Genomic DNA, 55,407 nt, shown 5'->3' with positions numbered 1-55,407 from the left:
CGGCAAGGCGCCCACCCCGCCCGCCGGCGGCCCCGCGGCTCCGGCCACCAAGCCCGGGTCCTCCGAGGGCTCGACGTCCGGCGGCACGCCCGCCACGACGCCCGCGCCCACGGCGACGTCCGGCAGCTAGGACGGATCACCCGGCCGGGGCCCGCGCACTCCGCGGGCCCCGGCCGCGCGTCTGCCAGGCTGGCCGGGTGACCGCCACCGTCCCCGCGCCCGCGTCCCTCCTCGGCACCCACGTCCGGCTCGACCCGCTGAGCCCCGACCACCTCCCCGCCCTGCGCGCGGCGATCGCGCACCCGGCCGTCTTCGCGGGCGGCTTCGGCGGCGGCGCGGCCGGGCTCCCCGCCGACGCGCCCGCCTTCGACGCGTGGGCCCGCGGCTACTTCCGCTGGGACGACCTGCCGACCGCCGTGATCCTCGTCGGCGGCCCGCACGACGGCGAGCTCGTCGGCACCACGAGCCTCACCGAGCTCGACGTGCGCCGCGAGCGCGCGCACCTCGGCTGGACCGCGTACGACCCGCGCGTCTGGGGCACCGTCGTGAACGCGGAGGCCAAGCGCCTCCTGCTCGGCCTCGCCTTCGACTCCGGCTTCGGGCGCGTGAAGCTCCAGGCCGACGCGCGCAACGCGCGCTCGCGCGCCGCCATCCTCAAGCTCGGCGCCACCCTCGAGGGCATCTGCCGCCGCGACCAGCGGCGCGCGGACGGCACCTGGCGCGACGCGGCCATCCACTCGATCCTCGCCGACGAGTGGCCCGCCGTCCGCGCCGGCCTCGACGCGCGCATCGCGGCGCACGAGGGACGGCCGGTCCTGTTCCGCACGCCCGCGAGCTGAGGCGACGGGCGGCCGACGGGACGGGTCGGTCAGTCGGCGTACGGATCCCCGTCGCCCGCCTCCGCGGGGTAGTGGAACTGCATGCCGACGGAGTCGATTGCTCCCGTCCACACCATGTCGCCGCCCACGCGGTGCAGCGGGGGAGCGGTGGAGTCGATGGCGTCGGCGAGGCCGAGCTCGGCGATCCAGTCCTCGATGATCTCGCGCCGCGCCGGGCGCGAGTACGCGTCGGCGCTCCCGATGAAGTGCACGAAGTCCGCGTCGCCGATCTCCCAGGCCAGCGGACGGAGTCCGCGCTGCCGTCCCTCGGCGTTCCAGGCGATCGCGACCATGAGTTCGATGTCCTCGCGGCGCATCGAGCGGCGGCCGAGCGGAAGGGGGCCGTCCGCGCTCATGGGCAGCTCCTGGATCGTCGTACGTCGGCGGGACGGGCACGTGCACGAGATGATCCGGGAATCCGCACGGCGGTGGAGCGAGGAGGGGAGCGAGGCGGGGGACGCGCCACCGAGCCCGAGCCCGGCGAACGCGCGACCGCGCACCGGGCCCTGCTCACAGGGGCCCGGATCGGGTCGGGCTCCTGCTGTGATCGCGAGCGCCGCCGGGGCGTCGCGTTCCGGCGATGCCACACGACGTCCCCAGCGACGGGTATTCGATCGGGACTGGGGCGAACATAACCCCTCGGATGGGGAAACACCAGGCGCGCGGGCATACGGGGGCGCGGTGCCCGCGGGCGGCTCCGCTCCGGCGCTCCCCGCGCAGAGCGATCACGGTCTACGCCGCGTCCGCCTCCGTCGCGAACGGGTCCGTCGTGGGCGCGGCGGGAGCCTCGACTCCCGTGTCCTCGCCGGGCCGGATCCCCGTCACGCGGAGCGAGTGCACGTGCAGCCGGGCGTCGGCCGACCCCTCGGCCACGCGGATCACGCCGGGTCCACGGCGCATGTCCACGTCGACGACGAGCGTCCGCCGGGTCGTGCCCGCGGCGAGCGGCGGGTAGCGCACGGTGCGGGTCTGCGCGCGGTCGAGGGCGAAGCCGAGCGCGAGCGGGGTGGATCCGCAGTGGTCGTAGGTGACGGCGACCGCGTGGGGCCCGGCGTGCTCGGCGACGACCGCGAAGTCGAGGTAGCTGCGGCTGCCGGGATCGGCGTCCGTGGGCGGCGGCGGCGCGCTGGCGTGGACGCGCGACGCGGTGGTGGCGGGGTAGCAGCGGACGTGGGGGATGGCGTGCCTCCGGGCGGTGCACATCGGTGTGGCGGGACGCGGCGTCGGGACCGGCCGGGAAGCCATGCCCGGTCCTGCGCGGCGGCGCGTCGCGCCGGGATCGGCGGGGCGCGTGCATCGAGACCAGCTCGCGCACATGACGGGGGACGTTGGGCGGCGCGTCGTTCGGCTCTGGCGATGCAGGGCGACTGCCTCACCCTACGGCGTCCGTGCATCCGCCGTGCCGGCAGCGCCCCCGTCTCGTGCGGCACCGCGCGTCGGCGTCCCCCGCACGGCGGACGCGCGCGCGGGGCCGTCGTCCGTAGCGTGGAGGGGACGACGGGAGACGCACGATGCAGAGCAGGTGGGCGGCCATGATCCTCGGCGACCGGGAGGATCCGCGCGCCCGGCTGCGCGCGGTCTTCGGCGGGCCCACCGCCACGAGCGGGCAGCCGCCGACCGCGGCGCTGGAGTGGGCGGAGCGGACGCTCGCGCGGGCCGATCCCGCGCGGGAGGCCGAGCCCGTCGCGGCGACGCGGCTGCTGCGCCGGGCCGAGCCGCGGCTCACGCTGCGGTCCGCCGCGTTCCTCGCCGAGCACGCCGTCGCCCGGCGCCGCGCCGCGTGACGGCCCGCGGATCCCTCCACCACGTGGAGCTGCAGGTGCGCGACCTCGACGCGGCGCTCGCGTCCTGGGGCTGGATCCTCGGCGAGCTCGGCTACGCGGAGGAAGCCCGCTGGGCCGACGGCCGGAGCCTCCGCCTCGGCGACGCCTACCTCGTGATCGCCCGGGCGCCGCGCGACGCCCCGCACGACCGGCGCGCGGCGGGCCTCAGCCACCTCGCGTTCCACGCGGGATCCGCGGCCGACGTTGAGCGCCTCTGGGCCGCGGCGCCCGACCACGGCTGGGCGCGCCTGTACGAGGACCGCCACCCGTTCGCCGGCGGTCCCGACCACCGCGCCGCGTTCCTCGAGGACGGCGAGCGGTTCAAGGTCGAGCTCGTCGCGGACTCCTAGACGCGCGGCCGCCGACGCCCGTCGGCCCGCGCCTGCGCCTGCGACTCGAGTCGCAACGCAGGTGCCGACTCCCGCGCCCTGTGCGGGAGCGGCCCAGCCGGGAGCGTTGCAGGCATGGACACGACACCCCGCTCCACCCCCGCCGCCCCGAACCGCGGCCGCCGCCCACGGCGTCTCGCCGCGACCGTCGGCGCGCTCGCCCTGGCCCTCGCCCTCCCGCTCGCCGCGGGCGCCGCCACCGCCGCGACCCCCGCGGATCCGCCGCCCCCTGCCCCGCCGCAGCACCAGCAGGGCGGCCACGACCTCACGAAGGACGACCTCGACGCCTGGCTCGACGGCGTCGTCGGCTCCGCCCTGCCGACCACCGGCATCCCCGGCGCCGCCGTGTCGGTCGTCGCCGACGGCCAGGTGCTCACCTCCCGCGGCTACGGCCTCGCCGACACCGGCACCGAGGGCAGCCCCGCCCGCCCGGTGGATCCCGACGACACGCTCTTCCGCGTCGGCTCCGTCTCGAAGGTGGTCTCCGCCACGGCCGTCATGCAGCTCGTGGAGGAGGGCCGCCTCGACCTCGACGCCGACGTGCAGCGGTACCTCGACTTCGACCTCGCCACCCCGAAGGGCGCCGTCACGCTGCGGCACCTGCTCACCCACACGTCCGGGTTCGAGGAGGTCATCACGGGCCTCATCGGCGTGCCCGGCAGCGAGCGCGACCTCGGCGACGTGATGCGCACGGATCCGCCGGAGCAGGTCTTCGTCCCCGGCACCACCCCCGCGTACTCGAACTACGGCGCGAGCCTCGCAGGCTACGTCGCCGAGCGCGTCGCCGGGACGCCGTTCGTCGACCTCGTGCAGCAGGAGGTGCTCGACCGCGCGGGGATGACCTCGTCCTCCTTCGCGCAGCCGCTCCCCGCCGACCTCGACGCGCGCCTCGCGAAGGGCTACCCCGACGACTCGCAGCCCGCGTATCCGACGGAGGTCGTGAACGCGGCCCCGGCCGGCGCGCTCTCGGCCACCGCGACCGACATGGCCCGCTTCATGCTCGGCCACCTCGGCGACCTGCCCGCCGACCAGGCGCTCCTGGATCCCGCCACCCTCGACGACATGCACCGCCCGGCCCTGGGCGCCGACCAGCTCGGCACCCTCGCCGCCGGCCAGCGCATGGACCTCGCCTTCTTCGACGACAGCGAGCCCGGCGTCCCGGCCTTCGGCCACGACGGCGACACGAACGTCTTCCACACGGCCATGCGCATGTTCCCGGACAGCGACGCCGGCATCTTCGTCACCTTCAACGGCAACGGCCGCGACGCCGTCGACACCCTGGAGCTCCGCACGACCGTGCTGCAGGGGTTCGCCGACCGCTACCTGCGCGCGGACGCCGGCATGGCCGGATCCACCGCCGCGCCCACGGGCGACCCGGAAGCCGCTGCCGCGCTCGCCGGCACCTGGCTCTCCTCCCGCTCCCCGTTCTCCAACCCCGGCGCGCTGCTCAACCTCAGCGGCCAGACCTCGATCGTGCCGCGCGCCGACGGCACCATCGCCGTCACCCCCAAGCCGCTCGGCGTCACGACGGGCGTCTACGAGAAGGCGGGCGACGACCTGTGGCGCGAGGTCGGCGGCGACGCCGTGCTCGCCACCCGCGCCTCCGCCGACGGCGGACCGGTCGACGCGATCTCCTGGGGCGGGTCCTTCACGATGCTCCGGGCGGAGCCGTGGCAGGTCGCGTCCACGGTCATGCCGCTGCTGCTCGCCTCCGTGGCCGTGCTCCTCGTCTCGGTCGTCGTGTGGCCGGCCACGGCGATCGCCGGCCTCGGCCGACGTCGCGCCGCCCGCGCCGACGCCGCCGTCCCCGCCGCATCGCGACCGCGCCGCAGCCGCGCGCACCTGCTCTCCCGCATCGGCCAGGCCGTGACCCTCGTGGCGCTCCTCGGCTGGTCGGCCGCGGCCGTGCAGGCGCTCTCGTTCGTCGACGTCCCCGCCGGCGCGCTCCGCACCCTGCAGGGGCTGCAGCTCCTCGGCGCCCTCGCGGCGATCCCCGCCGCGCTCGCCGTCTGGCAGGCGATCCGCACCCGCCGCGGCGCGTGGATCGTCGCCGGGCGGATCCTCGTCCTCCTCGCGCTGGTCGCCGTCGCCGCCTTCGCGGTCGGCTTCCGGCTGCTCGCGCCGAGCGTGAGCTACTGATGCGCGCCGACGCGGGCGACGGCTCGGGCGACGGCGGCGGCCGGCCCGCCTGCCATGCTCGGAGCGTGACCCCTCCCGCGCCCGACGCCGCCGTGGCGACCGCCCGCGTCGCCGTCCGTCCGCGCGGGGCGCTCGCCGAGGGGATCCGCGCCGCCCTCGGCCGCGTCGGGATCCGCACGGACGCGGCCCGGGACGCGGCCGCCGCCGCGGCCTGGGCGGTCCTCACGGTGCTGCTCCTCGGCGTGCTCGCCGCCCTCGTCTGGGCGGACGGCACCTCGCGCAGCATGTCCCCGGCGCAGGGCGCGACCATCGCGATCCTCGCGGTCGCGCAGTGCGCGCCCCTCGCGTTCCGCCGCCGGCACCCGCGGTCGACGCTCCTGGCGGTGTCGCTCCTCCAGGGCGCGCTCGTCGCAGTGCTCCCGCCGCACTTCGGGTTCTGGGCCGCGGCGCCCGTCGTCGCGGCCTACACGGTCGGGGCGCTCCTGCCGCCGGCGTCCGCGGTGCGCGTCGTGGCCGCGGCCATCGGCCTCGAGGCCGTCGGGGCGTACCTGGCGGCCACCGGCCAGGTCCGCGGGCTGCTCGTGCCCACGGCCGTGGACGTGCGGCTCAGCGTCGACACGGTCATCGCGGCCGCGTCGATCCTCGTCAGCGGCCTGCTCATCGCCGCCGCGAGCGCGGCCGTCGGATCCTGGGTCGCGCTCCGCCGCCGCCACGACCGCGACGTGCTCGCGCGGGCCGCCGAGAGCCTCGAGCACCAGGCCGCCCTCAGCCGGGCCGCGGTCGCCGCCGAGCGCACCCGCATGGCCCGCGAGCTCCACGACGTGGCGGCGCACCACCTGACGGCGCTCGTCGTGCAGGCCGGCGCCGCCGAGCGCCTGGTCGACCTGGACCCGGAGCGCGCCAAGGACTCCCTCCGCGGGATCCGGCTCCAGGGCCGCGAGACGCTCGACGCGCTGCGCTCCATCGTCGGGATCCTCCGCCAGGGCTCCGACGGCGAGGGCGGCGAGGCGGGCACCGCCCCCGTGCCCGGCCTCGCCGACCTGCCGGAGCTCGTCGCGGCCGCTCGCACGGCGGGCACCGAGGTCGAGGAGTGCCCGACCGGTGCCGCGCCCGCCCTCGCGCCGCTCGCCGACGTCACCGCGTACCGGACCGTGCAGGAGTCGCTCGCCAACGCCCGGCGGCACGCCCCCGGATCCGCCGTGACGCTCACGACGGAGGCCGGCCCCGCGCGCATCGCCATCACGATCGAGAACGCGCTGCCCGCCGCCGCCCCCGCGACCGCGCCGGGCTACGGCCTCGTCGGGATGCGCGAGCGGGCTGCGCTCGTCGGCGGACGCCTGGAGGCCGGCCCCACCGGATCCGGCACCTGGCGCGTGCGCCTCGAGCTGCCGGTGGAGCCCGTTCCGGCGGCGAGGGCCGACGCGTGATCCGCGTGGTGCTGGTCGACGACCAGTCCATCGTCCGCGCCGGCTTCCGCGTCGTGCTGGAGACGGCCGGCGGGATCGAGGTGGTCGGCGAGGCCGCGGGCGGCCGCGAGGCCGTGGAGACCGTGCGCCGCCTCGCGCCCGACGTCGTGGTGATGGACGTGCGCATGCCCGGCGGCGACGGCATCGAGGCGACCCGCGCGATCACCGGAGCGGACGCGGACGCCGCCGGCGGCACGCACGGCGACGGCCAGGGTCCCGCCGTCCTCGTCGCCACCACGTTCGACCTCGACGAGTACGTCTTCGGCGCGCTCGAGGCCGGAGCCCGCGGCTTCGTGCTCAAGGACGCGGAGCCCGAGGAGTTCATCCAGGCAGTCCGGGCGCTCGCCGAGGGCCGCGCCGCGCTCGACGGCGTCACCACCCGCCGCGTGATGGCCGAGTTCACCCGCCGCCGCGCCGCGTCCGCCGTGCACCCCGGCACCGAGGTACTCACGCCCCGCGAGCAGGACATCGTGCGGCTCCTCGGCGACGGCCTCTCCAACGACGAGATCGGCGGCCGGCTCGTGATCGAGACGAGCACCGTGAAGTCCCACCTCACCCGGATCATGACGAAGCTCGGCACCCGCGACCGCCTGCAGACCGTCGTGTGGGGCTACCGCTCGGGCCTGCTGCCCTGACCGCCGGCGGGCCGACGGGCGTGCCGTCGGGCGGGTCGCCGGACGGGCCGCCGCGACGCGCCCGGGCGGCGCGCGGAGGCCGGACGCGCGTCCCGCCGCGTTCGCCCGGGATCCACCGTCCGTGCCGCGAACGTCCACCGCGGGCGGCGCGCGCTCTCAGGCCCGTCGTGGTCTGATGGATCCATGGAACCCATCTACACCGCTATCGCGCACGCCTCCGGCGGAGGACGCGACGGACACGTCCGCAGCGAGGACGACCGCATCGACTTCGACACCCGTCCCCCCAAGGAGATGGGCGGCTCGGGCGAGGGCACGAACCCCGAGCAGCTCTTCGCCGCCGGGTACAGCGCCTGCTTCCTCGGCGCCACCCACCTCGTCGGCAAGAACGCCGGCGTCGACACGAAGGACGCGGGCGTCTCCGCCAGCGTCTCCATCGGCGACAACGGCCAGGGCGGCTTCGGCCTCGCGGTCGAGCTCGACGTCTACCTCCCGAACGTGGCGCCCGAGCGCCGCCAGGAGATCGCGGACGCGGCCCACCAGGTCTGCCCGTACTCCAACGCCACGCGCGGCAACATCGACGTGAAGGTCACCATCGTCGACTGATCCACCCGTGCGATCCGAGGCGGGCGTCCCCAGCGGGGACGCCCGCCTCCGTCGTCCCAGCCGCGGATGGGTAGGGTCATCGCATGCCTGAGAACACCGGCCCCGCTGGGGCGCCCCTCGACGACGACGCCCGTGCCGCCCTCGAGGAGCTGGGGGACATCCGCGGGAGCATCGACAACATCGACGCCGCCCTCGTGCACCTGCTCGCGGAGCGCTTCAAGTTCACGCAGTCGGTCGGCCGGCTGAAGGCCGCGCACGGGCTGCCCGCCGCGGATCCCGAGCGCGAGCGCCGCCAGATCCTCCGCCTCCGGGCGCTGGCCGAGGAGTCGCGGCTCGACCCGGCCTTCGCGGAGAAGTTCCTGAACTTCATCGTCGCCGAGGTCATCCACCACCACACGCGCATCGCCGAGGAGGAGGGCACCGCCACCCCCGCGGCCACCTCCGCCGTCGCCCCCGAGGACGGCGGCCCGACGGCCTGACGCCGCCCGCGCGGCTCGACGCGTCGGGCCGCGCGGGCGTCAGCCCTCCGGGTACGTCTCCCGCAGCACGCGCTCCAGCAGCTCGGCGACCGCGCCCGGGCCCGAGGCCGGCGCGACCGCCTCGACGCCGGCGTTGTAGTTCGTGTTCGTGTTCACGTCGTAGGTCACGAGCCGGCCGTCGGCGGTCTCGATGAACTCGATGCCGGCCACCTCGATCCCGAGCCCCGCGAGGAACGCGACGTAGCGCCGGACGAGCGGGTGCTCCGCGGTGATGTCCTCCCGCAGCGAGAAGATCGTGTCGCCCGGCTGCTGCGCGATGGTCGCCCCGGGCGGCATCACGAGCGCGCCCGTCGTCGGGTCGATCGCGCACGCGTCCGCGGGGCACAGCTGGTAGCCGCCGCGCGCGGTGTCGGCCTGGATCGCGTAGACGAACTCGCCGCCGACGATCTCCACCCGCGTCACCCGCGGCGTCGCTGCCTCGAGGAACTCCTGCAGCAGCGTGATCCCGTCCTGCGGCTCCTCGAAGTCCGGCCCCTCCACGTAGGCGGCCAGCTCCTCGACGCTGTCGAACCTCCGGACCCCGAGGCCCTTGCCGCCCTGGTTGTGCTTGGTGATGAACGGCGTCGGCAGGCCGCGCGCCGCCTCGACGATGCGGTGGCTGCCGATCACGGCGCGCGTCCCCGGCACCTCGATGCCGGCGGCGCGGAGGGCCGTGAGCTGGTCGACCTTGCTCACCTCGAGCTCGATCGTGCGGCGCCCGTTGACCGTCCGGCGGCCGTGCGCCTCCAGCCAGCTCATGAGACCGCGCGTGTAGTCCTTCGACAGCGCGTGGTCGCGCGTGTGCGCCGACGCGCTGATCCGCGACCAGAAGATCCCCTCGGGCGGCGCCTCGTCGATCTCGAGCACGCCGTCGGTGAGGAGCCACTCCTCGTAGGGGACCCCGCGCGCGTCGAGCGCGGCGGCGAACGGGCCGAACCACTCGGGGTTCTCGTGGATGGCGTAGACCTTCGGTGCGGTGCTCATCCCCCCAGGCTACGAGGCCCGACGGGCGACGCCGGCCGCGTGACGGCGGGCGTCGGCCGAGGCGGCGTCAGCCGACCCGTCGGCGTCAGCTCAGGCGCACGAGCGCCTGCACCGGCAGGTGGTCGCTCATCATGCGGCCGCGCCAGGCGAAGTCGTTGACCGCGGCGGCGCGCACGTCCACGCGGTCGCTCACGAGGATCCAGTCGATGCGCGGGCCGTCGACGACCGGCGGCCGGTAGTCGGGGAAGGTGCCGAACGCGGGCGTCGCCTGGCGGGCGGTGTCGAGCCAGGAGTCGCGGAGGCCGGCCCGGCGGGTCAGCACGTCGTAGGGGAACGAGTCGACGGGCGCGTTGAAGTCGCCCATGAGCACGAGCGGCATCCCGGCGAAGCGCGTGCGCACGAGCTCGGCGATGGCCTCGGCGGCGCGGTCGCGGGCCTCGGCGACGTCGTGGTCGAGGTGCGTGTCGAGCACGACGAGCGGGTGGCCGGTGGCCTCGTCCTGGAAGCGGGCCCAGGTGAGGATCCGCGGCATGGGGTTGCCCCACGTCATGCTGCCGATCACGTCGGGGGTGTCCGAGAGCCACATCACGTCGTGCTCGAGGAGCGTCAGGCGGGACGCCTGGTAGAAGATCGCGCCGTGCTCGCCGTGGCTGCCGCCCTCGCGGCCCTGCCCGACCATGCGGTACGACGGCGGCAGCGCCTTCTCGATGGCCTGGATCTGCGGCCACAGCGCCTCCTGCACGCCGAGCACCGTGGGCCGCTCCTGCTGCAGGAAGCGCGTGAGCACCTCCTGGCGCTCGGGCCAGTGGTCGGCCTCGCCCTCGCGGGTGCCGTGCCAGGGCATGCGCACGTTGAGCGAGATCAGGTGGATGTCGTCGCCGGTCGTCGGGCCGATCGCGAGGGTCATGCCCCCATTCGACCACGTGCAGCCGCTCGCGTGGCCGCGCGGCGACGATCGGGTGGGGAGCGGGCGTCAGCAGCCGGGCGTGACGAGCGCCTTCACGAAGGCGCCGGTCTGGTACGTGTACTGCGACACCCACTGGCGGAAGCTGAAGTCCACCGGGTCCTCGACCACCATGAGGTCGCCCGTGAAGCAGCGCGAGAAGATCAGCTGGGTGCGGGTGACGTGCGGGGTCCACGTGATGACGATGGCGCTCGTCCAGCCGTTCTCCTCGGACTTCTCGCGGAGGTAGCGGGCCTCGCCCTGCGTGGTGAAGGGCGACGGGGTGTCGCACGTGACGGCGTAGGGGTACTCGCCGTTGCAGGCCGCGAGCTCGTCGGCGGACTGCGGGCCGGTGGCGGGCACCGAGAACACGACCGTGTCGGAGTAGCCCTCCTCCACCAGCTTCGCCGCGAGGTCGCGACGCGTGGGGTTGGGCGGGCCGATGACGTAGATGACGTCGGCCTTGTCCGGCTGGCTCGCCGGCGGGAAGACGAACAGCGGGATGCCGGCCAGGAGCCAGGCGAGCAGCAGCACGAGGAGCGCGAGGAGGGTGCGGACGATCCAGCGCCGGGCGCGGTGCGCTCGGCGGGGTGGGGCGGTGGTGCTGGGTGTCAACGTGTGCTCTCGGCCTGGAGGATCCGCGGGGGCGGCGTGCGGGCGTGCGGGGGCGGGTGCGTCCCCCGGCGGCTCGTCGAGCCTATGGGGACGCGTGACGGTCGCGAAGCCCCCATCCGGGGCGGGCGGCGCGGCGGCGTCGTGGCGCGGGCGGCGGATCAGCCACCCGTGGAGCAGGGGACCTGCGTGATGTCGGACTCGAGCGGGCGCACGAGGGGCGTGTGGCGCACCTCGAGCGGTCCGGCGTCGTCGGACGCCGGCATGGTGAACGTGACGTCGACGGTCTTGGTGTCCTGCGGCGCGAGCTCGGTGCGGATGCGGATCATGCCGCGCCCCATGTCGGTGCCGCGGGCCTCCTCGGTGGTGAGGTCGGCGTCCGTCTTCCAGCCCGTGACGGTGGATCCGACGGGCCCGTACACGAGCAGGTCGTCGAACTGGCGGCCCTTGGCCTGGCCGTCGAGGCCCGTCACGTAGCGCGGCAGGCTCGTCGCGGCGTCGAGCGGCGCGATGCTCGTCATGTCGACCGACACCGTGTACGTGGTGGTGTCGCCGCAGGTCTCCGCCTGGATCCGGGACCCGGAGCGCAGGTAGTAGCTCATCTTGGATCCCGAGCCGATGTCGTTGAAGTACAGGCCGATCGCCGTCTGCTCGGTGTTGTCGTCCGGCAGCGCGCCGCTCAGCGGCCCGCCCTCGATGAGGGTCTGCTCCTCCGGCACCGTGCTCCACAGGAGGAGGCGCCGCTCGTCGATGGCCCGGTCGATCGCGGTGACCAGAGGCACGACGGGCGGGGTGTCGGTGACGAGCTTGGCGAAGATCGTGCTCGCCGCGCTCGCGAAGTAGCGGTCCTGCGCGAGGTAGTCGGGGTACTGGCTGTAGACGGCGCCGAGGAGCGTGGGCACCGCGTTCTGCGCGTCCAGCACGTCGCCCGTCGCCAGCGTGATCGGCCCGGTCGCCTCCAGCAGGTAGCTGAGCGCGATCGGGTCGAACGACAGCACGCCGTCGACCCGGTCGCCGATGTTGGCCTCCCAGTACGACTTCGCGAGCGCGCCGGACGTGGGGAAGTCGGGGAACATCGTGATGTTCTGCTCGAACCGGTCCGAGCGCGGCTCGATGAGGCGCACGGTCTCGTCCGGCACGTCACCCTGGCGCACGTTCCGGGGGAAGTCGTTGCTCGACGCCTGCTTCGCGATGCGCACGCTGCCGTCCTCGACGGTCAGCAGCACGAGCGCGGCCGGGTTGCCGCCGGTGGAGCGCACCTCCGCGTTGTTCTGGAACATGAGCAGGTAGTTGCGGGCGCCGTCGGCGCCGAGGAGGTCGGGCAGGATCCCCGTGACCTCGCGGAACGTGCTCGCCGTCGCCTCGGTGCTCGTGAGCGTGTCGTCCATGAGGTCGACGTCGTCGGCCACCTGCGCCCAGAGGTCGTCGCGGTCGACGGTGTCGAGCTCGGCGCGGGCGCCGGCGAGGCCGTCGCTCGCGGTGTCGACCGTCTGGCCGAGGGAGCGGATCCCGTCGAGGTCGATGCGGCCGAGCACGGGCGTGAACGCCGAGAGCGAGACCTCGGTGGCGGGCGTGACGACGTCGGTGGCGAGGCGGTCGCTCGTCGCGGCGAGCACGCGGGCGGCGTGGATGTTCGGGCCGACGAAGGGGACCCACTCGTACGCGCCGAGCACGCCGTCGTCCGCGGCCCGGGCGGCCTTCGCGGTGTGGTCGCGGAGCTCGGAGGCGCCGGACTTCGCGGTGTCGATGTCGCCCGCGAGGAGCGCCGTCTGCACCTGGTCGGAGAGCGGGAGCGCCTCGCGGAGCTCGCTCTGCACCGTGTCGACGCGGGGGAGGATCAGCGCGGCCGAGACCGCGGTGCCGATCACCAGGACGCCGAGGACTCCCACCGGGATCCAGAGGCGCTTGCGCTTCCACACCGGCCGTCGGGTGCGGGAGGCGTCGCGGTCCGCGCGCGCGGCGCGGCGGCTGCGGCCCCGGTCGGCGCCATCCGCGTCACCGCGACCGTCGGCCGGGGGCAGGATGCCGTCGATGCCCGTCACCGGTCGCGGCTCCGGTCGACGACCGGTCGTCCGGCCGGGAAGGCCCGGCCGTTGCCGATCGCCGGGCGCGCCGGCTCGGGGGCGGATCCGCCGACCGCGCCGAGGCCGGCGACACCGGCCCCGATGAGCGCCTGCTCGCGCACGGCCGCGGGCGCGGTCTCGTCGGGCAGCGGCACGGGCGCGCTGACGGGCCCGGTGACCTGCTTGCGGGTGGAGGAGAACCAGAAGAACAGCACGAGGATCACGAGCGACGCGATGCTGGTCGACATGCCCTGGTACGCGTCGCCGCGGATCAGGGAGAAGAGGTAGGGGGTGACGACGACCGCGATGGCGGCGCCGAGGAGCCCGCGGCGGCGCATGCGGGCGCGGATGAAGAGGCCGGCCACGAGCCCGAGGAGCGCGCCGACGGCGACGACCCCGGGGATGCCGAAGTTCGAGAACGCCTCGCCGATGGCCGACAGGCTCGTCTCGACGCGGTTGACGCCGTAGAACCGGGGCACGTAGGTGGACGTGAACCACGTGTTGCCGCCACCGAAGGGCTTGTCCTCCCACAGCCCGCGCGGGACGAACCAGGCCGGCACCGCGGCGTACGTGGCACCCCACTGGTAGACGAAGTCGGGCAGCGACGCGACCTCGTTGAGGCGGATGAGCACGTCGAACGGCCGTGTCTCGATGCCGCTGGTGAGGCGGTCGAGGAGCACGCCGATCGGGTCCTGCGTGAGGCGGTCGAGCGAGCGGCCGTTGTCGAACGTGGACTCGCGGATGACGATCGAGTAGACCATCGCGACCACGGCCGTGACGCCGCCGATGAGGGCGATGGTGCGGAAGCGGAACGGCTTCGGGCCGATCTGCTTGAGGATCAGGAACGGCAGGAACACGCCGATGATGAGCGGGCCGCGGCCGCCGGCGGACCCGGCGCACACCACGAGCACCAGCACGGCGACCAGGTTGACCCAGTTCCAGCCCTCGAGGCCCTTCTGGCGGCGCGCGAGCACGTTGTAGACGATCGCGATCTGCACGGGGATGTACGACAGGCCGATGAACGACTTGCCGGAGAGGAAGTCGCTCCGGTTGGCGAGGCCCGTCGTGTACGCCTGGATTCCGCCGGAGGAGAGCACCAGGTACACGAGGAGGCCGAGGGCCACGACCGAGGAGATGACCACGAGCGCCTGCGACACCGACGTGTTGAAGACGCGCTGCCAGCGCACCTGCGTGTCGGGGTCGACGAAGGCGGGGCCGCCCGCGAGGGCGTTGTCCTCCAGGGCCTTCGCGTCCTCGCCGCCGCGGGCGATGCGGCGGGCCTCGCGGGCCACCTGGTAGTAGTACACGACGAAGAACGCGGAGAAGAAGATCAGCGCCTCGATGAGCGCGGAGCTCGCCGCGAGCTGCAGCGTGGGGGAGAAGAAGCGCGTGTCGGCGATGGCGCCGGGGCTCGTCTCCATGCTGTTGGCGACCGTGAGGGGGCGCAGCACGAACAGGAGGAGGCCCGTGAAGGCGACGATGCCGCCGGGGGTGATCGGATCCCCGTTGGAGACCGTCTCCTTCACGAGCACGCCGACCAGCAGGATCGCGAGCACCGCGATCATGAACGGGTAGGAGAGCTCGTTGCCGAGCAGGGCCACGCCGCCGAGCGCGGCGAGGACGGTGAGGACCACGGCGGCCGCGAAGACCGCCGGGGTCGCTAGGCGGTACGTCGGACCCATGAAGTCATCTCCTCGAAAGCCGCGTCCAGGCGGGCGGTGGCGGCGGCGAGAGCCGCCGCGGTGGTGCGAGCGGCCTCTGCGTCGGCCGTCCCGGCGATGGCGGTGCGGACCGCCCGGTCGAACGACGGCTCCGTGCGCGTGCCGAACTCGGTCGTGAACGCCCCGACCTTGGTGGCGCCGCCGACGGCGACCACGGGCGTCGTGAGCATCGTACCGAGGTACATGGCGTGCATGCGAGAGGCGACGACGACCTCGCGGTCGGAAATGAGCTCCGCGGCGCGGCGCCAGCCGTGGTCGCCGGGCTCGGTCGTGAGCCTGGCGCGCACCTCGGGCGGCAGCGCGCCGGCGTCCGAGTCGTCGCCCTGGTCCATCGACACGAAGACGACCTCGCCGAAGCGCTCCTCGAGCGCCGCGACATGGGCGGGGGTGACCTCGGGGGAGTGCTTCGCGTTGAGGGCGACCACGGCACCGCGGCGGCGGTCGGCGGGCGCGGCCATCGCGGCGAGCTCGGGGGCGGCGAAGAGGCTGACGTCGGCGGCGACCTCGACCGGGAGCTTCGAGTACCCGGCGGCGCGGCCGGCGGAGTCGGGGTCCCGGGTCCAGACGCGGGCGCCGTCGAGACCCGCGCGGAGGGCGAGGCGCGCGCGGCGGCGGCTGACGGGATCCGCGCCCACGCCGAACACGGCGAGCGGCGTGCGGCTGGTGCGCGCGATGAGCCCGGTGACGGCCATGAGGCGGGGGAGGCCCGCGAAGGGGCGCGACGGCTGGTCGTCCGCGAGGAGCGTGCCGCCGCCAACGACGACCGCGTCGACCTGGCGCACGACGTCGGCGAGCGCGCGGACGCCGGAGACGCGCACGCGCTCCTCGGTGGAGTCGAGGCGCCGGTTCTGCCCGAAGTCGGCGATCACGGTCTCGTGGCCGGCCCGACGGAGGCGCTCGGACAGCGCGTCGGTGAGGAAGGCGTCGCCGAGGTTCTGCGGGTGGCCGGACGCGAGGGTGCGGTCGGCGGAGACGATGAGGGTCCTCATGCGTCCTCCTTCCTGCGGTTGCGGATGAGGAGCGCGGCGATGGCGGCGCTCAGGACGAGCTCGGCGACGAGCGTGACGCCGGCGAGGAGGGCGGGGCCGGCCGTGAGCGCGGCGACGAGCGTGAGGACCACGGCGACGACGCCCGTGACGATGGTCGCGGTGAGCCGCACGCGGACGAGGCCGGAGCCCATCGCGTACGCCATGAGCGCGTAGTTGCCGAACTTGGGGGCGACCGAGAGGAGGATCACGAGGAACACGACCTGGTCGAACGCGTCGCCGCCGAACAGCTGGGCGACGGGCTCGCGGATGAGCGCCAGGATCCCGGCGAGGACGAGGCCGCCGAGCGCGAACCGCCACCAGTACGCGCGCGCGGGGCGTCCGGCGGCGCGGATCCGCGGGATCAGCTGCTGCGAGAGCGTCGCGGGCAGGACCTCGAGCGGCTGCACGATCCGGTAGGCGAGCGCGAGCGGCACGACGGCGTCGGCGCCGAGGATCGCCGTGCCGAGCACGAGCGGCGCCTGCGAGTAGAGCGCGCTGAGGGATCCGGAGAGGCCGAACTCGAGGATCTGCGGGAACACGCGCACGGGCTCGTCGCTCGTGGTCGGCAGGCCGCGGCGGACGGCGATCCACGTGCCCGCGGTGACGACGAGCGACACCAGCGGGAACGCGAGCAGCACGAGGATCTCGGGCACGAGGAAGGCGATGAGGAGCGGCACCGCCTTCAGCACCACGAGCGCGAGGTCGGGGAACGCGTAGGAGGCGTCGCGGCGGCCGACGAGCAGGGGCGCCCGGATCGTGCGGGTGAGCGAGTCGAGCACCTGGCTGACGCCGAGCGCGACGAGCAGCAGCACGGCCTCGCCGGGGATCGAGGACGAGGCCGCGACGGCGATGACGATCGCGACGGCGGCGCCGAGCGAGCCGAGCCCGGCGTGGAACGCGACGGCGCGGGCGTGCACGCTCCGGGTGAGGCGCGTGCGCGGCAGCGAGAGCAGGAAGTTCGCGGCGCCCGAGTCGGTGATGATCGCGAACGAGCTGAGCAGCGCGAACCCCGTGATGAGGGCGCTCTGGGCCGAGCCCTCCGACAGGTTCGTGAGGACCACGAGCAGCACGAGCTGGAGCACGCGCGTGAGCCCTGCGGCCCCCGTGGGGAGCAGCAGCGCGAGACGACGGATCATCGCGTCCCGATGCTCTGGTAGGCGTCGTGGACGGTCTGCGCGGAGGTGCGCCAGTCGAAGCGGCGGGTGACGGCCAGTCGGATGCGGGCGGCCTCCTCCTCGTCGAGCGGGGCGGCAGCCGCGAGCCGGGCGAGCGCCGCGGTGATTGCGGACGTGTCGGCGGGGGAGAAGTAGTCGGCGTCGTCCCCGCAGATCCAGTGGAAGACGGGGATGTCGGAGACGGCCAGGCGCGCGCCGGCGACCATCGCCTCGACGAGCGGCAGGCCGAAGCCCTCCGCGAGGCTCGGGAAGACCACGCCGCGCGAGGCCGCGTAGAGCACCGCGAGCTCGTCGTCGGTCACGTAGCCGGCCAGCTTGATGTCGTCCGACTCGGCCATGTCGACGTCGCCGAAGACGGCGCTCTTCGCGCCCACGAGCACGAGGGGGGCCGCGGCGCGCGTCTCCGCGGGCAGCTCGAGGTAGGCCTCGGTGAGGCGCTTCAGGTTCTTGCGCGGATCCATGCTGCCGACCGCGAGCAGGTACCCGCCGTCGGTCACGCCGAACCGCTCGAGCACGCGGGCGCGCTCCTCGGCGTCGCGCGGCTCGCCGAACACGGGGCTCGGCGCGTTGGGCGCGACCACGACGGGCGCGCTGGACAGGCCGAGCTCGCGCACCTGCTCGGCGACGGGCTCGCTCACGGTGACGATGACGCGCGCGTCGCGCAGGTTCGCGCGCAGCAGCGGCACGTGGGTCACGACGTACTCGCGGCTGTACCACTCGGGGTTCGTGAGCACGAAGAGGTCGTGCACGACCACGATGTGGCGGCGGTGGACGAGCGGCGCGCGGCTCGTGAGGGAGAGCAGCACGTCCTGGCGCGTGATCCACGGCAGGGTCGTCTGCACCCAGAGCCAGCTGCGCGCGCCGGACGACGCGATGCCGTCGGACGGCGTGGCGCGCGTCACGCCCCGCTTGCCCTCCAGGGCGCGGGCGATCTCCGTCGCGTAGCGCTGCTGGCCGGTGACCCGCTGCCCCGCGTAGGCCTCGTTGACGACGAGCCGGCGCATCACGCGGCCGCCCCGTCGAGCCGGGCGCCGTCGTGGCGGACCCAGGTGGCGATGCGGCGCTCGAACACGTCGGCGTCGAAGTCGGCGGAGCGGCGGACGCTCGCGGCGGGATCGAGCGCGGCGGCGCGTGCCACGGCGTCGGCGAGGCCGGCGCCCTCCCAGTCGTGCACGTGCACGCCCGTGACGCCGTCGACGACGCTCTCGGTCGCGCCGCCCACGTCGCTCACGAGCACGCGGGCGCCCGCGGCCATCGCCTCGACGGGCATGATCCCGAAGTCCTCGACCGCGGGGAACACGTACGCGAGCGAGCGCTGGTACAGCGTATAGAGCAGGGCGTCCGAGGGGCGCGGCACGACCGTGACGGGCACGCGCGCGGCGGCGGCCTGCGCCGCGAGCTCGTCGGCGAGCGGGCCGGATCCGGCGAGCACGACGGGCACGCCGGCCGCCTCGCCCGCGCGGATCACGAGGTCGAGGCGCTTGTACGGCACGAAGCGGCTGGCGCCGAGGAGGAACGACTCGGGCAGCGACGCGGCGAGCGCGGCGTCGGATCCCGTGAGCTCGCCCTCCCAGGACGCGGTGCCGCGGATCGCGGTCGCGTCGACGGGCGGGTGGATGACGCGCGCGTCGACGTCCCACGCCTTCCGGATGCGGGCCTGCACGAACGCGCTGTTCGCGGCGAACTCGGCGTGCGACGCCTGCGCGCGGCGCCGGTCGAGCGCGCGGAGCGGGGGAGCGGCGGCCTTCACGAGCGGGTTGGCGCCGCGCTGGTCGAGGTCGGGGGTCCAGAGGTAGCGCGCGGGGCTGTGCACGTAGACGTGCTGGCGGGTCGCGCGGTCGCCCTGGCCGATGTGGTGCGCGAACAGGTGCGAGCTCGAGAGCGTCCACTCGTACGCGTCGAGGTCGAGCGAGCTCCAGGTGAGCGGCATGAACGGCAGCGCGAGCGGCTTCCTCCGGCGCAGCGGCGTGCGCGCCAGCCAGCTCTCCCGGACCGGGCGGTCGCCGAAGCGGCCCGGGTCGTCGTTCCAGAGCGTGAAGAGGTCGGCGTCGGGGAAGGCGTGCGCGAACGCGTCGAACACCTTCTCGGATCCCCCGGACTTCTCGATCCACTCCTGGACCAGCAGCCCGCCCATCAGACGGCCCCGTCCGCGCCGAAGACGGCCTTGAACGTGCGGGCGAGGATGATGATGTCGCCCGTGAGCGACCAGTTCTCCACGTAGTAGAGGTCGAGGCGGATGGCGTCCTCCCACGAGAGCGAGGAGCGGCCGGAGACCTGCCAGAGGCCGGACATTCCGGGCTTGATGAGGAGGCGCCGGCGGGCGGCGCTGTCGTAGAGCGCGACCTCGCCCTCGCGCTGCGGGCGCGGGCCGATCAGGCTCATGGATCCGAGGAACACGTTGAGGAACTGCGGCAGCTCGTCGAGCGAGTAGCGGCGCAGGACGCCGCCGACCCTCGTGATGCGCGGGTCGTCCGTCACCTTGAACAGCGGGGTGTCGGCCGTGCCCTGCTGCTCCAGCAGCGCGAACAGCTCGGCGTCGGCGTTCATGCGCATGGAGCGGAACTTGAGCATGTGGAACGGCTCGCCGTTCAGGCCGATGCGCTCCTGCTTGTAGAAGACGTCGCCCGAGCTCGTGGCCTTGATGAGGATCGCGAGGATGAGGAACACGGGGCTCAGCACGATGAGCGTGATGCCGGAGACGACGATGTCGAAGAGGCGCTTGGAGAGGAGCTTCCGTCCCTCGAAGCGCGGCGTCTCGACGTGGATGAGCGGCAGGCCGGCGACGGGGCGCGTGTGGATGCGGGGGCCGCCGATGTCGGTGAGGCCGGGGGCCATGACGAGGTGGTGGCGGCCGGGCTCGAGCGACCAGCTGAGCTCGCGGATCCGCTCGGGCGGCAGCTCGTCGCTCGACGTGAGGACGAGCGTGTCGGCGCCGAGGCGCTCCAGCTCCACGAGCGCGTCGTCGGCGTTCCCGACCACGGGCACGTCGAGACCCGGGAGGCGGGAGGGCCGCGCGTCGCCCGTGAGGCACGCGCCCACCACGCGGTAGCCGGCCTTGGGGGCGCGGGCGAGGGTGGTGGCGGTGTGGGTGGTGCTCTCCAGGGATCCGACCAGCAGGATCAGCGAGGAGAACTCGCCGCGGCGGCGCTGGGCCGACAGCCACACGCGCCAGAGCGTGCGCGAGAGCAGCAGCAGCACGAGGCCGAGCGATGATGTAGCCGCGCGCCAGGTCGATCTTCACGAGGAACGCGACGATGGCGATGATGCCGAAGAGGCGCAGCGTCGCGTCGGCGACCTGCTTGTACTCCGCCGTCCCGGTGCCGACGATGCGGTAGTCGCGCGTGCTGTAGACGGTGAGCACGAACAGCCACGCGAGGATCAGCACGACGGAGACCATCGTGTAGGTCACGGCCACGCCGCGCGCGTTGCCGCCGAGGTCGACCGTGCCGGCCGTCGTGCCGAACCACAGGAACTGCACGCCGAAGGTCGTGAGGATGATGACGATCGCGTCGCTCAGCGCCAGGCGCCGGGCGTAGACGACCCGCCAGCGTGACCCCTCCTGGGCCTCGTCCGTGCGTCGTGTCTGTTGCGTGTCCACTGGTCCCCCGGGGCAGGCGGCTCCGTTCGGGAGCCGGTGGTGTCTGATGGAGCTGCGTGCGCTCGTGTGCGGTGGTGGGCGGGTCGGGTCAGCCCCGAAGGCGGGGCGCGTCCGTGCGGGTCACGGCCCGCACCGACTCGAGGATCGACTCGATGGCGCCGCCGGCCTGCTCGCCGGAGGCGTCGTAGGTGGCCTGCGACCGGCGGTACGGGTCGACCACGTCGTAGTCGTCCTCGTGGGCGGGCGGCAGGGTCACGCCCCGCTGCGCCGCCACGAGCGGGATGAGCGCGCGCAGCTGCTCAGGCACGTCGCCGTCGCAGGCGATGTGCTTCTCGTCCCCGGTCACCTCGACGAGGTGCTCGAAGAGCGCTGCGAACTCGCGGATCGTGAAGGTGAAGCGGTTGGCGCGGGGCACGGCGCGCACGACGGCGCTGCGGTGCTCGCGCGCCATGGTGAGCACCAGGTCGACGCCCTGGATGATGCCGGGCGTCAGGAAGCGCGCCTGGTGCTCGCTCGGGTCCCCGCCGTACCGCACGGAGAGCTCCGCCGCCTGCTCGGGCATGCGCTGCCCGTCGGCCGCGATCGTGCCGGCGCTGGAGAAGCGCACGACCGAGTCGGCCTCCGCGGCGTGGCCGCCGAAGATCGCCCGCACGCGGGCCCGGAGGACCTGCTCGGCGAGGGCGGAGCGGCAGATGTTGCCCGAGCAGACGAACAGGACGCGGAACGAGCCGTCGTCGACGCCCTCGGAGGATGCGTCGCCGAGGGCCGCGCGTGCGGCCCTGCGGCTCGTGGGGGGGAGTTCCGACATGGAGGGGAGCTACGCCTTGATCTTCTCGATGGGCGCCTTGGTCTTCTGGCCGTCCTCGTCCTCCGTGTACCCGTACCCGTAGCCGTAGTGGCCGTAGCCGTACGCGTCCGGGCCCTTGGTGGGGAGCATGGTGATCACGAGGCCGAGCACGTCCGCGCCCACGTTGGTGAGGTTGGCGATCGCGCTCTTCAGCTGCGTGCGGTGCGTGCGGCCGGCGGCGACGACGACGATCGCGCCGCCGGCGTTCTTGGACAGGATCGCCGCGTCGGTGACGGGGAGCAGCGGCGGGGCGTCGATGAGCACCACGTCGTAGCGCGCCTCGAGGTCCTGCAGCAGTCGCGCCATGCCCTGCGAGCCGAGGAGCTCGGACGGGTTCGGCGGGATCTGGCCGGCGGGGAGGATCGAGAGCATGCCCGAGCCCCAGGGCTGGATGACGTCCTCGATCTCGGCGCGGCCGATGAGGATGTCGGTGAGGCCCACGGCGCCCTCGAGGCCCATGTAGGACGCGAGGCGCGGACGGCGGAGGTCGGCGTCGATGAGGACGACCTTGATGCCGGAGTCGGCCAGCGCCAGCGCGAGGTTCGAGCTGGTGGTCGACTTGCCCTCGCCCTGGATGGACGAGGTGATGACGAAGCTGCGCGAGCGGCCGCCGAACTCCAGGAACTGGAGGTTCGTGCGGAGGCTGCGGAAGGACTCGGCGCGGGGGCTGCGCGGGTCGTCCTGCACGATGAGGGGACGCTCGGTCGCCTTCGGGTCGTACGCGATGCCGCCGAGGATGGGCTTGGTCGTGACGAGCTCGACGTCGCGCTCCCCGCGGATGCGGTTGTCGAGCGTCTCGCGGAGGAGGCTCACGCCCACGCCGATCAGGAGGCCGATGAGCGCGCCGACGATGATGTTGACGGGCAGGTTCGGCGAGGACGGCGACTCGGGGATCTCCGCCTGCTCGAGCTGCGTGATCTGCACCTGCGGCGTGCCCTCGATGGTCTCGGGGACGAGCGTGCCGACGACCGTGGTGAGGCTCGCGCCGATGGCGTCCGCGAGCGTCGCGGCGTCCTGGCGGGACTGGTCCTTCACCGTGATGTCGATGATCGTGGTGTCGAGCGGCGCGGAGGCGCGGACCGACTCGGCGAGCTCGCGCGACGTCATGTCGAGGCCGAACTCGTCGATGACGGGCTGGAGCACGGCGCGGGTCGTGACGACGTCCGCGTAGCTCTTCACCGCCTGGGTGATGAAGTTGTTGCCCTGCTGGAGGTCCTGCACGCTGCCCGAGCTGCTCTGGGCGACGTACATCTTGGTGGACGCCTCGTACTCGGGGGTCTGGAGGAGGGAGAAGGCCGCCGCGGCGCCCACCCCGACCAGGAGCGTCAGGATGATCAGCACCGCGCCCCTACGCAGCATCCGAATGAAGTCACGGAGCGCCATAACTTAGAACCCTTCCCCAAAAGCACACAGGCGCGGAGTGTCCGCATACGTGGGATATCCACAGCCTCGGCTGTCTATCATCACACAGCTCTCGAGCGGTGCCAGCAGCCCGGAACGCCCCCGTCCGGGGCATGGTAGGCCCTGTGACGCCCTGTTAGGGTCGCTCAGACAGCAGTGCTGCACGGCGGTACACGAGTGAGTAGGGACCTGGGCCATGAGCTCGCAGACATTTCGCCGGGGCACGCCCGCGCTCCCGGACCCGTCGGAGCTCCGCTCCGCACCGGACGACAAGAACCCGCCATCCGAGGGGGATTCGCCGACGGTGAACCGCGGCTTCAGGCCGGACGTCGAGGGCCTGCGCGCCCTCGCGGTGGTCGCCGTCATCGTCGACCACCTCTTCGACTGGCCCTCCGGCGGCTTCGTGGGCGTCGACGTCTTCTTCGTCATCAGCGGCTTCCTCATCACGGGCCTGCTGCTCAAGGAGTACGAGCGCACCAAGACGATCTCGTTCCTCGACTTCTACAAGCGCCGCGTCCGTCGCATCATGCCGGCCGCGCTGCTCGTGCTCGTGGTCTCCACGGCCGTCTCGTTCCTCGTCTTCAACGTCGTGCGCGCGCAGGCCAGCCTCTGGGACGCGATCTGGTCCGCCCTCTTCGTCTCCAACTGGCACTTCGCCAGCGCCGGCACCGACTACTTCGCGTCCGACGGCCCCATCTCGCCGTTCCGCCACTACTGGTCGCTGTCGGTCGAGGAGCAGTTCTACCTCGTCTGGCCCGTGCTGATCTTCCTGGTCATCACGTTCGCCCGCCGCCGCACCCCCAAGAACCGCGTCAAGCGCGCCCGCCTCTTCACCCGGACGATCGGCATCACGGTCGCCGTCCTCATCGTCGCGTCGCTCGCCTGGGGCTTCTACGAGACGTCGGCCCGCCCGACGGTCGCGTACTTCTCCACCTTCTCCCGCGCCTGGGAGCTCGGCATCGGCGCGCTCCTCGCGATCTTCGCGGCGCGCATCGCCACGCTGCCCGCGTCGATCCGCCCGGTCCTCGGCTACGTCGGCCTCGCGGGCATCGTCGCCTCCTTCTTCCTCGTCTCCGGCGACAACGCGTTCCCGGTGCCCTTCGGCCTGCTGCCGGTCGTCGCGACCGCGCTCGTCATCGCGTCGGGCATCGGCGGGGTGTCGAAGGCCATGGTGCCGATCACGAACCCGGTCACCACCTACATCGGCCGGCTGTCGTTCTCGCTGTACCTCTGGCACTTCCCGGCGATCATCCTGCTGGCGTCGCTCCTCGGCACCGGCACCCTTGAGTACTACGGCGCCGCGATCGGCGCGACGCTCGTGCTCGCCATCGCCTCCTTCCACCTCGTCGAGGACCCGATCCGGCGCTCCAGCTGGCTCGACCCGAAGAAGGCCGGCCGCCGGTCCTCCGCGGCGCAGCTGAAGATGACCGTCGCGGCGCTCTCCGTCGTCGCGGTCGCCGTGGTGGGCGTGGTCGCCGTGGCCGTGGTGCGCGACGAGCCCGCCGACCAGAGCCAGCTCGGGAGCGGGACGCCGAGCACCGGCGGCACGGCCGCGCCCGTCGAGGCCACCGGCAACGCCCTCGCGACCCGCACGGACCAGATCACGGCCGCCCTCGCATCCGACGAGTGGCCGGCGCTCGATCCCGCCGTCGAGTCGTTCGGCGACTTCGGCCGCGACGTCATCGCGCCCGAGTGGGCGAAGGACGGCTGCCTCGGCGCCGACCTCGCCAAGGAGAAGGACGCGATCAAGAACACCGAGCACTGCGTCTACGGCAACGCGTCGGCGGGACCGGAGAAGACCGCGGTCATCTTCGGCGACTCCCTCGCGATCAGCTACGCGCCCATGCTCCGCGCCAGCCTCGGCGACGACTGGAAGGTGCGCGTGCTCACGATGGCGCGCTGCCCCGCGTCCACCGTCACGAGCACGGACACCGACGGCTCCGAGTACACGGAGTGCACGGACTTTCGCAACTGGGCCCTCGGCGAGATGAACGCCACGAAGCCCGCGCTCATCCTCATGAGCGAGGCCGTCGACAACTCGTACCTGTCGAGCAAGGCCACGGGCGGCGCCGCCGACCGCGAGTGGCAGGCCGGCGCGCTCACCACCATGGGCTCGCTCAAGACCGCCTCCTCCAACGTGATCGTCCTGTCCCGCCCGCCGGCAGCCACGGCGCTCGTGGAGTGCAAGACGCCCACGAGCGCGCCGAAGGACTGCACGTCGCAGGTGTCGCCGTCGTTCATCAGCCACGCCCGCACCATGGAGGCCGCGGCGGCCGAGGTCGGCGCCCCGGTGCAGTTCATCAACACGCAGGGCTGGTTCTGCAGCCAGGGCACGTGCCCGGCGTTCGTCAACGGGATCCCCGTGCGCGGCGACACGTCGCACCTCACGGCCCGCCAGTCGCAGGACCTCGCGCCGATCATGTCGGACGAGCTCGCGACGCTCGGCCTCCTGGCCCCGGCCGCCGGCTGACCCGCCGCACCACCGCACGCCACGACGGGCGCTCCTCCTCCGGGAGGGGCGCCCGTCGTCGTGCGTCGTGCGTCGTGCGTCGTGCGTCGTGGGCCTGCGGGCGGGCATCGAGCGCCTCGCGCCTGCAGGCGGGCGTCCTGCCACGCGCTCGGATGATCCGGCGTCCGGCGTCCGGCGTCCGGCGCGCTGCGCCCGCTGTCCCCCAGGGGACCGCGCGGGCCGCGCGGCATCGCACGCCGGCGCGCGGGGCGGCCGCGGCGAGGGCCGGGCGTCCGACGGCCGACGGCCGGTGGCGGACGGCGGCGGCTGAGCGCACGAGGCCGCGCGACGGCGCGGGAGCCCGCCGACCGGACCCCAGGGGGCCTCGGGGCCCGGCGCGGGATCCGCGAGGGGGACCTAGTGCCGCGGGGCCTTCGCGCCCGCGGAGCGGCTCGTGAGGCGGCGGGCGACGCCGATGAAGGGCACCTCCACGAACCGGTGCACGAGCCAGGAGACGACGAGCGTGAGGGCGATGGCGGCGACGACCCGCACGATCCCCTCGGGCACGTCGACGGCGCGCATCACGCGGTAGGCGAGCGGGTGCAGGAGGTACGCGGCGTACGAGATCGCGCCGAGCCAGATGAGCACGCGCGAGTGGGCCGCCTGCCGCGTGGCGTAGAACGCGAAGAACAGGCCGAGGCCGAGCAGGAACGACACGGCGTAGTCGAAGGGCGGCCAGGTCGCGTCCTGCCCGCCGTTGAGGTACGTGAACAGCGGCACGCCCACGACGCCGGCGACGAGGAGGCCGCGCCAGGCGGTGGATCCGTCGCGGTCGCGCAGGTGGATCGCGTGCCCGAGCGACGCCGTGTAGAGCAGCAGCGGCAGCGTCCACGGCAGCTCGCGCTCCAGCACCCGGCCCGCGATCGCCGCGGCGACGAAGCCGGCGAGCCACACGTAGCCCATGACCACGCTGCGGTCGAGGCGGCCGATGAGCTTGGCGACGAGGGACTGGCCGTAGAAGATCAGCTCGATGCCCAGGGTCCACGCCGTCGGGACGATCGTGTAGATCCCCACGGCGCCCTGCACCATGAGCACGTTGGCCATGATCACGAGCGGCCCGCCCAGCTCGCCCTCGCCCGTCGTCGCGACCCACAGCATCATGAGGCCGAGCACGAGCCAGTAGAGCGGGAAGAGGCGGAAGAGGCGGCGGACGAGGAAGGTGCGGGTGTCCTGCCGCTGGAGGCTCAGGGGGATGACGTAGCCGCTGACCAGGAAGAACGCGACGACGCCCACGCGCCCCGCGTCCACCCACTGCCGGCTGAAGTCCTCGAACGCCGGGTACTCCGCGGCGATGAGGTGCTGCAGCACCACGATGAACGACGCGACGCCGCGGACCGCCTCGAGGAACTCGATCTTCCGACCGGTCTCGCTCTTCACTGTCACGGTGCTGGTCACGCGGGCTCTCCTCTGGTGCGGGCGCGACGCTGCGGAGGCACCGATTCGACCCTAACCGCCGGGTCGCCGGCGGGAGGGCGGGGGGATGCCCCTACTTCTGGGCGCTGTCGTCGAGCACCTCGGTGCGCACGTACTTGCGCACCTCCGCGCCCATGAGCTTGTAGCCCGTCATGTTGGTGTGGATCCCGTCGCGGAAGAACTCGGTCCGCCACTTCATGTCCTTGTTCGTGAGGTTCACCCACGGGTTGAAGAAGTGGTAGCCCTGCGCGTCGGCGAACTGCTCGAGGTGCGCGTTGACCTCGGGCGGCGTCTCGGGCGAGGCGTTCTGCGGCGGGATCCCGAGGATCACGGTCTCCTTCGGCGCGAGCTTCTCGACCGTCTGGAGGATGTCCGCGTCGAGCTGCGTGTCCGGCACGCCCGCGAGGCGGTTGTTGGTGCCGATCATGATGAGCGCCACGTCGACGTCCTCGACGGTGGGCGTGTTGGCCGCCATGACGGTGCTCGTCGCGCCGTCGGTGCCCCAGCCGCCGGCGAAGGTCAGCGGGTCGCCCACGACGTAGTCGACGTAGGCCATGCCCTGGTCGATGCCCTGGGGCAGCGTGCCGACGAAGCCGTTCGTGTTCGAGTCGCCCATGACGACGATGCGGACCATGTCCTCGGGCGCCGTCGTGGCGGACGCGCTGGGCGCGGGCTGGCCCTCGGTCGCGGTGGGGGCGGGCTGCGGCGAGCTGGTGCACCCGGCGAGCAGGAGGACGGCGGCGAGGGCGCTGACGGCGCCCCGGGCCATGCGACGTGCGGGCATAGGTGTTCATCCGATCGTGGAGGGGTCCGCGGCAGCGGCGAGCCGGTGACCCCGTCAGCCGCTGCGATCACGGGGCCGCTCGGAGACCATTGTGACATGCGGTCTCCATCGGCCCGGTGGCGGCGTGGCGCGCCGCCGATCCCCGGCGGGCGTGATCGCGTCGGCCCGGCCGACGGGAGGCCGGGCGTCGGTGCGACGCGGGTCAGGCGGTGCGCGCGAGGCGCACGAGCGCCTGGACGGCGGCGTGATCGGAGGGAGAGCGGCCCTCGAACGTGTACGGGTTGATGGCCGAGTCGACCACCTCGACGCCGCTGCCCGCGAGGATCCAGTCGATGCGCTCGCCCTCGGGCACCGGGTCGCCGTACGCCGTGAACGTGCCGATGCCGGGGGTCGCGTGGTGCGCGGCCGTGGTCCAGGTGTCGGCGAGGCCCGCGTCGCGCGTGAGGATGTCGTACGCCGCCGACTCCTCGGCCGGCGCGTTGAAGTCGCCCGTGACGACGACGGGCGCGCCGGACGCGACCTCCTGCAGCCGCTCGGTGATGAGGTCGGCGCTCTTCACGCGCGCGAGCTCGGACTCGTGGTCGAGGTGCGTGTTGAGGTGCACGAACTCGGCGCCGCTGCGGCGGTCGCGGAAGCGCGCCCACGTCGCGATGCGGGTGGTGCTGCAGCCCCAGGAGCGGGATCCGATGAGCTCCGGCAGGTCGGACAGCCAGAACTGGTCCCACGCGACGACGTCGAGGCGACGCTCGTCGTAGAAGATCGCGCTGTACTCGCCGCCGGAGCCGCCGTCGCGGCCGTAGCCGAGCATGCGGTGGTGGGGGAGCGCCCGGGCGATGGCGGGCAGCTGGGCCGAGAGGGCCTCCTGCAGGCCGAGGACGGTGGGCTGCTCGAGCTGGAGGAAGCGGGCGAGCACGGGCTCGCGGTCGGCCCAGTGGTCGGGATCGCCGGGCTCGGTCGAGGCGCGGGCCAGGCGGATGTTGCACGTCATGACGTGCACGAGGTCGCCCTCGGCCGAGCCGATGGTCGCCTCCTGGGGCGGGGCGGGAGCGAGCTGCGTCGCTGCCGCCGGCCGAGACGGAGGGGGGTCGGCCTCCGCGGTGCCGTCCGGGCCGTCCGTCGTGGTGGTGGTCTCGTCCGCGCGCGGTCGCTCGAGGAGCGCCGTGCCGGAACCGCGTGTGGGCCGCCCGACGCCGGGATCGGAGGATCCGGCACCGTCGAACAGGTCGCGTCGGCTGAATCCGCCGCTGGCCATCATGGAGATCTCCTCGGGTCGCACGTGTCTCGCATGATCAGCCTGCGCGTCGCGACCCCTGCGGGGGCCAACGGCGGGTGGCGGATGCGTGAACTGCACGCACAGGTCTACGCGAGGGGTGCGGCGATGGCAACCCGGGGTCGGCGTGTCGGCCCGGCCCGGAGGGTTCCGCCAGCCGGCGCATGGCCCGCGGACAGACGCGCGCCCCGCCGGCGGGTGCCGGCGGGGCGCGGTGCGACGCAGGGGAGCCGGTCAGCCCAGGTGCTCGGCGAGGAAGTCCGTCAGCGCGCGCCACGAGCGGCGCTCGGCGCGGTCCTGGTACTGCGCGCCGTGGTCGGGCGAGTCGACGCCCGGGACGGAGAAGGCGTGCAGGGCGCCGCTGTACGTGACGACCTGCCAGTCGATCGCGGGGCGCGTGCGCATCTCGTCCTGGAAGGCGGCCACCTTCTCGTCGGGGACGATCGGGTCGTCCGCGCCCGTGAGGACGAGGATCGCGGCCTTCACGTCGGCGACGTCGGCAGGCGCGTGCACCACCAGGCTGCCGTGCAGCGAGATCGCCGCCTTGATGTCGGCGCCCGCGCGGGCGACCTCGAGCGAGGCGCTGCCGCCGAAGCAGTAGCCCATGACGGCGATGCGGGACGGGTCGACATCGGGCTCGGCCGCGAGGCGGTCGATGCCGGCCTGCACGCGGGCGCGCATGAGCGGGAGGTCGGCGTAGAAGGACCCGGCGACCTGGCCGGCCTCCTCCGGTCCGGGGCGCACGTCGCGGCCGTAGACGTCGGCGGCGAACGCGACGTAGCCGAGGCGCGCGAGCATCTGGATCCGCGCGGCCACGTGCCCGCCGACGCCGAACCAGTCGTGGATCACCAGCACGGCCGGGCGGCGGCCGCTCTGCGCGGCGTCGCGGGCGAGGAGCCCCTCGAGCTCGGTGCCCTCGTGGTCGTAGAGCACGGGGCCCATCTGGATGTCGGCGCCCGCGGGCAGCGGCACGCGCTCCGTGAGCTCGGCGAGGGACGGCGACCAGACGGGGGTCGATGCGGGGTCGGTCATGCTCATGCCTCCACGGCGGTGCCGAAGCGGGTGGGGAGCGTGGCGCGGTGGATCCCGCGCAGCTCGTCCACGGACAGGGTGAACAGGCCCTGCAGCTCGAGGCCGGGCGCCTGCGCGTCCGTCACCCCGATGCGGAGCACGGGGTAGCCGCGCCCCTCGCAGAGGCCCTGGAACTTGACGTCGTCCTCTCGCGGCACCGTGACGAGCATGCGGCCGGTGGACTCGGAGAAGAGCGCGGTCGCCTGGTCGACGCCGTCGCGCTGCACGATGCCGTCGAGCCACACGCGGGCGCCGACGCCGAAGCGCATCACGGCCTCCGCGAGCGCCTGGCCGAGGCCGCCGTCGGAGAGGTCGTGCGCGCTCGCGACGAGCGACTGCGTGGCGCCCGCCGCGATGAGCGAGGCGAGCTCCTTCTCGGCGGCGAGGTCGACCACCGGCGGGACGCCGCCGAGGTGGTCGTGCACGGTGCCGGCCCAGGCGGATCCGTCGAGCTCCTCGCGCGTGACGCCGAGCAGGTAGATGTTGTCGCCCTCGTCCTGCCAGCCGGAGGGGATGCGGCGCGCGACGTCGTCGATCACGCCGAGCACGCCCACCACGGGCGTCGGGTGGATCGCCTGCGTGCCCGTCTGGTTGTAGAGGGAGACGTTGCCGCCCGTGACGGGGATCTCGAGCTCCAGGCAGCCGTCCGCGAGGCCCTCGACCGTGCGGCTGAACTGCCACATCACCTCGGGGTCCTCGGGGCTGCCGAAGTTGAGGCAGTCGCTCACGGCGACGGGCGTGGCGCCGGAAGCGGCGACGTTGCGGTACGCCTCCGCGAGGGCGAGCTGCGCGCCGCGGTACGGGTCGAGCTGGCAGAAGCGGCCGTTCGCGTCGGTGGCGACGGAGAAGCCGAGGCCGCTCTCCTCGTCGACGCGGACCATGCCGGCGTCGTCGGGGAATGACAGGGCCGTGTTGCCCATGACGTAGCGGTCGTACTGGTCGGTGATCCACGACGCGTCGGCCAGGTTCGGGCTGCCGAGCAGCTGCAGGAACTGGTCCTTGATGTCGTCCGGCGCGGTGGGGCGCGCGAGGCGCGACGCGGAGTCGGCCTGCAGGGCGTCGATCCACGTGGGGTAGGAGACGGGCCGGTCGTAGACGGGGCCGTCGACCGCGACCGTGCGCGGCTCGACGTCGACGATGCGCTCGCCGTGGTGGTCGATGACGAGGCGGCCGGTGTCGGTGACCTCGCCGAGCACGCTCGTCTCGACGTCCCACTTGCGGACGACGGCGAGGAAGCCCTCGAGCTTCTCGGGCGTCACGACCGCCATCATGCGCTCCTGGCTCTCCGACATGAGGATCTCCTCGGCCGTGAGCGACGGGTCGCGCAGCAGCACCTCCTCGAGCCGGATGTGCATTCCGCCGTCGCCGTTGGACGCGAGCTCGCTCGTGGCGCAGGAGATGCCGGCGGCGCCGAGGTCCTGGATCCCCTCGACGAGGTCCTTGGCGAACAGCTCGAGGCAGCACTCGATGAGCACCTTCTCGGCGAACGGGTCGCCGACCTGCACCGCGGGGCGCTTGGTCGGGCCGCCGTCGGCGAACGTGTCGCTCGCGAGAATGGAGGCGCCGCCGATGCCGTCGCCGCCCGTGCGGGCGCCGAACAGTACGACCTTGTTGCCCACGCCGCGCGCGTTGGCGAGGTGGAGGTCCTCGTGGCGGAGGACGCCGACCGCGAGTGCGTTGACGAGCGGGTTGCCCTGGTACACGCGGTCGAAGTAGGTCTCGCCGCCGATGTTCGGCAGCCCCAGGCAGTTGCCGTAGAAGCTGATGCCCGCGACCACGCCGTGCACGACGCGCGCGGTGTCGGGGTCGTCGATGTCGCCGAAGCGCAGGGCGTCCATCACGGCGACGGGGCGGGCGCCCATCGAGATGATGTCGCGGACGATGCCGCCGACGCCCGTGGCCGCGCCCTGGAACGGCTCGATGTAGGAGGGGTGGTTGTGGCTCTCGATCTTGAAGGTGACGGCCCAGCCCTCGCCCACGTCCACGACGCCGGCGTTCTCGCCCATGCCGACCATGAGGTCCTTCTTCATGGACTCGGAGACCTTCTGGCCGAACTGGCGCAGGTACTTCTTCGAGGACTTGTAGGAGCAGTGCTCGCTCCACATGACCGAGTACATGGCGAGCTCGCCGCTCGTGGGGCGGCGGCCGAGGATCTCGCGGATCTTGAGGTACTCGCCCTCCGTGAGCCCGAGCGCCGCGTACGGCTGCTCCTTCTCCGGGGTGCGCTCGGCCATCTCGACGGTGTCGGCGACATGGCGGCGGACGCCCTGCCCCGTACCCGCGGGGGTCTCGGTGGGGACGGATGCGGGATCGGGGTGGACGCTCACTGCGCGAGGACTCCTTCGAGGACGGACGTGAAGAGACGGAGGCCGTCGACACCGGAGCGCATGGCGGCCGGGGTGTCCGGTCCGAAGCCCTCCTCGACGGCGTGCTCCGGGTGGGGCATGAGGCCGACGACGTTGCCGCGGGCGTTGGTGATCCCGGCGATGTCGCGCAGGGATCCGTTCGGGTTGCCGCCGAGGTAGCGGAAGGCCACGCGGCCCTCGCCCTCGAGGCGGTCGAGCGTGTCGGCGTCGGCGATGAAGCCGCCCTCGCCGTTCTTCAGCGGGATGGTGATCTCCTCGTCCGGCGTGAAGGCGCTCGTCCAGGCGGTGCTCGTGGCCTCGACGCGGAGGCGCTGGTCGCGGCACACGAAGTTGCCCGCCTCGTTGCGGATCAGCCCGCCGGGCAGCAGGTGCGCCTCGGTGAGCATCTGGAAGCCGTTGCAGATGCCGAGCACGGGGACGCCGCGCTCGGCGGCGTCGACGACCTCGCGCATGATCGGCGCGAAGGCGGCGATGGCGCCCGCGCGCAGGTAGTCGCCGTAGCTGAAGCCGCCGGGGAGCACGATCGCGTCGACGCCCTTGAGGTCGTGGTCGCCGTGCCAGAGCGCGACCGGGGTGGCGCCCGCGAGACGGACGGCGCGCTGCGCGTCGCGGTCGTCGAGGGATCCCGGGAAGGTGATGACCCCGACGCGCATCAGCGCTGCTCCGCCGCGGCGGAACCGTGGGGGAGCGGGTGCGCGGCGGCGTTCGTCTCCGCCGTGCCGCCGTCGGCGACCGTGCGCTTGTCGGTGACGTTGCCGGTGGCCATGTCGGCCTCGGCGCTGATGCCGAAGCCGTCGAGCCCGGCGACGTGGACGCTGATGACGTCCTCGATGACGGAGTTGGAGAGCATGTCGGCGGCGAGCGACTGGACGTCGGCGAGCAGCGCGTCGTCCACCTCGCCCTCGACGGTGAGCTCGAAGCGCTTGCCGATGCGGACGCCGGTGAAGCGGTCCTTGCCGAGGCGGGCCAGGGCGCCGGCCACGGCCTTCCCCTGGGGGTCGAGCAGCTCGGCCTTGGGCATCACTTCGACGACGATCGTGGGCACGATGGGACTCCGGATTCCTGGAGGCGGGTGGATGCGCTCAGCGTACCGGACGGCCGCGCCCCGCCGGGATGGGCCGGCGGGGCGGGCGCTGGTGGGTCGCGTGGCGGGCGCGGGACGGGATCAGCCGATCGCCTCGGGGAGCAGCTCCACGCGGTAGGCGGCGTCGATGGTCTCGCCCGTGGCGGGATCCTCGAGCTGCACGCGCCAGCGCGACGCGAACTGGTCGACGCCCGGGACCATGGCGACCGTGCCCGAGATGAGCACCGTGCCGGGCACCCGGAGGCCGCGCTGCTCGAGCACCTCGAGCCAGTGGTCGGGGGTGAGGAGCGCGGCGAGCGTGGAGTCCTGGATGAGCTCCTCGGCGCCCTCCTCGCCGACCCAGCCGCGCAGGCGGATCGCGTCGAGGCGGTCGCGCACGTCGGCGAGGCGCCAGGCCTTCCGTCCCAGCACGTCCGGTCCGGCGTTCTTGCTCCACGCGACGCCGTGCACCTCGAGCGCGCGGTCGGTGTGGTCGCACGCGACGGTGAGGAGCACGTCGTCGTCGGTGATCACGAGGGCCCACTCGGCCTCGCCCGAGGTGCGGCCGTGCTGCGCGGGCACCGCGTCGGCCTGCGACGCGAGGTACGGCGCGACGGGGTAGAGCGCGGGCGTGGTCTCGGGTCCGGGCACGCCGAGCTCGGCCAGCTCGTCGATGTGCGCCTGCACCTCGGCCTGGTCGCGGCCCGCGTAGCCGGCGTTGAGGAGCGACACGACCTCGACGCTCGGGGTGGATCCGTCGGGCAGCTGGAAGCGCAGGGTGGTCATCGGTCCTCCGGTGGTGTTTCGAGCGTGTGAAGAATTGCGGATCCGGGTGCCCCGGCCATGGTGCAGGGGCTCCGGTATGCCTACTGTATACAGCACACCGACCGGACGCCGGGCGGGATCCGATCGCCGGATCCGCCGCCCGGCTCCCTCACCCGAGGAGCCCCATGGCCGACGACCCCACCGCCTCCCCGGCGGCGACCGCGCCCGCATCCGGCGCGCACGCGGCACCCGCCGCGACCGAGAAGCCCACCCGCCGCGAGCTCGTGAAGGCGTTCACCGCGAGCCTCACCGGCACCTCGCTCGAGTGGTACGACTTCGCCGTCTACTCGGCGGCCAGCGCCGTCGTGTTCCCCGTCGTCTTCTTCCCGTCGTCGGATCCGTACACGGCGACGATCCTCGCGTTCTCCACCTACGCGGTCGGCTACGTGTCGCGCCCCGTCGGCGGGTTCGTCTTCGGGCGGCTCGGCGACAAGATCGGTCGCAAGCCCGTCCTCGTGCTCACGCTGCTGCTCATCGGCATCGCGACCTTCCTCATCGGCGTGCTGCCGGGCTACGCGACCATCGGGCTCGCGGCGCCGATCATCCTGGTGCTCCTCCGCTTCGCGCAGGGCGTGGGCGTCGGCGGCGAGTGGGGCGGCGCGGTGCTGCTCTCGAGCGAGTTCGGGGATCCGCGGAAGAGGGGCTTCTGGTCGTCGGCCGCGCAGGTCGGCCCGCCCGCGGGCAACCTGCTCGCCAACGGCGCGCTCGCGCTGCTCACGGTGCTGCTCACCGAGGAGGACTTCCTCGACTGGGGCTGGCGCGTGGCCTTCCTGCTCTCGGCGCTGCTCGTGGCGTTCGGCCTCTGGATCCGCCTGAAGCTCGAGGACACCCCCGTGTTCAAGGCGCTGCAGGAGCGCGGCGATCGGCCGAGCGCGCCCGTGTCCGAGGTGTTCCGCACCCAGCTGCGCCCGCTCGTCGCGGCGATCCTCTCCCGCGTCGGACCCGACGTCCTCTACGCGCTCTTCACGGTCTTCACGCTCACCTACGGCGTCAACACGCTGGGCTTCGACCGCAGCCAGGTGCTCGTGGCGGTGCTCGTGGGATCCGCCGTGCAGCTGTTCACCATCCCGTTCGCGGGCGCCGTGAGCGACCGGATCAACCGCCGGGCCGTGTACGCGGCCGCCGCGGTGGGCGCGGCCGTCTGGGCGTACGTGTTCTTCGCGATCACCGACGGCTCGTCGACCTTCGTGCTCGGCGTGGGCATCGTGCTCGGGCTGTTCTTCCACTCCTTCATGTACGGGCCGCAGGCGGCGTACATCATCGAGCAGTTCTCGCCGCGCCTCCGCTACACGGGCGCCTCGCTCGCGTACACGATCGCCGGCGTCATCGGCGGGGCCATCGCGCCGCTGATGTTCACGATCATCTACGAGGAGACGGGCAGCTGGGTCGGCATCGCGCTGTACCTCACGGCCGCCGTCGTGCTCACGCTCGTGGGGCTCGCGATGGGCCGCGACTCGGACGTGTCCGAGGACGAGGAGTACGTGCGCACGGGCGCCGAGGGCGTGGCCGCGCCGGTCACCGGGCGCTGACCCCGGGGCTCCCGCTCACCCGACGGCGTCGACGGTCCCCGGACCGTCGGCGCCGTCGTCGTCGTGGGCGGCGCGCGCGATGAGCTCGCGCACGTCCGCGAGGTGCGCGGCCATGGCGGCCTGCGCGCCCGCCACGTCGTGGGCCGCGACCGCCTCGTGGATCGCGTGGTGGCCGCGGAGCGAGATCCGGCGCCCGCGTCGCGTGGCGTGCGAGTGCGCGCGCACGTCGCCCGTCCACTCGCTCGACATCGTGCAGAGCGCCGAGAGCAGGGGGTTCTGCGCGGCCTGCGCGAGCAGCAGGTGGAACTCCACGTCGAGCCGCAGGGACTCGGCCTGCCGCAGGTCCTCGCTCGAGCGGTCCAGCACGTCGGACAGCTGCAGGACGTTGGCCGGCGTCGCGCGCAGGGCCGCGAATCCCGCCACCCGCGGCTCGATGACCTCGCGCAGCTCCGCGACGTGATCCGCCGACATGCGGTCGGGCGCCAGCCCCCGCAGCCGGGTCACCTCGTCGGACGGCCGCATCACGATGGTCCCGCGTCCCGGCGTCCGCTCCACCAGGTGCTTCGACTCGAGCTCGTGCATGGCCTCGCGCAGCGACGAGCGCGACACGGACATGCTCAGCGCGAGCTCGCGCTCCGCGGGCAGCTTCGTGCCGGGGGCGAGCTCGCCGGTGGCGATGAGGCGCTCGAGGTGGGCGACCAGCTCCACGGGCACGTTGCGCGACCGTCGCATGCCCGGGATGGAGGAGGTCATCGGCGTCTCCTCGGTGCGCGGGTGCCGCCCGGGTGCGGATCCCGGCGGTCGGTTCCGCTCAGCATAGGCGTCGCCGTCCGCCGCCGGGCTCGTGCCGGCGCCCGGTGTTTCGGCCGTGTGAAGAGGCTGTTACCAGTCGCGACCGGGGCTCGTGATGTCGTCGAACGCCGAATACCTTCGGTCTCACTTGGTCCGACCATCCGGCCGATCACCTCCTCCCGCGGCATCCTCCCCGTCGCCGCGGCCTCCCGAAAGGACCCCCGTGATCCGAGCGCTCCCCGGTGCCGCCGCCCTCGCCGCCGCCCTCCTCCTCCTGACCGGCTGCGCGAGCGGCGCCAGCGCGGGCGGCGAGGCCGCCGCCGTGAAGTACTCCGACCTCGCGCAGGGGTCCACGTGCTCCGCCCTGCGCGAGCAGCACCCCGACTGGGTCGGGAAGACCCTCACCAACGCCATCAACCCGCACACCCCCGGCTACGAGTCGGTGAACGCGGACGACCCGAGCGTCTACGAGGGCTTCGACATCGACCTCGGCGAGGCCATGGGCGCGTGCCTCGGCTTCACGGTCGACTACGTGCCCGTCGCGTTCGCCGAGCTGATCCCCACCATGGCGAGCGGCCAGGCCGACTTCGTGATCTCCGACATCTACGCGACCGAGGAGCGGGCGGCCAACGCCGACTTCATCACCTACTCCAAGGTCTTCGACGGCCTGCTCGTCGCGAAGGGGAACCCGAAGCAGCTCACCGGGATCGACACCTCGCTCTGCGGCACCACGGTCGCGCTCAACAAGGGCTTCGTGGAGGTGCCGCTCGTGGAGGCGCTCGCCCCCGACTGCGAGGCGGCGGGCGAGGCGGCCCCGACCGTGAGCCTCTTCGACGGCAACGCCGACTGCGTGCACGCGATCCTCGCCGGCCGGGCCGACACGTACATCAACGACGTCAACACCGTGAACCGCTTCATCCAGGAGCACCCGGACGACCTCGACAAGGCCACGGCCGTGACCCTCGACTACAAGATCGGCATCGCCGTGCCGCAGGAGCGGACCGACTTCCGCGACGCCATGGAGGCCGCGCTCGTCGCCGTCCAGGACTCCGGGCTGCAGCAGCGGCTCGCCGCCGACTGGGACCTCGACGAGAACGCGGTCGAGGCGCCCACCATCCTCAGCACCACGGACTGACCCGGCGACGGCACCGGAAGGATCCCCGTGGACCAGTTCCTGCACTACCTCACCCTCCCGTACCTCCTCCAGGGCATCGGCATCACGGCGCAGCTGACGCTCTACGGCTTCTTCGGCGGGCTGCTCGTCGGCGGCGTGCTCGCGGCCATGCAGCTCAGCCGGTTCCGCGCGCTCGCCGTCCTGGCGCGGGCCTACACGGTCATCTACCGCGGGACGCCGCTGATCCTGCAGCTCGTGTTCGTCTTCACGGCGCTGCCCCACGTGGGCATCGTGCTGTCGCCCATCGCGGCGGGGGCGCTCGCGCTCGCGCTGAACGAGGCGGCGTTCTTCGCCGAGATCCTGCGCTCGGGCGTGCGCGGGGTGGACGCGGGCCAGACCGCCGCCGCCCGCGCCCTCGGGATGGTGCCGCGTGTGGTCATGCGCCGCGTCGTCGGGCCGCAGGCGGCGCGCTCGATCGTCCCGGCGCTCGGGAACGAGGCCGTGTCGACCATGAAGAACAGCGCGCTCGCGTCGATCATCGCCGTGCCCGAGCTCACCCTCCGCAGCCAGCAGCTCGCGTCGAGCACGTTCGAGTACTTCAGCATCTACTTCGCCTCGGCGGTGATGTACCTGCTCCTCACGGGCATCGTCACCGTGACGCAGCTGCTCGTCGAGGACGCGGCCGACCTCGACCGCACGAACCGCAGGTCGTTCCTGTCGCGCCTCGTGCCGCGGCGGCGCGCGCGGGCGGCGGCGTCGGACGGCGGCGTCGATTCCGGGGGAGCCGCGGCGGAGGATCCGGTGGCCGCGGCGGCCGTCGCCAGCCCGGACGGCCGCGCGCCGACCGGCCCGGCGGACCCCGGCGCGCGCGTCCTCGGCCCGCCCATCGTGGAGCTGCGGGGCGTGCGGAAGCGGTACGGCGCGAACGAGGTGCTCCGCGGCATCGACCTCACCATCCGCGCGGGCGAGGTCATCGCGCTCCTCGGGCCGAGCGGCTCCGGCAAGAGCACGCTCCTCCGCACCATCAACCGGCTGGAGACGGTGGACTCCGGCGAGGTGCTGCTGGCCGGCCGCCCCATCGGCCTCGACGCCGCCGGGCGCCTGGCGCCCGAGGCGGCGGTCGCCGCCCAGCGCGTGGAGGCCGGCGTCGGCATGGTGTTCCAGCAGTTCAACCTGTTCCACCACCTCACGGCGCAGCAGAACGTCGCCGCGCCCCTGCGCTGGGTCGCCGGCATGGATCCCGCCGCCGCCGAGGCGCGCGCCCGCGAGCTGCTCGCCGGGGTCGGCCTCGCGGCCCGCGCCGACGTGCTGCCGCGGCACCTGTCCGGCGGGCAGCAGCAGCGCGTCGGGATCGCCCGCGCCCTCGCGGCGAGCCCGCGCGTGCTGCTGCTCGACGAGCCCACCAGCGCCCTCGACCCCGAGCTGGTGGCCGAGGTGCTCGCCGTCATCCGGGGTCTCGCCCAGAGAGAAGGACTCACCATGCTCATCGCCACCCACCAGATGCGGTTCGCCCGCGACGTGGCCGACCGCGTCGTGTTCATGGCCGGGGGCGTCGTCGTGGAGGACGGCCCCGCCCGCCAGGTCATCGACGCGCCGCGGGATCCCGTCACGGCCCGCTTCGTGAACGCCATGAACCAGGCGGAGGCGTGACCATGACCGAGCGCACCGTCCACTCCTTCGACGCCTCCACCGGCGTGCCGCCGCAGGTCGGCCCGTTCGCGCACGCCACCCGCTGGGGCGACACCCTGTACGTGACCGGGCAGATGCCGACGGATCCCGCGACCGGCGAGCTCGTCGGCGGCGGCCTCGTCGCCGAGACCCGGCAGGTGCTCGCGAACCTCACGGCCGTGGTCGCCCGCTTCGGCGCCACGCTCGACGACGCCCTCATGGTGCGCGTCTACCTCACCGACTTCGGGGACTTCGACCGCTTCAACGAGGAGTACCGCTCCTGGTTCGCGGGGCCCCTGCCGAGCCGCACCTGCGTGGGCGTCACGGGGCTCGCGGTCGGCGCCACGGTGGAGATCGACCTCGTCGTCGGGATCCCCGGCGGGGGGACGCGATGAGCGACGTCCTGCAGTCCGGCACCGGACCGGTCCTCGGGCGGCACCACCTGCCGTCGCGGGCGGACGAGATCCGCTGGGGCTGGCTGCCGACCGCGGAGAGCCGGCCCGTGCTGACGGTCGCGTCGGGGGAGGCCGTGACGATCGACACCGTCAGCCACGAGGGGATCCTCGACGACCAGGGCCGGGATCCCGTCGCCTACCTCGCCCAGTTCGGCGTCGGGCGCGACCGCGTGCTCGACGACGCGGTGGACATCGCGGCGAGCGGGATCGCGAACACCGAGGCGGACGGCCCGCACGTGGTCACGGGACCGGTGGGCGTCCGCGGCGCGCGACCGGGCGACGTGCTGCGCGTCGACGTGCTCGACCTGGCGCCGCGCGTGCCCTACGGCTTCATCAGCAACCGGCACGGGTTCGGCGCGCTCGCCGGGGAGATGCCGGCCGACCCGCACTCGCTGGCCACGCGCGACGTCGACACGATCATCACGGGCGGATCCGTCAGCCACTTCGCCTGGGTGGAGGAGCGCGACGGGCGCCGCGTCGGCGTGATCCACGCCGGCGACGCCCGCACGCTCGCCTTCCCGCTCGCGCCGTTCCTCGGCCTCATGGCCGTGGCCACGCCCGGGTCCGAGGCGCACCACTCGGTGCCGCCGGGGCGCTTCGGCGGCAACATCGACGTGAAGCACGCGATCGCCGGGTCGACCCTCTACCTGCCCGTGCTCGCCGACGAGGCCCTCTTCTCCACCGGAGACCCGCACTTCGCGCAGGGCAACGGCGAGGTCGCGCTCACCGCGTTCGAGGCGCCGCTGCGGGCGACCCTCCGGCTCACGACCCTCTCGGGCGCCGAGGCGCGGCGCGCGACGGGCGGGCTCGCGGAGCCCGTGCTCGAGACGCCGACGCACTGGATCCCCACGGGCATGGACGTGGACCTCGACGTCGCGATGCGGAACGCCGTGCGCAACGCGGTCGACTTCCTCGCGACGCGCTTCGACCTCGCGCGCTCGGTGGCGCTCGCCTACCTCTCGGCGGCCGGCGACTTCGAGGTGTCCCAGGTCGTGGACCAGGTGAAGGGCGTGCACTGCATGATCCGCAAGGCCGACTTCGCGTCCTGGCACTGACCCGCGGGGCCGCGGCGCGCGCGACCCCGCGGTGCGGCGGGCGCCGCGTCAGGCGCGCAGCAGCACCTCGAGCGTGACCGCGAGGTGGCGGTCGATCGCGTCGCGGGCGGCCGCGGCGTCGCCCGCGGCCAGCGCGTCGACGATCCCGGCGTGCTCCTCGCAGACGCGGTCCTGCCGGTCGGTGGCGCGGTAGAGCGCCTCGACGCCGACGAGGATCTGCCGCGCGCGGAGCTTCGCGTAGGTGCGGCTCATGAGCTCGCTGCCCGCGGCGTCGACGAGGAGCTGGTGGAAGCGGCGGTCGTGCTCGATGAACTCCCGGCCGCTCTCGCGCGGCGGCGTCTCGACCATGGCGCGCTGCTGCTCGAGCACGTCGCGCATCGCGTCGAGCGGCGTGCGGTCGTGCTCCACGGCGCTCGTGGCGGCGTGCCGTTCGAGGACGCCGCGCAGCTCCATCAGCTCGGCGATCTGGCGGCCCGTGATGACGGGGATCCGGGCGCCGCGCTTGGGGATCATCTCCACCAGGTCGTCGGCGGCGAGCAGCAGCAGGGCCTCGCGGACGGGCGTGCGGGAGACGCCGATGCGCTCCGCGAGCTCCTGCTCGTTGAGGAACGCGCCCTGCTGGTCCGGGTCGGTGAGGACGTGCGCGTGCAGGAACTCGTAGGCCCGCTCGCGGCCGGAGAGGGCGCTCGCCGAGGTGCCTGGATCGCCCGCCCGTTCTCGCATACGCTATGTATACATCACGAGGAGGACCATGAAGATCGCGCTCGCCCAGATCATCAGCTCGCCGGATCCCGCGGAGAACCTCGCACGGATCACCGCCTTCGCGGAGGACGCCGCGCGGCAGGGCGCCGAGCTCGTGGTGTTCCCGGAGGCGGCGCAGCGCGCGTTCGGGAACCCGCTGCCCGAGATCGCGGAGCCGCTCGACGGGCCGTGGGCCTCGGGCGTGCGTTCGGTGGCGGACCGGCTCGGCGTCACGATCGTCGCGGGCATGTTCACGCCCGGCGCGGACGGCCGCGTGCGCAACACGCTCCTCGTCGCCCGGCCGTCCGGCCAGGAGGCCGCGGGTGCCGGGTCGTACGACAAGATCCACCTCTTCGACGCGTTCGGCTTCCGCGAGTCCGACGCCGTCGACCCGGGCGAGAGCGTCGCCGTGATCGAGGTCGGCGGCACGCGCGCCTCCCTCGCCACCTGCTACGACGTGCGCTTCCCCGCGCTGTTCCTCGCGGGCGCCGACCGCGGCGCCGCCGTCAGCGTCGTCTGCGCGAGCTGGGGAGCCGGCCCCGGCAAGGCCGACCAGTGGGACCTCCTGCTGCGGGCCCGCGCGCTCGACTCCACGACCTTCGTGGTCGCGGTCGGCCAGGGCGACCCCGCGACCCTGCCCGCCGGATCCCGCGGCCACGACCCCGCGAGCGGCGCGCCCACGGGCATCGGCCGCAGCGCCGTCGTCTCCCCGCTCGGCGAGGTGCTGCACCGCCTCGGCGGCGAGGAGGAGCTGCTCGTCGTCGACATCGACCCCTCGGCCGTCGAGGCCGCGCGCGGCACGCTGCCCGTGCTCGCGAACAGGCGTCGGGGGCTCGAGCAGGCGGTCTGATCCGCGCGTCGCGCTGAGGACACGACGCGGGCCCGGCCGCCGAGGCGACCGGGCCCGCGGGCGTGCCAGGGGATCAGCGCCCGACGGGACCCATGTCCGCGTACCGGTCGCCGACCGGGGTGGGCAGCGAGGACAGGCGCGCGAGCTGGTCGGCGGAGAGCGTCACGGCGTCCGCGGCCACGTTCTCGTCGAGGCGCGCGACGCGCTTGGTGCCGGGGATCACGGCGATGTCGTCGCCCTGAGCGAGGATCCACGCGAGCGCCACCTGGGCGGGCGTCGCGTCGAGCTCGCCCGCGACGGCCTTGACGGCGTCGACGATGCGCATGTTCTGCGCGAACGCCTCCTCCGCGAAGCGCGGCGACGAGGAGCGGTAGTCGGCCTCGGAGAGGTCGGCGACGCTCGAGATCGCGCCGGTGAGGAAGCCGCGGCCGAGCGGCGAGTACGCGACGAGCCCGATGCCGAGCTCGCGCAGCACCTCGAGCACGGGGCCCTCGGGGTCGCGGGTCCAGATGGAGTACTCGCTCTGCAGCACCGAGATCGGGTGCACGGCGTGCGCGCGGCGGATGGTGTCGGGCCCGGCCTCGGAGAGCCCCAGGTGCAGGACCTTGCCCTCGTCGACGAGCTCCTTCATCGCGCCGACGGACTCCTCGATGGGCACGGCCGGGTCGACGCGGTGCTGGTAGAGCACGTCGATGCGGTCTGTCCCGAGGCGCTGCAGCGAGGCCTCGACGGCGATCCGGATGCTCGCGGGCGAGCTGTCCATGCCGCGCTCGTAGTCCTCGGCGTCCGTGCCCGGCGCGTGCTTCAGCAGGCCGAACTTGGTGGCGATGACGACGTCGTCGCGACGGTCCTTCAGCGCGGATCCGACCAGGCGCTCGTTGGTGAACGGCCCGTACGCCTCGGCCGTGTCGAAGAGCGTCACGCCCTGGTCGACCGCGCGGTGGAGCGTGCGGATCGACTCCGCCTCGTCCTGGCCCGCGCCGTCGTAGAAGGCGCTCATGCCCATGCAGCCGAGGCCGATGCGGCCGACGTCGAGGCCCGTGCCGGTGTGGATGTGCTTCATGCGGTGCTCCGTTCTCCTGCGGCCGGATGGGCCGCCTCTCGAGCCTAGGCACGCTCCTGTCCGCGACGCGCCGCGTTCACGTGGTGTTTTGAACCACTCAAGGGAAGTGTGCTCTACTCGATGCCATGCCCACCGCCCACGCGCACCACCACGCGCCGCCCCTCGACGCCGACGCCCTGCGCGTCGCGCTCCGCGGGGCGGGCCTCCGCGTGACCCGGCCGCGCGTGGCCGTCCTCACGGCGATCGACGCGAATCCGCACTCGGACGCCGACGAGGTGCTGCGCGCGGTGAAGGGCGAGCTCCCCGGCACGAGCATCCAGGCGGTCTACGGCGTGCTCGGCGCGCTCGCGGCCGCGGGGCTCGTGCGCCGCATCGAGCCCGCGGGATCGTCCGCGCGCTACGAGCGGCGGACGGGCGACAATCACCATCACCTCGTGTGCACGTCCTGCCGGACGATCGTCGACGTGGACTGCGCGGTGGGGGAGTCCCCCTGCCTCACGCCGTCCGACTCGGCAGGGTTCCTCGTGGCGAGCGCCGAGGTGACGTACTGGGGCCTGTGCCCCGCCTGCCGGACCGCGACCGCGGATCCCGGTGCCACCGTCGCGACCTGACCGTCGCCACCGGCCCGCCCCCGGCCGGACGACCCGAGCCAGCACCTCCCCGTTCCACCGCTGACAGGAGAAACACCATGACCGACCAGAAGTTCACGACCACCGACTCCGGCGCTCCGGTCGCCAGCGACGAGCACTCGCTCTCCGTCGGCCCCGACGGCGCCATCCCGCTGCACGACCACTACCTCGTCGAGAAGCTCGCGCAGTTCAACCGCGAGCGCATCCCGGAGCGCGTCGTCCACGCCAAGGGCGGCGGCGCCTTCGGCACCTTCCGCGTCACGGGCGACGTGAGCGCGTACACCCGCGCCTCGCTCTTCCAGCCCGGCGCCGAGGTCGAGATGCTCGCGCGGTTCAGCACCGTCGCCGGCGAGCAGGGCAGCCCCGACACGTGGCGCGACCCGCGCGGCTTCGCGCTGAAGTTCTACACGGACGAGGGCAACTACGACCTCGTCGGCAACAACACGCCCGTCTTCTTCATCCGCGACGGGATCAAGTTCCCCGACTTCATCCGCTCGCAGAAGCGCCTGCCGGGCTCGCACCTCCGCGACCACGACATGCAGTGGGACTTCTGGACGCTCTCGCCCGAGTCGGCCCACCAGGTCACGTGGCTCATGGGCGACCGCGGCCTGCCCTCCTCGTGGCGCCACATGGACGGCTTCGGCTCGCACACGTACCAGTGGATCAACGCGGCCGGCGAGCGCTTCTGGGTGAAGTACCACTTCAAGACCCAGCAGGGCATCGAGATCCTCAAGCAGGAGCAGGCCGATCAGATCGCTGGCGAGGACGCCGACTTCCACATCCGCGACCTCACCGAGGCCATCGACCGCGGCGACTACCCGGAGTGGAAGCTCGAGGTGCAGATCATGCCCTACGAGGAGGCGAAGTCGTACCGGTTCAACCCGTTCGACCTCACCAAGGTCTGGTCGCAGAAGGACTACCCGCGCATCGAGGTCGGCACCATGACCCTGAACCGGAACCCGGAGAACTACTTCGCGCAGATCGAGCAGGCCGCGTTCGCGCCCTCGAACTTCGTGCCCGGGATCCAGACCAGCCCCGACAAGATGCTCCTCGCGCGCATCTTCAGCTACGCCGACGCGCACCGCTACCGCGTGGGCACCAACCACGCGCAGCTGCCGGTGAACGCGCCGAAGTCGCCCGTGCACAGCTACTCGAAGGACGGCGCCGGGCGCTACACCTTCCAGGACGCCGGCACGCCCGTCTACGCGCCGAACTCGCTGGGCGGCGCGCACGCCGACCCGGCTCGCGCCGCGGAGAGCGCCGGCTGGGAGCAGGACGGCGAGCTCGTCCGCGCGGCCGCCACGCTGCACGCCGAGGACGACGACTTCGTCCAGGCCCGGATGCTCGTCAACGAGTCGATGGACGACGCCCAGCGCGAGCGCCTCGTCGGCAACATCGTCGGCCACGTGAGCAAGGTCACCACGGCCGAGCTCCGCGCCCGCGTCATCCAGTACTGGACGAACGTCGACGCCTGGCTCGGTGCGGCCGTCGCCGCCGGCCTGCCGCCGCTCGCCGGTGACGCGCCCGTCGCCGAGGCCACCCCCGGCCCGACGCGCGACGCCGAGGAGGTCGGCGTCGCGGCCCACTGAGCCGCGGCGGTGATCCGCTGATCGAACGACACGACGCCCGTCCCCTCGGTGAGGGGGCGGGCGTCGTCGCGTGCGGGGCGCATGCGCTCAGACGAGCGGCAGCTCCATCTCCAGGTCCTTCTGCGTGCGGTCCAGCGCGTACGGCACGTTGCGGCCCGTGAGGACGAAGCCGCGGCGCTCGTAGTAGGCGCGGGCGCGCGGGTTGTCCTCGTGCACCTCGAGGCGGAGGGCGCGGGCGCAAGGGCGGTCGCGGGCCCAGGCGATGACGGCGTCGAGGAGCATGTCGGTGACGCCCGCGGCGCGACCCCGGGCCGACGGGGTGATGTAGACGCTCACGAGCATCACGCGGGTGGGGTCGGTCGCGACGTACGCGTTCATGGCGCCGAGCCATCGGCCGGAGGCGGGATCCACCGCGGCGTAGGCCGTGTTGCCGGGGCGCGCCGCGCGCAGGGTGCGGCCCTGCCAGTCGGAGTCGGGCCGGGTCAGGGCGCTCTCGAGCGTCTCGAGGTAGGCGAGCGGGGTGTCCTCGAGCATCTCGAGGCGGAGGGCGCGGTACTCGCGCCAGTCCTCGGGCCGCACCCGGCGGATCACGGCGGCGGGCGCGCTCACACCAGCTGCCCGTTCACGTGGAGGTCGCCCGCGGGGAACGCGGCGGCGGCGGAGGTGACGGGCAGCATCAGCCAGCCGTGGTCCTGGTGCACCACCTCCGCGGCGCCGAGGAGGGTGAAGCCGTTGTAGTGGCCGGTGCGGCCGGGGAGCGGGATCCAGCCGTGGCGGGCGTAGTAGCCGGTGGTCGACTCGCTCGTCTCGAGGAGGCCGAACGGGACGGCCAGGCGGGCGAGGGCGCCGCGGATCCCGTCGGCGAGCAGCGTGCCGAGGCCCTGCCCCTGCCGGTCCGGGTGCACGGCGACCATGCCGGTGGATCCCACGAGCAGGTCGTCGGCCGGGTCGCCCTCACCGTCGCCGAGCGCCACGAACACGCGGCGGAGGCCCGCGTGCGCCACGAGCGCGTCGCCGTCGTGCACGAGGATCCTCAGCTCGGGCTGCGCGCCCGCCCAGCTGCGGGCGCCGGCGTAGCCCTCGCGGAAGTCGGGGAACGCGAGCGCGAGGAGCGCCGCGATCGACGTGTGGTCGGCGACGTCGAGCGCGCCCTCGCGGACGACGGAGAGGCGGGGTCCCATGGGTCGAGGCTATCGGCCGGTCACGCGGGTGTCCGGGCCCGGCTCGCGGCCCGGTCGCGCGGCCCGCCCGCCCGTAGGGTGGAGCGCATGACCACCCCGCAGTCCGTCTGGCAGGACAAGCTCGGCCGCCTCTCCATCCGCTGCGTGCAGATCCTGGCGGTCCTCGTGGTCGCCATCGCGATCGTGTACGCCGCCATCTCGCTCAAGCTCGTCGTGATCCCGGTGATCATCGCGCTGATCCTCGCGTGCGCCGTGCGCCCGATGGTGCTGTGGATGGAGCGCCGCGGCGTCCCCGACGCCCTCGCCGCGGTCATCGCGCTCCTCACCGGGCTGGTGCTCTTCGGCGGCGCCATCACGGCCGTCGTCTTCGGCGTGCAGAGCCAGTGGCCGACGCTCGTGAAGGCCACCAGCGAGGGCGTCGACCAGCTGCAGGCGTTCATCGAGGAGGGTGGGCTGCCGATCGACTCGGCGCAGGTCGACTCCTTCCGCCAGCAGGCCGTCGACTTCCTCACCAGCAGCCAGTTCGGATCCGGCGCCATCGCGGGCGTCTCCGCGGCGGCCGAGGTCGTCACCGGCGCGGTGCTCGGGCTCGTCGTGTTCTTCTACTTCGTCAAGGACGGGCCGCGCATCTGGGCCTTCCTCATCCGTCCGTTCCGCGGTCGCGGCCGCAAGCGCGCCGTGCGCGTGGGCCACGAGGGCGCCAAGGTGCTCGGCGGCTACATCCGCGGCACGGCGACCGTCGCGCTCGTCGACACCGTTTTCATCGGCGCCGGCCTCTTCATCCTCGGCGTGCCGCTCGCGCTGCCGCTGTCGCTCGTGGTGTTCATCGGCGCGTTCGTGCCGATCGTCGGCGCCACCGTCGCGGGCATCCTCGCGGCGCTCGTCGCGCTCGTGACCAACGACCTCGGCACCGCGATCTGGGTCGTCGCCATCGTGATCCTCGTGAACCAGCTCGAGGGCAACCTGCTGCAGCCGGTCGTGCTCGGCAACGCGCTCAAGCTGCACGGCCTCGTCGTGCTGCTGGCGCTGACGGCCGGCACGATCCTCGGCGGCATCGTCGGCGCGATCCTCTCGGTGCCGCTCACGGCCGTCGCCTGGACCGCGTGGAAGATCATCATGGAGCCCGACGAGGAGGAGCCGGAGCCGCCGGCGTCCTCGCCCGTCGAACCGGTGAAGAGGGCCGCGCGCGGCCTCACCGCGAAGCTCACCGGCCGCCCCTCCGCGTCCTCCGCCTCGTGAGCGCGACCGGCGCCGCGTCGAGCCTCCAGCGCTCCCGCGGATTCGCTGTCGCCGCGCGCCTCGGGCACGCGGTCAACGGCCTGCTGCACCTCCTCATCGGCGTGATCGCGTTCCGCCTCGCGACCGGCGGCGGGGGCGGCGAGGCCGACCAGTCCGGCGCGCTCGGCTCCATCGCGGGATCGCCCGGCGGCCGCGTGCTGCTGTGGGTCGTCGTGGTCGGCCTCCTCGGGCTCGGCCTCTGGCAGCTCGTCGAGACCGTGCTCGCGCGCGGCGAGGACGCGAAGCGCACCTGGGCGGCGCGCGCGAAGGAGCTCGGCAAGGCCGTCGCCTACCTCGCGATCGCGTTCACGGCCCTGCGCTTCGCGACCGGCGGATCCAGCGACTCCTCCGAGCAGACCCAGTCGCTGAGCGCGCGGCTCCTCGCGGCGCCCGGCGGTGTGGTGCTGCTCGTGATCCTCGGCCTCGCGGTCGTGGCGGTCGGCGTCTACTTCGGGTTCAAGGGCGCGACGAAGCGCTTCCGCGAGGACATATCGGTGCCGTCGGGATCGCTCGGGCGCGGGATCACGGCGCTCGGCGTCGCGGGCTACGTCGCCAAGGGCGTCGCGCTCGTCGCGGTCGGCGTGCTGTTCATCGTGGGCGCGGTCACGGCCGACCCGAGCCGCGCGACCGGGCTCGACGGCGCGCTCCAGGCGCTCGCGGGACTGCCCGCCGGCGTCGCCGTGCTCGCGATCACCGGGCTCGGCCTCATCGCCTACGGCCTGTACTGCGGCGCCCGCGCACGCTACGCGAAGCTGTGACGGACCGTCCGGTCGTCGCGCTCGACGGCGTGCGGCCGGACGAGGTGCACGTGCTGCGGGTGTTCGCGGACGCGGACGGGCATTACGGCAACGAGCTCGGGATCGTGCTCGCCTCGCCGCGCACGCAGGGCCGGGAGCTCGCGATCGCGCAGGCGCTCGGCTTCAGCGAGACGGTCTTCGTCGACGCGGTGGACGCGCCCGGCCAGGATCCGCGGGGCGCGTCGATCCGCATCCTCACGCCCGCGCGCGAGCTGCCCTTCGCCGGGCACCCCACCGTCGGCACGGCCTGGTGGCTGGCGTCGCGCGGCGTGCCGGTCGACCACCTGCGGGTGCCGGCCGGCATCGTGGCCGTGACCCGCGACGGGGACGTCGTGCGCGTGACCGCGGACCCGGCCTGGGCGCCCGTCTTCGCCTGGCGCGAGCTGCCCTCCGCCGCCGACCTGGCCGCGCTCGACCTCGCCGCCGCGGTCTCCGCGGCGGGCGCCGACCACCTCTACGCGTGGGCGTGGGTCGACGAGGCGGCTGGCTGGATCCGCTCCCGCATGGCCGCTCCCGCGCTCGGCATCGCCGAGGACGAGGCGACCGGAGCCGCCGCCCTCCGCGTCACGGCCCACCTCGGCCGCGGCCTCCGCATCACGCAGGGCCGCGGCAGCGAGCTGGTCACGCGGCTGCTCGACGACGGGCTTGCCGAGGTCGGCGGCCGCACGGTCGCGGACCGCGTGATCCCGCTGCCCTGAGCCGGGACGCGCCCGCCGCCGTCGCGCTAGGCGGTCGCGGCGGCCGCGTCCTCCGTCGCCGGCTCCTCCCGCGGGATGACGAGGATCTCGGAGATCCGCCGCCGGTCGAGCGCCGTCACCTGCAGGGTCACGCCGTCGACCTCGACCGTGTCGCCGACCTGCGCGAGCCGGCCGAGGTTCTCGATGACGAAGCCCGCGACCGTGTCCGACGCGGAGTCGGGCAGCTTGACGCCCGTCGCCTCCTCGAAGTCCTGGAAGTTGAGGCGGCCGTCGATCGTGCCGCCGTCCTCCGCGAGGTCGCGCGCGGCCGAGTCGGTGTCGTACTCGTCGAAGATCTCGCCGACGACCTCCTCCACGAGGTCCTCGAGCGTGACGATGCCGTCGGTGCCGCCGTACTCGTCCACGATCACGGCGATCTGGTGGCCCTCGGCGCGCATCATCGTCAGCGTCGGCAGCACGCGCGCGGTCGCCGGGAGGTAGGGGATCGGGCGGAGGATCTCGGACACGGGCCGCGTGGGATCCGCCGCGATCGCCTGGTACAGGTCGCGCACGTGCACGAACCCGATGACGTCGTCGATGGTCTTGTCGACCACCGGGTAGCGCGAGTACGGCCGGTCCTGCACGTCGATGCCCGCGTCGCGGACGGTGCCGGTGCCGTCGAGCGCGGCGATCTCGGGCCGCGGCTTCATGACCTCGCTGAGCTGGCGGTGGCGGAGCGACAGCACGTCGTCGAGGATCCGGCGCTCGTCGTCCGGGAGGCCCTCGTGGCTGGAGACGATGTCGCGGAGCTCCTCCTCGCTCATCTCCTCGCCGGTCTTGTGCGGGTCGCCGCCGAGGAGGCGGACGACCACGTTCGTCGAGACGGAGAGCAGCCAGATCACCGGGCGCATGAGGTTCGCGAAGCCGTTGAGCACGGGCGCGACGCCGTACGCGAAGCCCGCGTTGCGCTGGATGGCGAGGCGCTTGGGCGCGAGCTCGCCGAGCACGAGCGACAGGTAGGCGATCATCAGCGTCAGCAGGAGGGTCGCGATCGTGGACGCGAGGCCGGACTCGAGGCCCCACGACTCGAGCAGCGGCACCACGGACGGCGCGATCGACGAGGCGCCGTACGCGGCCGACGCGAAGCCGGCGACGGTGACGCCGATCTGCACCGCCGCGAGGAAGGTGTTGGGGTTCCGGGCGAGCGCGGCGACCTTCTCGCCGCGGCGGCCGCGGGCGGCGAGGGCGTTGAGCTGGCCCTCGCGGAGGGTGACGAGCGCCATCTCGGTGGCGGCGAACACGCCGCCGACGAGGACGAACACCACGACCAGGACGATGTTGAGGACGAGGTCGCCGTTCACGAGCGGGCGCCGGTCTGGCGGGTGGCGCGGAGTGCGCGGGGCGTGCCCGGGGTCGTCCGGGCGCCGGGACTGTGGCTGTCGGGAGCGGGCTCCCGCGCGGTTCTGTGCATGGATGGAGGGTAGCGGAGCAGGTGGGGAAATAGCCCGGGCCGCGGGCCGGCGGCGGCCGTGCCCTACGGTCGGGGCATGGATCAGACGTGGATCGGCAGCTACGGGTGGGTCACGCTCGCCCTCGTGAACGCGGGGCTCGCGGAGCAGAAGGGCCGATCGAGGTGGAACTGGTTCCTCGTCTCGATCGTGCTCGGTCCGATCGCGACGCTCTTCATCGTGACGTGGGATCGCGTGCCTGCGCCGGACTCCGCGCCGCGCCCGCTCGAGGCGCCGACGAACGGGCTCCTCGCGGTGGGCATCGGGCTCGCGGCCCTGGCCGTCGTCAGCGCCGTGGCGGCGGGGATCGGCGGCGACACCGGCCTCTGGATCCTCGCGGCGGCGCTCACGGTCGCCGGGGCGGCCTCCCTGGTCCTGCACGTCCTCGCGCACCGGCGCTGGGCGGCGCTGCAGGCGGCGCGGGGTCGGACCCCCGCGGCCTGAGCCGGCGGGCACGCCCCGCGCGCGCCCCTACGTCCTCATCCGGGTGCCCGCGTCCTGCGGCGCGGGCGCGGGTGCGTTCGACGGCTCGGCGGAGGGATCCGCGTCGTCGTCGCGCACCTCGGTCCGGAAGGTCCGGATGGACTCGCCCGCGCCACGGGCGAGGGCGGGGAGCCGGTCGGCCCCGAAGAGCAGCAGCACGACGGTGAGGATGACGACGGCGTGCCAGCCGGAGAGGTTCTGCAGCAGTCCCATGGGGTGTCCTGTCGGGTCGCGGTGAGCCGGCGTCAGCCGTCGGCGCCGGTCGTGGGGGCGACGGTCGGCGCGGTCCCGCCGGTCGGCGGGGCGCCGGCGGGCGGGGTCCCGCCCGCGCCGCCGCCCGCACCACCGGCGCCGCCGCCGGAGGGCGCGGTCCCCGCCGTCGGGGTGGTCGCCGTGTCGACGCGCGCGGTGAGCGCCACCGAGTAGCCCGCGGTCGCGTCGCCCGTCACGGTCGCCAGCTGCAGGGCGCCGCCGTCGTCGCCGAACACGTTGTCGGAGTCGAGGGTGACCTGCGCGAGGTTGGCGCTGGATCCGGCGTACTCGGAGCGCGCGTAGACGGCCGTGCACGCGTCCTGCGGGATCGCGACCTGCGAGGTCGCGATGGCCTTCGTGGAGTCGGTGATGTCGTCCACGCTCGGGTAGACCTCGAAGTGGATGTGCGGCCATCGGCCCGTGTAGCAGGCGGGGAGGATCGAGCTGAAGGACACGGTGCCGTCGTCGCCCACGACCTGCACCCCGCGGAGGTAGGTCTCCTCCGTGATGCCGTCGGAGTAGAGGGAGTAGCCGCCCGCCGCGTCGCAGTGCCACACGTACACGGCAGCGCCCGTGAAGGGGACGTCGCCGTTCGCGGTGTCGAGGATCGTGAGCGTGAGCGCCATCTGCACGCCCGCGGCGCTGGCGCCCCCGTCGAGGCTGGAGCGGATGTCGCTGCGCACGATGCCGGAGCGCTCGAGCACGTCGGCGCCGTTGGATCCGTCGCCCGGGTAGGGGCCGGCGGTCTCGTCGGGGATCTCGCCGGTGGAGGTCGTCGCGGCCGCGGACGGGGAGCCGGTCGCGGTGGATCCGCTGGCGCCGCTCGTGCAGGCCGCGAGCGCGACGGATCCGATGCCCGCCCCGAGGTAGGCGAGCACGGCCCGCCGGCTCAGCAGCGTCCGGAGGTCGAAGCCGGCTCCCTGGTCGACCACCTCCTCGTCGGCGCGGGCGAGCAGCCGGCCCTCGTAGGCGGGGCCGTCGGGGGTGCGGTCGGGTTCGGGGATGCGGCTCATGTTCGTCTCATCTCGGTCTCGTCGTGCCCCGGCGGTCGGGACGTGCCCACCGTGCCGGGCGATCCGATGCGGCGGCCATGGCGATCCGATGAGCCGGCCAAGAGGGCGCCCGGCCGAGCGGCCGCGCCCTGGTCCCGTTCGTCAGCCGCGCAGCCGCGGGTAGGCGGCGAGCGTCGGCGCGTGGCGCGCGCTCGTCAGGAGGAACCGGTCGGAGAACTCGCGGACGGGTCGGGACGCGGCCACCCGCACGGCACCGCGCAGCACCCGCTGCCCGACCGCGGACGACGGGTGCGTGAGGCGCGCCCCGCCCGGCGGCAGCCCCTGCGCGCTGTCGGCGTAGCGGCGGAGCTGCGCCTCGTAGCGCGCGAACGCGGCGGCGAAGGTGTCGGCGGGGTCCGCGAGGGCGCGTCCCAGCTCGCCCGCGAGCACGTGGGCGGAGACCAGCGAGAGGGTCGTGCCCATCCCCGTGGGGCCGGATCCCCACGCCGCGTCGCCGAGGAGCGCGATGCGTCCCTTCGACCACGTCGAGACGATCACCTGCTCCATGCGCTGCGTGTAGAACTCGTCCGGTCGCGCCTGGAAGCCGTCGAGGATCCGCTCGACCCGCCAGCCCGCGCCGCGGAAGCGCGCGCGGAGCACGGTCATCTGGGCGTCGAACGGCAGCTGCTCGAAGCCGGACGGCTCCGACTCGAACGACAGGCTCGCGCGGATGGTGCCCTCGTCGTCGGGCCGGATGGTCGCGTTCCGCGCGCCGCGTCCCGTGAGGAAGTCCCAGTAGCCCGTGTCGCCGGGGACGCGGTCGATCGTCCCGTAGGCGATGCTCACGCCGTGGTCGCGGAGGGTGGTCTCCTCGGCGAACGCCAGCCGACGCGTGCGGGAGCTGCGGCCCTCGGCGACGAGCAGGAGGTCGTAGCGCTCGCGGGATCCGCTCGCGAGCTCGACGTCCACCCCCGTCGCGTCCTGCCGCACCCCGGTCACGAAGTCGCCGTGGCGGATCTCGACGTCGTCCCGCACGAAGTCGACGAGGATCCCCGCGAACCGGCCGCGCAGGATCTCTACCTCGGCCGTCGGCCCGTCCTCGCCCTCCGCGCGCGGGAAGGTCGCGAGGACGCGGCCCTCCTCGTCGACGAAGCGCGTGCCGTCCTCGCCCGTGAGGTTCGCCATCACGAGGTCCTCGATGCCCATGCGCCGGAGGACGTCGCGGCCGAGGCCGCGCACGTCGATGTTCTGCCCCGCCTGGCGCTGCTCTGCCGAGCGCTCGAGCAGGGTCACGTCGAAGCCCTCGCGATGCAGGCCCCAGGCGAGCGCGGGCCCGGCGATGCTGGCTCCCGTCACGAGGACCCTCGGGCGGTGGTGGGCGGTGTCGGCCATGGGTGATCTCCTCGATCGTCGGGCTGCCCCGGGATCCCGGGCGCGAGTAGACTCTATGGCGTAGATGCTTTACCGTGAAGCATTCTCGACGTCTCGGAGGATCACGTCATGTCCCACACCATCGCGGTCCCCGGGGACCGCTCCGAGGTGCTCGAGCGGCTGCGGGACCACACGACCGCCTTCGACGACTCGGTGCGGCAGCTGGCCGCGGCCATCGGGCTGCCGACGACGGACACGACGGCGCTCGCCGAGGTGATCTGGGCGGAGACCGCCGGCCGGGCTCTGTCCCCGGCGCGACTCTCGGAGCGGCTGCACCTGACCTCGGGGGCCACGACCGCGCTCATCAACCGGCTGGAGGGCGGCGGGCACATCGGGCGGAGCCGGGAGGTCGCCGACCGGCGCGTGGTCACGCTGCGGCCGACCGCCGCGTCCCGGACGCGCGTGATGGCCGTGCTGCAGGGCGCGCAGGCCGAGGTCGACCGCGCGCTCGACGGGTTCACCGCCGAGCAGTTCCGGACGGCGGCCGCCGTCGTGCGGGCCGTCGCGGAGGGGACCGCAGCGGGGACGCGCAGGATGGCGGACGACGCCGCGACGACGAGCTGACGGACGGACGTCCGGTCAGCCCGCCGGCACGCAGGGGCTGTCGCACCCCGCGGCGCGCTGGCGCTCGAGCTCCCGCTCGCGCGCCCGCTCCAGCAGCGACACGTGCAGGTACCCCGCGTAGCCGCCGGGCGTGCGGCCCTCGCGACGGCTGGACGTGAGCACCTCGCCGGCCGCCGACGCCGTGATCCGCGCGTCCATGCCCCGCAGCCGCGTCACGAGGTCGACGTCCTCGTGCTCCGCGACGGCCGGGAACCCGCCGGCCGCGACGTACGCGTCGGCGCGCACGCCGAGGTTCGCGCCGTGCACGTGCCCGTTGGCGTGGCCGGGCACGCGCGTGGCGCGCCAGGCCTCGACCTGCGCGGGGCTGAGGTCGTCGAGCTCCGGGCGGACGGTGCCGACGACCACGTCGGTCCCGGTGTCCGCGAGCTCCAGCTGGCTGGTGATCCACGCGGGCGGCACCGCGGAGTCGGCGTCGGTGCACGCGATCCAGTGCTCGGCGTCGTCGCCGTCCCAGCCCGCTCGCGCCGCGTCGACGCCCTGGGCGCGCGCGGCGCCCACGCGCCCGGCAGCGCTCTCGATGACCTCGACGCCGGCGGCGCGCGCCACCTCGGCGGTGCGGTCCCGGCAGTCGTCGG

55 protein-coding genes and 1 pseudogene (2 of these 56 cut by a window edge) are annotated in these 55,407 nt (G+C 73.8%); 24 read left to right on the top strand and 32 right to left on the bottom strand.

Annotation, left to right across the window (positions count from 1 at the left end; all coding sequences use genetic code 11):
* Both FGI33_RS15485 and FGI33_RS09940 read left to right on the top strand, forming a co-directional pair.
* Window positions 1–130, top strand: the 3' portion of a protein-coding gene (locus tag FGI33_RS15485; protein ID WP_272930243.1) for a hypothetical protein. 596 nt of this gene lie to the left of the window's left edge; 130 of the gene's 726 nt are visible here — the last part of the coding sequence; its start codon lies beyond the left edge, outside the window; it ends in the stop codon at window positions 128–130.
* A 67-nt stretch (window positions 131–197) separates the two neighbouring features.
* Entirely contained in the window at window positions 198–839 is a 642-nt protein-coding gene (locus FGI33_RS09940; protein WP_237581810.1) for a GNAT family N-acetyltransferase, read from the top strand.
* Between the two features lie 29 nt (window positions 840–868).
* Here the strand turns inward: FGI33_RS09940 and FGI33_RS09935 are convergent, their stop codons facing one another.
* A complete protein-coding gene (locus FGI33_RS09935; protein ID WP_119435576.1) occupies window positions 869–1,234 on the bottom strand; it encodes a hypothetical protein in 366 nt (121 codons plus the stop codon).
* A 376-nt stretch (window positions 1,235–1,610) separates the two neighbouring features.
* Window positions 1,611–2,123: a hypothetical protein gene (locus tag FGI33_RS09930; protein WP_237581808.1), complete on the bottom strand. Its 513-nt coding sequence runs from the start codon at window positions 2,121–2,123 to the stop codon at window positions 1,611–1,613.
* A 266-nt stretch (window positions 2,124–2,389) separates the two neighbouring features.
* Here FGI33_RS09930 and FGI33_RS09925 point away from each other — a divergent pair, with 266 nt between their 5' ends.
* The 7 genes from FGI33_RS09925 to FGI33_RS09895 all read left to right on the top strand — a co-directional run bounded on the left by FGI33_RS09925 (window position 2,390) and on the right by FGI33_RS09895 (window position 8,412).
* Window positions 2,390–2,662, top strand: a complete 273-nt coding sequence (locus tag FGI33_RS09925) for a hypothetical protein (RefSeq protein WP_204587003.1) — start codon at window positions 2,390–2,392, stop codon at window positions 2,660–2,662.
* Window positions 2,659–3,051, top strand: coding sequence for a VOC family protein (locus FGI33_RS09920; RefSeq protein WP_119435773.1), 393 nt, complete (start codon window positions 2,659–2,661; stop codon window positions 3,049–3,051). The genes FGI33_RS09925 and FGI33_RS09920 overlap by 4 nt, the downstream gene beginning before the upstream one ends.
* Before the next feature lie 114 nt (window positions 3,052–3,165).
* A complete protein-coding gene (locus FGI33_RS09915) occupies window positions 3,166–5,229 on the top strand; it encodes a serine hydrolase domain-containing protein (protein ID WP_237581806.1) in 2,064 nt (687 codons plus the stop codon).
* A gap of 65 nt (window positions 5,230–5,294) precedes the next feature.
* Window positions 5,295–6,656, top strand: coding sequence for a sensor histidine kinase (locus tag FGI33_RS09910; protein WP_237581805.1), 1,362 nt, complete (start codon window positions 5,295–5,297; stop codon window positions 6,654–6,656).
* Window positions 6,653–7,330: a response regulator transcription factor gene (locus FGI33_RS09905; protein ID WP_119435469.1), complete on the top strand. Its 678-nt coding sequence runs from the start codon at window positions 6,653–6,655 to the stop codon at window positions 7,328–7,330. The genes FGI33_RS09910 and FGI33_RS09905 overlap by 4 nt, the downstream gene beginning before the upstream one ends.
* A 183-nt stretch (window positions 7,331–7,513) precedes the next feature.
* Entirely contained in the window at window positions 7,514–7,933 is a 420-nt protein-coding gene (locus FGI33_RS09900) for an organic hydroperoxide resistance protein (protein WP_011931929.1), read from the top strand.
* 83 nt (window positions 7,934–8,016) lie between these two features.
* Window positions 8,017–8,412 (top strand): chorismate mutase, encoded by a 396-nt coding sequence (locus FGI33_RS09895; RefSeq protein ID WP_119402427.1) that lies wholly within the window; start codon window positions 8,017–8,019, stop codon window positions 8,410–8,412.
* A gap of 39 nt (window positions 8,413–8,451) precedes the next feature.
* On the opposite strand, the gene FGI33_RS09890 is transcribed toward FGI33_RS09895, so the two are convergent.
* The 10 genes from FGI33_RS09890 to FGI33_RS09845 all read right to left on the bottom strand — a co-directional run bounded on the left by FGI33_RS09890 (window position 8,452) and on the right by FGI33_RS09845 (window position 20,175).
* Window positions 8,452–9,435, bottom strand: a complete 984-nt coding sequence (locus tag FGI33_RS09890) for an ATP-grasp domain-containing protein (RefSeq protein ID WP_119434995.1) — start codon at window positions 9,433–9,435, stop codon at window positions 8,452–8,454.
* 85 nt (window positions 9,436–9,520) lie between these two features.
* Complete coding sequence (locus FGI33_RS09885) at window positions 9,521–10,342, bottom strand: endonuclease/exonuclease/phosphatase family protein (protein WP_119402425.1); 822 nt, start codon at window positions 10,340–10,342, stop codon at window positions 9,521–9,523.
* A gap of 66 nt (window positions 10,343–10,408) precedes the next feature.
* Window positions 10,409–10,993, bottom strand: a complete 585-nt coding sequence (locus tag FGI33_RS09880; RefSeq protein ID WP_119434996.1) for a YdcF family protein — start codon at window positions 10,991–10,993, stop codon at window positions 10,409–10,411.
* 158 nt (window positions 10,994–11,151) lie between these two features.
* Window positions 11,152–13,032, bottom strand: a complete 1,881-nt coding sequence (locus FGI33_RS09875; RefSeq protein WP_237581803.1) for a DUF4012 domain-containing protein — start codon at window positions 13,030–13,032, stop codon at window positions 11,152–11,154.
* Window positions 13,029–14,735 (bottom strand): O-antigen polymerase, encoded by a 1,707-nt coding sequence (locus FGI33_RS09870; RefSeq protein ID WP_237581801.1) that lies wholly within the window; start codon window positions 14,733–14,735, stop codon window positions 13,029–13,031. The genes FGI33_RS09875 and FGI33_RS09870 overlap by 4 nt, the downstream gene beginning before the upstream one ends.
* Window positions 14,714–15,763, bottom strand: a complete 1,050-nt coding sequence (locus FGI33_RS09865) for a polysaccharide pyruvyl transferase family protein (RefSeq protein WP_237581799.1) — start codon at window positions 15,761–15,763, stop codon at window positions 14,714–14,716. Before FGI33_RS09865 ends, FGI33_RS09870 begins: the two co-directional genes overlap by 22 nt.
* Window positions 15,760–16,938, bottom strand: coding sequence for a polysaccharide transporter (locus FGI33_RS09860; RefSeq protein ID WP_119435374.1), 1,179 nt, complete (start codon window positions 16,936–16,938; stop codon window positions 15,760–15,762). Before FGI33_RS09860 ends, FGI33_RS09865 begins: the two co-directional genes overlap by 4 nt.
* Window positions 16,935–17,981 carry a glycosyltransferase family 4 protein gene (locus FGI33_RS09855; protein ID WP_237582472.1) on the bottom strand — a complete coding sequence of 349 codons (1,047 nt, stop codon included), beginning with the start codon at window positions 17,979–17,981 and terminating at the stop codon, window positions 16,935–16,937. Before FGI33_RS09855 ends, FGI33_RS09860 begins: the two co-directional genes overlap by 4 nt.
* Entirely contained in the window at window positions 17,981–19,111 is a 1,131-nt protein-coding gene (locus tag FGI33_RS09850; protein WP_204586985.1) for a glycosyltransferase, read from the bottom strand. The genes FGI33_RS09855 and FGI33_RS09850 overlap by 1 nt, the downstream gene beginning before the upstream one ends.
* Entirely contained in the window at window positions 19,111–20,175 is a 1,065-nt protein-coding gene (locus FGI33_RS09845; protein WP_237581797.1) for a sugar transferase, read from the bottom strand. The genes FGI33_RS09850 and FGI33_RS09845 overlap by 1 nt, the downstream gene beginning before the upstream one ends.
* Here FGI33_RS09845 and FGI33_RS15530 point away from each other — a divergent pair.
* Complete coding sequence (locus tag FGI33_RS15530; RefSeq protein WP_237581795.1) at window positions 20,153–20,530, top strand: hypothetical protein; 378 nt, start codon at window positions 20,153–20,155, stop codon at window positions 20,528–20,530. The two genes, FGI33_RS09845 and FGI33_RS15530, sit on opposite strands and share 23 nt — an antisense overlap.
* A 133-nt stretch (window positions 20,531–20,663) precedes the next feature.
* Here the strand turns inward: FGI33_RS15530 and FGI33_RS09835 are convergent, their stop codons facing one another.
* Window positions 20,664–21,383, bottom strand: a complete 720-nt coding sequence (locus tag FGI33_RS09835) for an arsenate reductase/protein-tyrosine-phosphatase family protein (RefSeq protein ID WP_119434524.1) — start codon at window positions 21,381–21,383, stop codon at window positions 20,664–20,666.
* Window positions 21,384–21,392: 9 nt separating this feature from the next.
* Window positions 21,393–22,763 carry a tyrosine-protein kinase domain-containing protein gene (locus FGI33_RS09830; RefSeq protein WP_237581793.1) on the bottom strand — a complete coding sequence of 457 codons (1,371 nt, stop codon included), beginning with the start codon at window positions 22,761–22,763 and terminating at the stop codon, window positions 21,393–21,395.
* Window positions 22,764–23,127: 364 nt separating this feature from the next.
* On the opposite strand from FGI33_RS09830, the gene FGI33_RS09825 reads away from it, so the two are divergent.
* Window positions 23,128–25,293, top strand: coding sequence for an acyltransferase family protein (locus FGI33_RS09825; RefSeq protein WP_237581791.1), 2,166 nt, complete (start codon window positions 23,128–23,130; stop codon window positions 25,291–25,293).
* Between the two features lie 396 nt (window positions 25,294–25,689).
* Here FGI33_RS09825 and FGI33_RS09820 read toward each other — a convergent pair whose 3' ends face one another.
* The 8 genes and pseudogenes from FGI33_RS09820 to FGI33_RS09785 form a co-directional block, all read right to left on the bottom strand.
* The gene (locus FGI33_RS09820; RefSeq protein WP_119435272.1) at window positions 25,690–26,727 is read right to left on the bottom strand and encodes an acyltransferase family protein; all 1,038 of its coding nucleotides are present in this window, start codon (window positions 26,725–26,727) and stop codon (window positions 25,690–25,692) included.
* A gap of 91 nt (window positions 26,728–26,818) precedes the next feature.
* The gene (locus FGI33_RS09815) at window positions 26,819–27,529 is read right to left on the bottom strand and encodes an SGNH/GDSL hydrolase family protein (RefSeq protein WP_119435273.1); all 711 of its coding nucleotides are present in this window, start codon (window positions 27,527–27,529) and stop codon (window positions 26,819–26,821) included.
* Window positions 27,530–27,731: 202 nt separating this feature from the next.
* A complete protein-coding gene (locus FGI33_RS09810; RefSeq protein ID WP_119435274.1) occupies window positions 27,732–28,784 on the bottom strand; it encodes an endonuclease/exonuclease/phosphatase family protein in 1,053 nt (350 codons plus the stop codon).
* A 249-nt stretch (window positions 28,785–29,033) separates the two neighbouring features.
* Entirely contained in the window at window positions 29,034–29,831 is a 798-nt protein-coding gene (locus tag FGI33_RS09805; RefSeq protein ID WP_237581789.1) for a dienelactone hydrolase family protein, read from the bottom strand.
* 2 nt (window positions 29,832–29,833) lie between these two features.
* The gene (gene purL, locus FGI33_RS09800; protein ID WP_119434663.1) at window positions 29,834–32,197 is read right to left on the bottom strand and encodes a phosphoribosylformylglycinamidine synthase subunit PurL; all 2,364 of its coding nucleotides are present in this window, start codon (window positions 32,195–32,197) and stop codon (window positions 29,834–29,836) included.
* Window positions 32,194–32,889, bottom strand: coding sequence for a phosphoribosylformylglycinamidine synthase subunit PurQ (gene purQ / locus FGI33_RS09795; RefSeq protein ID WP_119434662.1), 696 nt, complete (start codon window positions 32,887–32,889; stop codon window positions 32,194–32,196). Before purQ ends, purL begins: the two co-directional genes overlap by 4 nt.
* 152 nt (window positions 32,890–33,041) lie before the next feature.
* Window positions 33,042–33,281 (bottom strand): annotated as a pseudogene (gene purS, locus FGI33_RS15505) (phosphoribosylformylglycinamidine synthase subunit PurS); the annotation flags it as partial.
* 120 nt (window positions 33,282–33,401) lie between these two features.
* Entirely contained in the window at window positions 33,402–34,085 is a 684-nt protein-coding gene (locus FGI33_RS09785; RefSeq protein ID WP_119434660.1) for a DUF2848 domain-containing protein, read from the bottom strand.
* A 164-nt stretch (window positions 34,086–34,249) separates the two neighbouring features.
* On the opposite strand from FGI33_RS09785, the gene FGI33_RS09780 reads away from it, so the two are divergent.
* Window positions 34,250–35,653: an MFS transporter gene (locus FGI33_RS09780; RefSeq protein ID WP_237581787.1), complete on the top strand. Its 1,404-nt coding sequence runs from the start codon at window positions 34,250–34,252 to the stop codon at window positions 35,651–35,653.
* 15 nt (window positions 35,654–35,668) lie between these two features.
* On the opposite strand, the gene FGI33_RS09775 is transcribed toward FGI33_RS09780, so the two are convergent.
* On the bottom strand, window positions 35,669–36,406 hold the full coding sequence (locus FGI33_RS09775; RefSeq protein WP_194683282.1) for a FadR/GntR family transcriptional regulator: 738 nt from the start codon (window positions 36,404–36,406) through the stop codon (window positions 35,669–35,671).
* Window positions 36,407–36,668: 262 nt separating this feature from the next.
* Here FGI33_RS09775 and FGI33_RS09770 point away from each other — a divergent pair, with 262 nt between their 5' ends.
* The 4 genes from FGI33_RS09770 to FGI33_RS09750 are packed head-to-tail and all read left to right on the top strand — an operon-like array spanning window position 36,669 to window position 40,737.
* Window positions 36,669–37,580 (top strand): ABC transporter substrate-binding protein, encoded by a 912-nt coding sequence (locus FGI33_RS09770; protein ID WP_220453093.1) that lies wholly within the window; start codon window positions 36,669–36,671, stop codon window positions 37,578–37,580.
* A gap of 27 nt (window positions 37,581–37,607) precedes the next feature.
* Window positions 37,608–39,209, top strand: a complete 1,602-nt coding sequence (locus FGI33_RS15500) for an amino acid ABC transporter permease/ATP-binding protein (RefSeq protein ID WP_337249870.1) — start codon at window positions 37,608–37,610, stop codon at window positions 39,207–39,209.
* A gap of 2 nt (window positions 39,210–39,211) precedes the next feature.
* Complete coding sequence (locus FGI33_RS09755; RefSeq protein WP_119457394.1) at window positions 39,212–39,622, top strand: RidA family protein; 411 nt, start codon at window positions 39,212–39,214, stop codon at window positions 39,620–39,622.
* Window positions 39,619–40,737: an acetamidase/formamidase family protein gene (locus tag FGI33_RS09750; RefSeq protein WP_119435633.1), complete on the top strand. Its 1,119-nt coding sequence runs from the start codon at window positions 39,619–39,621 to the stop codon at window positions 40,735–40,737. Before FGI33_RS09755 ends, FGI33_RS09750 begins: the two co-directional genes overlap by 4 nt.
* Window positions 40,738–40,785: 48 nt before the next feature.
* Here FGI33_RS09750 and FGI33_RS09745 read toward each other — a convergent pair whose 3' ends face one another.
* Window positions 40,786–41,460, bottom strand: coding sequence for a GntR family transcriptional regulator (locus tag FGI33_RS09745; protein WP_119435676.1), 675 nt, complete (start codon window positions 41,458–41,460; stop codon window positions 40,786–40,788).
* 28 nt (window positions 41,461–41,488) lie between these two features.
* On the opposite strand from FGI33_RS09745, the gene FGI33_RS09740 reads away from it, so the two are divergent.
* Window positions 41,489–42,328, top strand: a complete 840-nt coding sequence (locus FGI33_RS09740; protein ID WP_204586973.1) for a carbon-nitrogen hydrolase family protein — start codon at window positions 41,489–41,491, stop codon at window positions 42,326–42,328.
* Between the two features lie 73 nt (window positions 42,329–42,401).
* Here the strand turns inward: FGI33_RS09740 and FGI33_RS09735 are convergent, their stop codons facing one another.
* Complete coding sequence (locus FGI33_RS09735) at window positions 42,402–43,391, bottom strand: aldo/keto reductase (RefSeq protein ID WP_119435271.1); 990 nt, start codon at window positions 43,389–43,391, stop codon at window positions 42,402–42,404.
* Between the two features lie 125 nt (window positions 43,392–43,516).
* Here FGI33_RS09735 and FGI33_RS09730 point away from each other — a divergent pair, with 125 nt between their 5' ends.
* A complete protein-coding gene (locus FGI33_RS09730) occupies window positions 43,517–44,002 on the top strand; it encodes a Fur family transcriptional regulator (protein ID WP_119401514.1) in 486 nt (161 codons plus the stop codon).
* Window positions 44,003–44,079: 77 nt separating this feature from the next.
* Entirely contained in the window at window positions 44,080–45,609 is a 1,530-nt protein-coding gene (locus tag FGI33_RS09725) for a catalase (protein ID WP_237581785.1), read from the top strand.
* An 87-nt stretch (window positions 45,610–45,696) separates the two neighbouring features.
* Here the strand turns inward: FGI33_RS09725 and FGI33_RS09720 are convergent, their stop codons facing one another.
* Together FGI33_RS09720 and FGI33_RS09715 are read right to left on the bottom strand one after the other, a co-directional pair.
* Entirely contained in the window at window positions 45,697–46,218 is a 522-nt protein-coding gene (locus tag FGI33_RS09720) for a GNAT family N-acetyltransferase (protein WP_237581783.1), read from the bottom strand.
* A complete protein-coding gene (locus tag FGI33_RS09715; protein ID WP_119435199.1) occupies window positions 46,215–46,790 on the bottom strand; it encodes a GNAT family N-acetyltransferase in 576 nt (191 codons plus the stop codon). Before FGI33_RS09715 ends, FGI33_RS09720 begins: the two co-directional genes overlap by 4 nt.
* 87 nt (window positions 46,791–46,877) lie before the next feature.
* On the opposite strand from FGI33_RS09715, the gene FGI33_RS09710 reads away from it, so the two are divergent.
* From FGI33_RS09710 to FGI33_RS09700, 3 genes are read left to right on the top strand one after another with little or no spacing between them, the layout of a single operon-like run.
* Entirely contained in the window at window positions 46,878–48,029 is a 1,152-nt protein-coding gene (locus FGI33_RS09710; protein ID WP_119435198.1) for an AI-2E family transporter, read from the top strand.
* The gene (locus FGI33_RS09705) at window positions 48,026–48,826 is read left to right on the top strand and encodes a DUF1206 domain-containing protein (RefSeq protein WP_086505719.1); all 801 of its coding nucleotides are present in this window, start codon (window positions 48,026–48,028) and stop codon (window positions 48,824–48,826) included. The genes FGI33_RS09710 and FGI33_RS09705 overlap by 4 nt, the downstream gene beginning before the upstream one ends.
* Complete coding sequence (locus FGI33_RS09700; RefSeq protein WP_237581782.1) at window positions 48,823–49,563, top strand: PhzF family phenazine biosynthesis protein; 741 nt, start codon at window positions 48,823–48,825, stop codon at window positions 49,561–49,563. The genes FGI33_RS09705 and FGI33_RS09700 overlap by 4 nt, the downstream gene beginning before the upstream one ends.
* 26 nt (window positions 49,564–49,589) lie before the next feature.
* Here FGI33_RS09700 and FGI33_RS09695 read toward each other — a convergent pair whose 3' ends face one another.
* Window positions 49,590–50,903 carry a hemolysin family protein gene (locus tag FGI33_RS09695; protein ID WP_119435505.1) on the bottom strand — a complete coding sequence of 438 codons (1,314 nt, stop codon included), beginning with the start codon at window positions 50,901–50,903 and terminating at the stop codon, window positions 49,590–49,592.
* 186 nt (window positions 50,904–51,089) lie between these two features.
* Here FGI33_RS09695 and FGI33_RS09690 point away from each other — a divergent pair, with 186 nt between their 5' ends.
* Entirely contained in the window at window positions 51,090–51,494 is a 405-nt protein-coding gene (locus FGI33_RS09690; RefSeq protein WP_237581780.1) for a hypothetical protein, read from the top strand.
* Window positions 51,495–51,521: 27 nt separating this feature from the next.
* On the opposite strand, the gene tatA is transcribed toward FGI33_RS09690, so the two are convergent.
* The 3 genes from tatA to FGI33_RS09675 form a co-directional block, all read right to left on the bottom strand.
* Entirely contained in the window at window positions 51,522–51,746 is a 225-nt protein-coding gene (gene tatA, locus FGI33_RS09685; protein ID WP_237581778.1) for a twin-arginine translocase TatA/TatE family subunit, read from the bottom strand.
* A gap of 32 nt (window positions 51,747–51,778) precedes the next feature.
* The gene (locus FGI33_RS09680; protein ID WP_237581776.1) at window positions 51,779–52,798 is read right to left on the bottom strand and encodes a dioxygenase family protein; all 1,020 of its coding nucleotides are present in this window, start codon (window positions 52,796–52,798) and stop codon (window positions 51,779–51,781) included.
* A 141-nt stretch (window positions 52,799–52,939) separates the two neighbouring features.
* Entirely contained in the window at window positions 52,940–54,169 is a 1,230-nt protein-coding gene (locus FGI33_RS09675) for an FAD-dependent monooxygenase (RefSeq protein ID WP_237581774.1), read from the bottom strand.
* 108 nt (window positions 54,170–54,277) lie between these two features.
* On the opposite strand from FGI33_RS09675, the gene FGI33_RS09670 reads away from it, so the two are divergent.
* Complete coding sequence (locus tag FGI33_RS09670) at window positions 54,278–54,772, top strand: MarR family winged helix-turn-helix transcriptional regulator (protein ID WP_119435512.1); 495 nt, start codon at window positions 54,278–54,280, stop codon at window positions 54,770–54,772.
* 15 nt (window positions 54,773–54,787) lie between these two features.
* On the opposite strand, the gene FGI33_RS09665 is transcribed toward FGI33_RS09670, so the two are convergent.
* Window positions 54,788–55,407, bottom strand: partial view of a glycosyltransferase family 2 protein gene (locus FGI33_RS09665; protein ID WP_237581772.1) — the 3' portion only. It continues 172 nt past the right edge of the window; 620 of the gene's 792 nt are visible here — the last part of the coding sequence; its start codon lies off the right edge, out of view; the stop codon is at window positions 54,788–54,790.

Origin of the sequence: Clavibacter phaseoli, from assembly GCF_021922925.1 — a bacterium.
Taxonomy (GTDB): domain Bacteria; phylum Actinomycetota; class Actinomycetes; order Actinomycetales; family Microbacteriaceae; genus Clavibacter; species Clavibacter phaseoli.
The sequence above is the reverse complement of the archived record's forward strand: the minus strand, read 5'-3'. Positions and strand labels throughout refer to the sequence as shown.

Coding starts and splice junctions, on each gene's coding strand:
- FGI33_RS09690 (WP_237581780.1), top strand. CDS start 51,090: ATGGATCAGACGTGGATCGGCAGCTACGGGTGGGTCACGCTCGCCCTC.
- FGI33_RS09810 (WP_119435274.1), bottom strand. CDS start 28,784: ATGATGGCCAGCGGCGGATTCAGCCGACGCGACCTGTTCGACGGTGCC.
- FGI33_RS09680 (WP_237581776.1), bottom strand. CDS start 52,798: ATGAGCCGCATCCCCGAACCCGACCGCACCCCCGACGGCCCCGCCTAC.
- FGI33_RS09775 (WP_194683282.1), bottom strand. CDS start 36,406: ATGACCTCCTCCATCCCGGGCATGCGACGGTCGCGCAACGTGCCCGTG.
- FGI33_RS09815 (WP_119435273.1), bottom strand. CDS start 27,529: ATGCCCGCACGTCGCATGGCCCGGGGCGCCGTCAGCGCCCTCGCCGCC.
- FGI33_RS09725 (WP_237581785.1), top strand. CDS start 44,080: ATGACCGACCAGAAGTTCACGACCACCGACTCCGGCGCTCCGGTCGCC.
- FGI33_RS09860 (WP_119435374.1), bottom strand. CDS start 16,938: ATGATCCGTCGTCTCGCGCTGCTGCTCCCCACGGGGGCCGCAGGGCTC.
- FGI33_RS09865 (WP_237581799.1), bottom strand. CDS start 15,763: ATGAGGACCCTCATCGTCTCCGCCGACCGCACCCTCGCGTCCGGCCAC.
- FGI33_RS09885 (WP_119402425.1), bottom strand. CDS start 10,342: ATGACCCTCGCGATCGGCCCGACGACCGGCGACGACATCCACCTGATC.
- FGI33_RS09755 (WP_119457394.1), top strand. CDS start 39,212: ATGACCGAGCGCACCGTCCACTCCTTCGACGCCTCCACCGGCGTGCCG.
- tatA (WP_237581778.1), bottom strand. CDS start 51,746: ATGGGACTGCTGCAGAACCTCTCCGGCTGGCACGCCGTCGTCATCCTC.
- purQ (WP_119434662.1), bottom strand. CDS start 32,889: ATGCGCGTCGGGGTCATCACCTTCCCGGGATCCCTCGACGACCGCGAC.
- FGI33_RS09850 (WP_204586985.1), bottom strand. CDS start 19,111: ATGGGCGGGCTGCTGGTCCAGGAGTGGATCGAGAAGTCCGGGGGATCC.
- FGI33_RS09670 (WP_119435512.1), top strand. CDS start 54,278: ATGTCCCACACCATCGCGGTCCCCGGGGACCGCTCCGAGGTGCTCGAG.
- FGI33_RS09895 (WP_119402427.1), top strand. CDS start 8,017: ATGCCTGAGAACACCGGCCCCGCTGGGGCGCCCCTCGACGACGACGCC.
- FGI33_RS09675 (WP_237581774.1), bottom strand. CDS start 54,169: ATGGCCGACACCGCCCACCACCGCCCGAGGGTCCTCGTGACGGGAGCC.
- FGI33_RS09855 (WP_237582472.1), bottom strand. CDS start 17,981: ATGCGCCGGCTCGTCGTCAACGAGGCCTACGCGGGGCAGCGGGTCACC.
- FGI33_RS09740 (WP_204586973.1), top strand. CDS start 41,489: ATGAAGATCGCGCTCGCCCAGATCATCAGCTCGCCGGATCCCGCGGAG.
- FGI33_RS09745 (WP_119435676.1), bottom strand. CDS start 41,460: ATGCGAGAACGGGCGGGCGATCCAGGCACCTCGGCGAGCGCCCTCTCC.
- FGI33_RS09870 (WP_237581801.1), bottom strand. CDS start 14,735: ATGGGTCCGACGTACCGCCTAGCGACCCCGGCGGTCTTCGCGGCCGCC.
- FGI33_RS09930 (WP_237581808.1), bottom strand. CDS start 2,123: ATGGCTTCCCGGCCGGTCCCGACGCCGCGTCCCGCCACACCGATGTGC.
- FGI33_RS09925 (WP_204587003.1), top strand. CDS start 2,390: ATGCAGAGCAGGTGGGCGGCCATGATCCTCGGCGACCGGGAGGATCCG.
- FGI33_RS09835 (WP_119434524.1), bottom strand. CDS start 21,383: ATGTCGGAACTCCCCCCCACGAGCCGCAGGGCCGCACGCGCGGCCCTC.
- FGI33_RS09915 (WP_237581806.1), top strand. CDS start 3,166: ATGGACACGACACCCCGCTCCACCCCCGCCGCCCCGAACCGCGGCCGC.
- FGI33_RS09935 (WP_119435576.1), bottom strand. CDS start 1,234: ATGAGCGCGGACGGCCCCCTTCCGCTCGGCCGCCGCTCGATGCGCCGC.
- FGI33_RS09715 (WP_119435199.1), bottom strand. CDS start 46,790: ATGGGACCCCGCCTCTCCGTCGTCCGCGAGGGCGCGCTCGACGTCGCC.
- FGI33_RS09710 (WP_119435198.1), top strand. CDS start 46,878: ATGACCACCCCGCAGTCCGTCTGGCAGGACAAGCTCGGCCGCCTCTCC.
- FGI33_RS09900 (WP_011931929.1), top strand. CDS start 7,514: ATGGAACCCATCTACACCGCTATCGCGCACGCCTCCGGCGGAGGACGC.
- FGI33_RS09730 (WP_119401514.1), top strand. CDS start 43,517: ATGCCCACCGCCCACGCGCACCACCACGCGCCGCCCCTCGACGCCGAC.
- FGI33_RS09735 (WP_119435271.1), bottom strand. CDS start 43,391: ATGAAGCACATCCACACCGGCACGGGCCTCGACGTCGGCCGCATCGGC.
- FGI33_RS09785 (WP_119434660.1), bottom strand. CDS start 34,085: ATGACCACCCTGCGCTTCCAGCTGCCCGACGGATCCACCCCGAGCGTC.
- FGI33_RS09805 (WP_237581789.1), bottom strand. CDS start 29,831: ATGACCGACCCCGCATCGACCCCCGTCTGGTCGCCGTCCCTCGCCGAG.
- FGI33_RS09750 (WP_119435633.1), top strand. CDS start 39,619: ATGAGCGACGTCCTGCAGTCCGGCACCGGACCGGTCCTCGGGCGGCAC.
- FGI33_RS09780 (WP_237581787.1), top strand. CDS start 34,250: ATGGCCGACGACCCCACCGCCTCCCCGGCGGCGACCGCGCCCGCATCC.
- FGI33_RS09890 (WP_119434995.1), bottom strand. CDS start 9,435: ATGAGCACCGCACCGAAGGTCTACGCCATCCACGAGAACCCCGAGTGG.